The 57,671-nt window shown below is 37.9% G+C and carries 57 protein-coding genes and 1 tRNA gene (2 of these 58 only partly in view); 29 read left to right on the forward strand and 29 right to left on the reverse strand.

Annotated elements, in window-relative coordinates:
- Both ispG and ASF92_RS04740 read left to right on the forward strand, forming a co-directional pair.
- Positions 1–731, forward strand: partial view of a (E)-4-hydroxy-3-methylbut-2-enyl-diphosphate synthase gene (gene ispG, locus ASF92_RS04735; RefSeq protein WP_056088489.1) — the end only. 1,267 nt of this gene lie to the left of the window's left edge; 731 of the gene's 1,998 nt are visible here — the last part of the coding sequence; its start codon lies beyond the left edge, outside the window; the stop codon is at positions 729–731.
- Between the two features lie 248 nt (positions 732–979).
- Positions 980–2,254 (forward strand): mechanosensitive ion channel family protein, encoded by a 1,275-nt coding sequence (locus ASF92_RS04740; protein ID WP_056088493.1) that lies wholly within the window; start codon positions 980–982, stop codon positions 2,252–2,254.
- A gap of 170 nt (positions 2,255–2,424) precedes the next feature.
- Here the strand turns inward: ASF92_RS04740 and ASF92_RS04745 are convergent, their stop codons facing one another.
- On the reverse strand, positions 2,425–3,249 hold the full coding sequence (locus ASF92_RS04745) for a S9 family peptidase (protein ID WP_056088495.1): 825 nt from the start codon (positions 3,247–3,249) through the stop codon (positions 2,425–2,427).
- 419 nt (positions 3,250–3,668) lie between these two features.
- Positions 3,669–4,070 carry a DoxX family membrane protein gene (locus ASF92_RS04750; RefSeq protein ID WP_056088498.1) on the reverse strand — a complete coding sequence of 134 codons (402 nt, stop codon included), beginning with the start codon at positions 4,068–4,070 and terminating at the stop codon, positions 3,669–3,671.
- 104 nt (positions 4,071–4,174) lie between these two features.
- On the opposite strand from ASF92_RS04750, the gene hemA reads away from it, so the two are divergent.
- From hemA to ASF92_RS04825, 15 genes are all read left to right on the forward strand, one after another.
- A complete protein-coding gene (gene hemA, locus ASF92_RS04755) occupies positions 4,175–5,401 on the forward strand; it encodes a glutamyl-tRNA reductase (protein ID WP_056088501.1) in 1,227 nt (408 codons plus the stop codon).
- A gap of 489 nt (positions 5,402–5,890) precedes the next feature.
- Positions 5,891–7,471 carry a hydroxymethylbilane synthase gene (gene hemC, locus ASF92_RS04760; protein WP_056088503.1) on the forward strand — a complete coding sequence of 527 codons (1,581 nt, stop codon included), beginning with the start codon at positions 5,891–5,893 and terminating at the stop codon, positions 7,469–7,471.
- 132 nt (positions 7,472–7,603) lie between these two features.
- Positions 7,604–8,572: a porphobilinogen synthase gene (hemB, locus tag ASF92_RS04765; protein WP_056088506.1), complete on the forward strand. Its 969-nt coding sequence runs from the start codon at positions 7,604–7,606 to the stop codon at positions 8,570–8,572.
- 161 nt (positions 8,573–8,733) lie between these two features.
- A complete protein-coding gene (hemL, locus tag ASF92_RS04770) occupies positions 8,734–10,104 on the forward strand; it encodes a glutamate-1-semialdehyde 2,1-aminomutase (RefSeq protein ID WP_056088509.1) in 1,371 nt (456 codons plus the stop codon).
- Between the two features lie 356 nt (positions 10,105–10,460).
- Positions 10,461–11,327, forward strand: coding sequence for a sensor histidine kinase KdpD (locus ASF92_RS04775; protein ID WP_056088511.1), 867 nt, complete (start codon positions 10,461–10,463; stop codon positions 11,325–11,327).
- A gap of 8 nt (positions 11,328–11,335) precedes the next feature.
- Complete coding sequence (locus ASF92_RS04780) at positions 11,336–12,040, forward strand: response regulator transcription factor (RefSeq protein WP_056088516.1); 705 nt, start codon at positions 11,336–11,338, stop codon at positions 12,038–12,040.
- Positions 12,040–12,555: a hypothetical protein gene (locus tag ASF92_RS04785; RefSeq protein ID WP_056088519.1), complete on the forward strand. Its 516-nt coding sequence runs from the start codon at positions 12,040–12,042 to the stop codon at positions 12,553–12,555. Before ASF92_RS04780 ends, ASF92_RS04785 begins: the two co-directional genes overlap by 1 nt.
- 212 nt (positions 12,556–12,767) lie before the next feature.
- Positions 12,768–13,793 (forward strand): uroporphyrinogen decarboxylase, encoded by a 1,026-nt coding sequence (gene hemE / locus ASF92_RS04790; protein ID WP_056088523.1) that lies wholly within the window; start codon positions 12,768–12,770, stop codon positions 13,791–13,793.
- A gap of 90 nt (positions 13,794–13,883) precedes the next feature.
- Positions 13,884–14,063, forward strand: coding sequence for a hypothetical protein (locus tag ASF92_RS04795; protein ID WP_056088525.1), 180 nt, complete (start codon positions 13,884–13,886; stop codon positions 14,061–14,063).
- Positions 14,051–14,338: a type II toxin-antitoxin system RelE/ParE family toxin gene (locus tag ASF92_RS04800; protein WP_056088528.1), complete on the forward strand. Its 288-nt coding sequence runs from the start codon at positions 14,051–14,053 to the stop codon at positions 14,336–14,338. Before ASF92_RS04795 ends, ASF92_RS04800 begins: the two co-directional genes overlap by 13 nt.
- A gap of 14 nt (positions 14,339–14,352) precedes the next feature.
- A complete protein-coding gene (locus tag ASF92_RS04805; RefSeq protein ID WP_056088531.1) occupies positions 14,353–14,913 on the forward strand; it encodes a CopD family protein in 561 nt (186 codons plus the stop codon).
- A 203-nt stretch (positions 14,914–15,116) separates the two neighbouring features.
- Positions 15,117–16,274 carry a hypothetical protein gene (locus ASF92_RS04810; protein ID WP_056088536.1) on the forward strand — a complete coding sequence of 386 codons (1,158 nt, stop codon included), beginning with the start codon at positions 15,117–15,119 and terminating at the stop codon, positions 16,272–16,274.
- A 377-nt stretch (positions 16,275–16,651) separates the two neighbouring features.
- Positions 16,652–17,221 carry an RNA polymerase sigma factor gene (locus tag ASF92_RS04815; RefSeq protein WP_056088540.1) on the forward strand — a complete coding sequence of 190 codons (570 nt, stop codon included), beginning with the start codon at positions 16,652–16,654 and terminating at the stop codon, positions 17,219–17,221.
- Positions 17,202–17,954, forward strand: coding sequence for a hypothetical protein (locus ASF92_RS04820; RefSeq protein ID WP_056088543.1), 753 nt, complete (start codon positions 17,202–17,204; stop codon positions 17,952–17,954). The genes ASF92_RS04815 and ASF92_RS04820 overlap by 20 nt, the downstream gene beginning before the upstream one ends.
- Positions 17,955–18,100: 146 nt before the next feature.
- Positions 18,101–18,898 carry an outer membrane beta-barrel protein gene (locus ASF92_RS04825; protein ID WP_056088547.1) on the forward strand — a complete coding sequence of 266 codons (798 nt, stop codon included), beginning with the start codon at positions 18,101–18,103 and terminating at the stop codon, positions 18,896–18,898.
- Positions 18,899–18,960: 62 nt separating this feature from the next.
- Here ASF92_RS04825 and ASF92_RS04830 read toward each other — a convergent pair whose 3' ends face one another.
- Positions 18,961–19,377 (reverse strand): PIN domain-containing protein, encoded by a 417-nt coding sequence (locus ASF92_RS04830; protein WP_056088550.1) that lies wholly within the window; start codon positions 19,375–19,377, stop codon positions 18,961–18,963.
- Positions 19,367–19,651, reverse strand: a complete 285-nt coding sequence (locus ASF92_RS04835) for a DUF6364 family protein (RefSeq protein WP_056088555.1) — start codon at positions 19,649–19,651, stop codon at positions 19,367–19,369. The genes ASF92_RS04830 and ASF92_RS04835 overlap by 11 nt, the downstream gene beginning before the upstream one ends.
- A 143-nt stretch (positions 19,652–19,794) precedes the next feature.
- Here ASF92_RS04835 and ASF92_RS04840 point away from each other — a divergent pair, with 143 nt between their 5' ends.
- Positions 19,795–20,787, forward strand: coding sequence for an ABC transporter ATP-binding protein (locus ASF92_RS04840; protein WP_056088558.1), 993 nt, complete (start codon positions 19,795–19,797; stop codon positions 20,785–20,787).
- A gap of 9 nt (positions 20,788–20,796) precedes the next feature.
- On the opposite strand, the gene ASF92_RS04845 is transcribed toward ASF92_RS04840, so the two are convergent.
- Positions 20,797–21,207, reverse strand: a complete 411-nt coding sequence (locus tag ASF92_RS04845; RefSeq protein ID WP_056088563.1) for a hypothetical protein — start codon at positions 21,205–21,207, stop codon at positions 20,797–20,799.
- A gap of 135 nt (positions 21,208–21,342) precedes the next feature.
- Here ASF92_RS04845 and ASF92_RS04850 point away from each other — a divergent pair, with 135 nt between their 5' ends.
- The gene (locus ASF92_RS04850) at positions 21,343–21,903 is read left to right on the forward strand and encodes a DUF4230 domain-containing protein (RefSeq protein ID WP_056088566.1); all 561 of its coding nucleotides are present in this window, start codon (positions 21,343–21,345) and stop codon (positions 21,901–21,903) included.
- Positions 21,904–21,987: 84 nt separating this feature from the next.
- Here the strand turns inward: ASF92_RS04850 and ASF92_RS04855 are convergent, their stop codons facing one another.
- The 19 genes from ASF92_RS04855 to atpD form a co-directional block, all read right to left on the reverse strand.
- Positions 21,988–22,335, reverse strand: a complete 348-nt coding sequence (locus ASF92_RS04855; RefSeq protein ID WP_056088569.1) for a cupin domain-containing protein — start codon at positions 22,333–22,335, stop codon at positions 21,988–21,990.
- 159 nt (positions 22,336–22,494) lie between these two features.
- Entirely contained in the window at positions 22,495–23,745 is a 1,251-nt protein-coding gene (ilvA, locus tag ASF92_RS04860) for a threonine ammonia-lyase IlvA (RefSeq protein ID WP_056088572.1), read from the reverse strand.
- A 154-nt stretch (positions 23,746–23,899) separates the two neighbouring features.
- The gene (locus ASF92_RS04865; RefSeq protein ID WP_056088574.1) at positions 23,900–25,405 is read right to left on the reverse strand and encodes a 2-isopropylmalate synthase; all 1,506 of its coding nucleotides are present in this window, start codon (positions 25,403–25,405) and stop codon (positions 23,900–23,902) included.
- A complete protein-coding gene (gene leuB / locus ASF92_RS04870; protein WP_056088577.1) occupies positions 25,405–26,505 on the reverse strand; it encodes a 3-isopropylmalate dehydrogenase in 1,101 nt (366 codons plus the stop codon). The genes ASF92_RS04865 and leuB overlap by 1 nt, the downstream gene beginning before the upstream one ends.
- A gap of 44 nt (positions 26,506–26,549) precedes the next feature.
- Positions 26,550–28,055 carry an ATP-binding cassette domain-containing protein gene (locus ASF92_RS04875; RefSeq protein ID WP_056088580.1) on the reverse strand — a complete coding sequence of 502 codons (1,506 nt, stop codon included), beginning with the start codon at positions 28,053–28,055 and terminating at the stop codon, positions 26,550–26,552.
- Between the two features lie 89 nt (positions 28,056–28,144).
- Complete coding sequence (gene leuD / locus ASF92_RS04880; RefSeq protein ID WP_056088581.1) at positions 28,145–28,732, reverse strand: 3-isopropylmalate dehydratase small subunit; 588 nt, start codon at positions 28,730–28,732, stop codon at positions 28,145–28,147.
- A gap of 65 nt (positions 28,733–28,797) precedes the next feature.
- Positions 28,798–29,559, reverse strand: coding sequence for a trans-aconitate 2-methyltransferase (locus tag ASF92_RS04885; RefSeq protein WP_056088584.1), 762 nt, complete (start codon positions 29,557–29,559; stop codon positions 28,798–28,800).
- A gap of 98 nt (positions 29,560–29,657) precedes the next feature.
- Positions 29,658–29,939 (reverse strand): antibiotic biosynthesis monooxygenase, encoded by a 282-nt coding sequence (locus ASF92_RS04890; RefSeq protein WP_056088586.1) that lies wholly within the window; start codon positions 29,937–29,939, stop codon positions 29,658–29,660.
- A gap of 51 nt (positions 29,940–29,990) precedes the next feature.
- Positions 29,991–31,403 (reverse strand): 3-isopropylmalate dehydratase large subunit, encoded by a 1,413-nt coding sequence (leuC, locus tag ASF92_RS04895; RefSeq protein WP_056088589.1) that lies wholly within the window; start codon positions 31,401–31,403, stop codon positions 29,991–29,993.
- 56 nt (positions 31,404–31,459) lie between these two features.
- Positions 31,460–32,941 (reverse strand): ketol-acid reductoisomerase, encoded by a 1,482-nt coding sequence (ilvC, locus tag ASF92_RS04900; protein WP_056088592.1) that lies wholly within the window; start codon positions 32,939–32,941, stop codon positions 31,460–31,462.
- A gap of 324 nt (positions 32,942–33,265) precedes the next feature.
- Positions 33,266–33,736, reverse strand: coding sequence for a DinB family protein (locus ASF92_RS04905; protein WP_056088597.1), 471 nt, complete (start codon positions 33,734–33,736; stop codon positions 33,266–33,268).
- Positions 33,737–33,795: 59 nt separating this feature from the next.
- Entirely contained in the window at positions 33,796–34,434 is a 639-nt protein-coding gene (ilvN, locus tag ASF92_RS04910) for an acetolactate synthase small subunit (protein WP_056088599.1), read from the reverse strand.
- 108 nt (positions 34,435–34,542) lie between these two features.
- Complete coding sequence (ilvB, locus tag ASF92_RS04915) at positions 34,543–36,294, reverse strand: biosynthetic-type acetolactate synthase large subunit (protein ID WP_056088602.1); 1,752 nt, start codon at positions 36,292–36,294, stop codon at positions 34,543–34,545.
- Positions 36,295–36,315: 21 nt separating this feature from the next.
- Entirely contained in the window at positions 36,316–36,903 is a 588-nt protein-coding gene (locus ASF92_RS04920) for an ORF6N domain-containing protein (protein WP_056088605.1), read from the reverse strand.
- Between the two features lie 44 nt (positions 36,904–36,947).
- Entirely contained in the window at positions 36,948–38,630 is a 1,683-nt protein-coding gene (gene ilvD, locus ASF92_RS04925) for a dihydroxy-acid dehydratase (RefSeq protein ID WP_056088608.1), read from the reverse strand.
- 30 nt (positions 38,631–38,660) lie between these two features.
- A complete protein-coding gene (locus ASF92_RS04930) occupies positions 38,661–39,239 on the reverse strand; it encodes an O-methyltransferase (protein ID WP_056088612.1) in 579 nt (192 codons plus the stop codon).
- An 18-nt stretch (positions 39,240–39,257) separates the two neighbouring features.
- Positions 39,258–40,148, reverse strand: a complete 891-nt coding sequence (gene ilvE / locus ASF92_RS04935; RefSeq protein WP_056088615.1) for a branched-chain-amino-acid transaminase — start codon at positions 40,146–40,148, stop codon at positions 39,258–39,260.
- Between the two features lie 562 nt (positions 40,149–40,710).
- Positions 40,711–40,956 carry an ATP synthase F1 subunit epsilon gene (atpC, locus tag ASF92_RS04940; RefSeq protein ID WP_056088620.1) on the reverse strand — a complete coding sequence of 82 codons (246 nt, stop codon included), beginning with the start codon at positions 40,954–40,956 and terminating at the stop codon, positions 40,711–40,713.
- A 79-nt stretch (positions 40,957–41,035) separates the two neighbouring features.
- A complete protein-coding gene (atpD, locus tag ASF92_RS04945; RefSeq protein ID WP_056088622.1) occupies positions 41,036–42,541 on the reverse strand; it encodes a F0F1 ATP synthase subunit beta in 1,506 nt (501 codons plus the stop codon).
- Positions 42,542–42,701: 160 nt separating this feature from the next.
- On the opposite strand from atpD, the gene ASF92_RS04950 reads away from it, so the two are divergent.
- The 3 genes from ASF92_RS04950 to ASF92_RS04960 all read left to right on the forward strand — a co-directional run bounded on the left by ASF92_RS04950 (position 42,702) and on the right by ASF92_RS04960 (position 44,402).
- On the forward strand, positions 42,702–43,637 hold the full coding sequence (locus ASF92_RS04950) for an SDR family oxidoreductase (protein ID WP_056088625.1): 936 nt from the start codon (positions 42,702–42,704) through the stop codon (positions 43,635–43,637).
- Between the two features lie 129 nt (positions 43,638–43,766).
- Entirely contained in the window at positions 43,767–44,231 is a 465-nt protein-coding gene (locus ASF92_RS04955; protein WP_056088628.1) for a redoxin domain-containing protein, read from the forward strand.
- A 97-nt stretch (positions 44,232–44,328) separates the two neighbouring features.
- Positions 44,329–44,402 (forward strand) — tRNA-Arg (locus ASF92_RS04960).
- 96 nt (positions 44,403–44,498) lie between these two features.
- Here the strand turns inward: ASF92_RS04960 and ASF92_RS04965 are convergent.
- Positions 44,499–45,080 (reverse strand): Crp/Fnr family transcriptional regulator, encoded by a 582-nt coding sequence (locus tag ASF92_RS04965; protein WP_056088633.1) that lies wholly within the window; start codon positions 45,078–45,080, stop codon positions 44,499–44,501.
- Between the two features lie 140 nt (positions 45,081–45,220).
- On the opposite strand from ASF92_RS04965, the gene ASF92_RS04970 reads away from it, so the two are divergent.
- From ASF92_RS04970 to obgE, 3 genes are all read left to right on the forward strand, one after another.
- A complete protein-coding gene (locus ASF92_RS04970; RefSeq protein ID WP_056088636.1) occupies positions 45,221–46,288 on the forward strand; it encodes an SDR family oxidoreductase in 1,068 nt (355 codons plus the stop codon).
- Positions 46,289–46,503: 215 nt separating this feature from the next.
- The gene (locus ASF92_RS04975; RefSeq protein WP_056088639.1) at positions 46,504–47,073 is read left to right on the forward strand and encodes an adenylate kinase; all 570 of its coding nucleotides are present in this window, start codon (positions 46,504–46,506) and stop codon (positions 47,071–47,073) included.
- Between the two features lie 115 nt (positions 47,074–47,188).
- Complete coding sequence (obgE, locus tag ASF92_RS04980; protein ID WP_056088643.1) at positions 47,189–48,184, forward strand: GTPase ObgE; 996 nt, start codon at positions 47,189–47,191, stop codon at positions 48,182–48,184.
- 31 nt (positions 48,185–48,215) lie between these two features.
- Here obgE and ASF92_RS04985 read toward each other — a convergent pair whose 3' ends face one another.
- Complete coding sequence (locus ASF92_RS04985) at positions 48,216–48,581, reverse strand: YtxH domain-containing protein (protein WP_056088646.1); 366 nt, start codon at positions 48,579–48,581, stop codon at positions 48,216–48,218.
- Between the two features lie 104 nt (positions 48,582–48,685).
- Here ASF92_RS04985 and ASF92_RS04990 point away from each other — a divergent pair, with 104 nt between their 5' ends.
- The 4 genes from ASF92_RS04990 to ASF92_RS05005 all read left to right on the forward strand — a co-directional run bounded on the left by ASF92_RS04990 (position 48,686) and on the right by ASF92_RS05005 (position 53,639).
- Complete coding sequence (locus tag ASF92_RS04990) at positions 48,686–49,066, forward strand: OsmC family protein (protein WP_056088652.1); 381 nt, start codon at positions 48,686–48,688, stop codon at positions 49,064–49,066.
- Positions 49,067–49,152: 86 nt separating this feature from the next.
- Complete coding sequence (locus ASF92_RS04995) at positions 49,153–50,403, forward strand: DUF2130 domain-containing protein (protein ID WP_056088654.1); 1,251 nt, start codon at positions 49,153–49,155, stop codon at positions 50,401–50,403.
- Between the two features lie 103 nt (positions 50,404–50,506).
- A complete protein-coding gene (locus ASF92_RS05000; protein ID WP_231729742.1) occupies positions 50,507–52,642 on the forward strand; it encodes a glycoside hydrolase family 97 protein in 2,136 nt (711 codons plus the stop codon).
- A 520-nt stretch (positions 52,643–53,162) separates the two neighbouring features.
- Complete coding sequence (locus tag ASF92_RS05005) at positions 53,163–53,639, forward strand: acyl-CoA thioesterase (protein WP_056088657.1); 477 nt, start codon at positions 53,163–53,165, stop codon at positions 53,637–53,639.
- An 81-nt stretch (positions 53,640–53,720) separates the two neighbouring features.
- Here ASF92_RS05005 and ASF92_RS05010 read toward each other — a convergent pair whose 3' ends face one another.
- The 3 genes from ASF92_RS05010 to ASF92_RS05020 all read right to left on the reverse strand — a co-directional run.
- Positions 53,721–55,460, reverse strand: a complete 1,740-nt coding sequence (locus ASF92_RS05010; protein WP_056088660.1) for an ATP-binding protein — start codon at positions 55,458–55,460, stop codon at positions 53,721–53,723.
- 226 nt (positions 55,461–55,686) lie between these two features.
- On the reverse strand, positions 55,687–56,814 hold the full coding sequence (locus ASF92_RS05015; RefSeq protein ID WP_157263713.1) for a sensor protein KdpD: 1,128 nt from the start codon (positions 56,812–56,814) through the stop codon (positions 55,687–55,689).
- Between the two features lie 94 nt (positions 56,815–56,908).
- Positions 56,909–57,671, reverse strand: the 3' portion of a protein-coding gene (locus ASF92_RS05020) for a porin (protein WP_056088667.1). Its footprint extends 308 nt past the window's final position; only the last 763 of its 1,071 coding nucleotides appear in the window; its start codon lies off the right edge, out of view; its stop codon occupies positions 56,909–56,911.

The following is a 57,671-nucleotide window of genomic DNA, read 5'->3' on the forward strand; positions in this document are numbered from 1 at the left end:
GGTTGGCATTAAAAGATAAGAACAATTGTCACCCTTTGTTTACGTTGGATGATTTCAATGAAGCAGGTGTTAAAGATGATCATTTGAATTTCGTGGAAATAGATGCCACACAATTTAACCATTTGTCTTTACATCAATTAATTAATGTCGTTTTTATTTTAAAAACCAGTGCCAATCACGGCATGGCCGAGCAAAGGTCGTTTTTTGTCGCCTTGCAGGAGAAAAACATTCAAACCCCGGTTATTATAAAAAGAACTTACGTTAATATGGAGGCTGACAATCTAATGCTTTACTCGGCAACTGATTTGGGGGCCTTATTGACCGATGGTTTTGGTGATGGTGTTTGGATTGATGCTCCAGGCCAGAATCTGGCATTATTAAACGCAACAAGTTTTGGTATTTTACAGGCAACACGGACAAGAATCAGCAAAACAGAATACATTTCTTGTCCGAGCTGCGGACGAACGCTTTTCGATTTACAGGAAACCACGCAATTGATTCGCTCCCGTACCGACCATTTAAAAGGTCTGAAAATTGGCATTATGGGTTGTATAGTGAATGGTCCTGGTGAGATGGCCGATGCGGATTATGGCTATGTAGGTACAGGTCCTGATAAGATTACATTGTATCGCGGACAGGAAGTCGTGAAGAAAAATGTAAATACAGCCTTCGCCCTGGATGAATTGATTGATATCATTAAGGGTGATGGAAATTGGGTAGAGAAGCCCTAGTTTTTACCGCACTTTCAGAGCAGTGTTCTTAGAACTGGGCTTTATTTGTCCTCGCCGGAAGGGCCTTTTTCTTTTGACACCAAAATAAGCAAAGGTGTCGCTTAAAATTTTTGTATTAATTTTCTGCTTAGGCTTGGTTCGTGGATTCCCAAAAATTTGTTAGGCCAATTTAAGTAGAAAGAAGAAATAGTGCTTCGGCCTGGCTAAATGGAAATACAAATTTTATAATAAAAACCAAAATTACCTCTATGAACATTCCTCAGTTTCAAACCATATTTACCGAGCTCCGAAACTGGCTGATAGACAAAGGTCTTTCTGATAATGAATTAATTTATTCTTACTTTTTTATCGGTTTAATTGGGGTTACATTATTCTTGTTTATTACTATCTTTTTAACAAGGCAGGTTTTTATTGGCGTAATAAAAAGCGCGAAAACAAAGTCTGATTGGCAAAAAGCACTTTTCGAATTCAGGGTTTTCAGGGCTTTTGCGTTAATATTCGGAGCCTATATTATTTACAATGCTGTCCCGTTTGTTTTTATAGACTTCAAAGTTTGGTTTTTTTACGCTTTAATTATTGCCAAAATTTATATTGTTCTGGCGGTGATGTTTGCCATAAACGCATTCCTCAATGCAGTGGTTTCCATTATGGAATCCTCCAGAAAATACGCCGATAAACCCATCAGGAGTTATAAGCAGGTTGCCAAAATCATTTTTTACGTTGTTGGTTTCGTTTTAATTTTATCGATAATCCTTAATGAGTCACCTTTATATATATTTGGTGGATTTGGGGCGGTAACTGCAGTTTTTATACTGGTTTTCCGCGATCCGATTTTAGGTTTCGTAGCATCTGTGCAAATGAGTGCCATTGACTTAGTGCGCGTTGGTGATTGGATTACCGTAGAAAAATATGGTGCCGACGGGGAAGTAACGGAGATCAATCTAACCACAATTAAAGTTCGGAATTGGGATAAAACTGTTACTATAGTGCCAAGTTATGCCATTGTGAGTGAGTCTTTTAAAAACTGGCGTGCTATGGAAGAAAGCGAGGGGCGAAGAATTAAACGGCACATTAACATTAAAATCTCCAGCATTAAGTTTTGTGATGAGGACTTGATTAATCGATTAATGACTATTGATTTTCTAAGGGACTATTTAAGTGAAACTCAAGCTCAGATAGAAGCCTTTAACGCTGAAAATACAGTAAATCCTAATAGTTTAGTTAATGGCCGCCATATGACGAATATAGGCACATTCAGGGTTTATGCAGAAAAATACCTGGAAAGCAATCCTTACATCAATACCAATCTGACTTTTATGGTGCGACAATTACAAGCGACCGAAAATGGACTTCCGATCGAAATTTATGTCTTCTCTAAAGAAAAAGGCCTGAAAAAATTTGAAGAGGTAGCAGCAGATATTTTTGACCATTTGCTGGCTGCAGTGCCTTATTTTGATTTGGAGATTTTTCAAAGCCCGAGTGGAAGTGATATGCGGGGTTTCGTAGGAAGAGGGAATGATTAATTAAGCCTAAAACTCAATTTAAATCACGGTCATGCTGGTTCGATAGCCATTGGATGTATTTCAAGATATTAATAGTTAAGAACCTGAAAGAATTTAGGATGGCGGCCGCCTAGAGAAATGCATTTAAGAGTTTAAATTTGACTTCTTTTTAAGGCGGTCGACTATTGTAACTATTCCCCCAAAAACGTTATACACTTTTCGCAAACTTTAAATAAGAGTGGCGGTAAAGTTTCGCTTTCGTAAGGATGCGATGTACCATAAACATGGTTTGCACCCTCTATTTTAATAAGTCTGCTGTTTGGATTAGCATCAGCAAGTTTCTGAGCATGTTCAAAAGGAACATTTACATCATCGTCACCTTGTATAATCAGCCATGGGATATTGATGCGCTTTGCGGCCTCAATAATATTTAAAGTTTCAGCGTTTTTTTCTAGATCCTCAAGCAGCGTTACATTTAAAGGCATTTGTTCTTTCGTTCTGGCATTGCTTACGAAAATTTTACCTGCTTTCTTCCATTCGACTTCCTGCTCTTTCTTCCAAAGACTGTCAAAGCTTGAAATGGCACTCCACGTGATTAACTTATTAATTCTTAAATCATTCGCCGCCTCAATAATGGCTAAGCCACCCCCGCGACTGTGTCCGATTAAATTTATTTCAGTTTCTTTTCCATAGGCTTTTTCTATAAAATCGAGTACCGCATTAATATCGAAAAGTTCTTTAGAAATGGTATTGCTGGCAAATGTTTCCAGGTCTGTTACGTCTTTTGGATTATCTGCAGAAACACCGCTGTGCGATAAATTGAATTTAATATAACGATAACCATTGGAGGCAAAATATCGGGCAACGAGATTATGGGCGCCCCAGTCTTTAAAACCTTTGAAACCATGAATAAAAAGAACTATTGGGGTATTTGGATTTTTATCATCGGAAGTTATGTCGCCGATAATCAATTTTGCATCTGAACCACTGAGGCTAAAATCATCTTGTATAATCATAATTTAAGGACTTGGTACAAATTATAAACTTAAAAAATTTGATTTTGTTGCGTTTTTTAAAACGTGCGACGGGCAGGGAAATTGCTTTTAAACATTTGCAAAAATTAATTAGCCACGGAAACACAGAAATCACGGAGGAGATTAAAGTTTTTCGTGCTTCCGTGGCAAACAATAATGCTTAGGCATGCGCAAAAAGAGGAAAAATTATTAGAGAAAAGTTAAAAGCGATTTCTGTGGTGCGAGGGGTTATTCATCCCGATTTTTTATCAGGAGGTGCCTTCATGGTGGGTTGTTTTTAAGTTTTTACAAGCCGAAGTTTCCTAAACCTGATTGAACGAAAAGCCACAATTTTTCATTGTGCTTGTAGGTAAAGCAGGACTAACATAAAAATGAAACACATAACCCTGCTTTTCTAAAAACTATTTTGACGAATTTCTATAATAATACCATGCCCATCCAATAAATAAAACCTGAAGTGGCAACCTTGCCCAGGCAATAAATGGCGTTATCAAAACTTTTCCAAGCATAAAAGGTGCTAATTGAACCATGTAAATATGGGCAGGAATGAAAGCGATTAACATCAAAATCAAGAGTATTGAGGCCAGCTTTCTTGCCATGGAAAAAAGAAGTAAAATGCCTAATACGATTTCTGAAATCCCTGACAGGTAAATTAAAAATGAAGGTGCAGGCAACCATTTAGGTATTATATCGTAATAAACATCAGCTGATACAAAATGATTTAATCCCGCCACGACATAGAGAACGGCATATATCCAAAGGAAGAGTTTGAAAGCGAATGTGCGATTGTCAATTGGATGCATTTATTTAAAACCGTTCTAAATTGATGTAAATTACAGATTAATGACGGTGACATGCATCAACCATGTTACTTTTGTATCCCGATAATAGTTAATAACGGAAGCACTTGGAATATTTAAAAGTAATCGCTTTTACGCATCACCACATCGACCTGAAATCTTTAGGGAAATTAGTAATTTGTGATCAGAGTTTAGATAGCAGGTTGAAGAATCTTCAAGCCGAACTTCCCGTTAGCGAAATTTTTTACATCGGAACCTGCAACCGTGTAGAGTTCGTTTTCCTGACCAAAGAAAAAACCAACAAAGAATTCGTTACTAAATTTTTGACCGTTTTGGATATGGGTTTACCTCCGGAATTTATGGAGCGTTTCCTCGACAATGTTACGGTTTACGAAAATGAAGAAGCTTTTAATCACTTATTGAGAACGTCTTGTTCTTTAGAAAGCCTGGTTGTTGGCGAAAAAGAAATCCTTGCCCAAATTCGTAAAGCTTATGAAAACTGCCGTGATGCAGGGTTTACCGGCGATTACTTGCGTATGATTATGGATAGGGTGGTGAAAACGGCAAAAGAGGTTTATACGCATACCAATATTTCTAAAAACCCTGTTTCTGTTGTTTCTTTGGCTTATCGCAAGCTCAAAGAATTAAATATGTGTGGCAATTCTCGTGTGCTCATTATTGGAGCTGGAGAAACCAATCAAAATATTGCTAAATACCTTAACAAACATAAATACTCAAATTTTTCAGTTTTTAACCGTACACTTTCTAAGGCCGAAACTTTAGCTGACGAGTTAAACGGAAAGGCTTTTAATTTAGAAAGTCTGGAAAGTTATACAGAGGGCTTTGACGTAATTATTACTTGTACAGGTTCTACTGAGGCTATTATCGATGAAGAACTTTATGCCAAACTGCTCAATGGCGATACCGGCAAAAAGGTAATTGTTGATTTGGCTATACCGAATGATGTTGCGCCAGCGGTTATTCATAACAATCCAATTCATTATATTGAAGTGGAATCTTTGAAAGAAGTGGCCCGTAAGAATATCCAGGAACGTTACAATGAATTGGTGCACGCCGAAGAAATTATCAGTAACAACATCACTGAGTTTTTTACGGTTTTAAAACAACGCCGGATTGAATTGGCGATGCAGGAAGTTCCACGTAAGATTAAAGAAATAAAAAATACCGCCTTAAACGGCGTATTTGCCGATGAAATTAGTCAGATGGATAACACTTCCCGTGAAGTTTTAGAACGTGTAATGAATTATATGGAAAAGAAATACATTTCTGTTCCAATGATAATGGCTAAGGAAATTTTGGTTAAAGAATCTTAATTTAACTGTTTTTACATTGCCATCATTTCGAAGCACGAAGCAATCTTAAAGCGGTGAGTCGTTAATATTTCTAAGCTTAATTTTCCTTAATTTCTTAATGTTAAATTAATTGGAAGCAATTTTCTCTGCTTTCGTTTACTTCAGTCCGCTTTTCGTTCAAAGCTTTTTGCAGCTTTTTTTTCTCATTATGTCGTCAATGCGTGAGGAATGACGTGGCAGTCTTTCTCATCAATATATCAAAAAGCATTTTCAATCCAACGAGTTTTATAGAATTCAAGAGTAAGCTTTTAACTCAAAAACTATTCTCCCGACTCCTCCTCGAAATAAGGAGGGAGTTTCCCTCAATGTTATATACAAATTACAGTTTTCAACTTTGAACTTTATATTTTCAACTTCGAACTTACTTAATGTAACCTCACTGTCTCATTTTTAAACATTTTATTGGATAAAGCCGTATTTCGTTAGATTTGCAAATCATTTAACAAAACAGTGAAGAAATTAACCATCGGAACACGCGGTAGCGAACTTGCTTTGTGGCAGGCCAATCATATTAAAGATGAATTGGCGGCAATTGGCATTGAGGCAGAAATTAAGATTATTAAAACACAAGGCGATAAAATCCTGAATTTACGTTTGGATAAATTGGAGGGTAAAGGTTTTTTTACCAAAGAGCTGGAAGAAGAGCTTTTGGGTGGGACAATCGACCTGGCTGTACACTGCCTTAAAGACTTGCCAACCACGCATCCCTCGGGTTTAACTATCGCTGCCATTCCACCACGTGAAGAAGCGACCGAATATCTTTTGATTTTAAAAGATTGTGTTGATGTTTCGCAAAAGCTTTCCTTGAAAAAAGGCGCTATGGTGGGTACATCTTCAAACAGGAGGAAGGCGCAGCTTTTGGGTTTGCGTTCTGATTTGGAAGTAGAAGATTTACGTGGGAATGTTCCAACCCGCATTCAAAAACTTCGTGATGAAAATTACGATGCAGTTATGTTGGCTAAAGCCGGAATTAAACGTTTGGGGTTAGATGTCAGCGAATTTCACGTTGAAGAATTGGAACCAACTGAATTTGTGCCGGCACCGGCTCAAGGCGCTTTGGCTATCCAAATCAGGGAAAATGATAACGAGCTATTTGATGCACTTCAAAAACTGCATGATGCTGCAACTGCTGAAGAGGTTGGTGTAGAACGGAAGGTGCTTAATCTTTTTGAGGGTGGCTGCCACATGCCTTTAGGCTGTTATTGCAAAAAAGAAGACGGCGCCTTCGAAGTATGGACTTCCAAAGCGGAAACTGCCGACGATTTTCCTGAGCGTTTGTTCTTACGTTCTGAAACAACAGTTGGATTAGCAGAAAAAATAGTAGCCAAATTTTCAAAAGAAAGAAAAAAACCTGCAAAGGTTTTTATCTCTCGTGAAATTGGCGAGCATAGTTATTTCCGTAAAGCTTTAGAAAGCAATAATATAGAAATTGAGGGTCGTTCTTTGATTCGTACCTTTCCAATTGTGACTGTTTTAGATCAGTTTATTTTAAAAAATATCGACTGGATTTTCTTTAGCAGTAGAAACAGTGTGGAATATTTTTTCAACTTAAAGCCACAATTGCCAAAGAAAACACAGTTTGGTGTTGTAGGACGAGGTTCGGAAGATGCTCTACGCAAGTTTAATCATTTTGCCGATTTTGTTGGTGCAAGTGGCGACATTAGTGAGGTTGCGGAAGATTTTGCGAAATTGGTTTCTGGTAAAAACATTTTGTTTCCAAGGGCACAGGACTCGTTACAATCGATTCAGAAATCTTTACCAGTTGATGCAAAAATTATCGACTTACCAATTTATGAAACGGTGATTGAAGAAAATATTGACCAAAGTTTTGCTGACGTTTTGATTTTTACCAGTCCATCAAACGTGGATGCGTATTTTGCTGATAATTTATTGGAGCCTGGCCAACAAGTGATTGCAATTGGAAATTCTACCGGCAAGAAATTTGATGAAATGGGCGTGAGGTATACATTACCATACGCACCAGATGAAATTGGGTTAGCGGAAGCCGTTTTTGGATTAGAAATAAAATAAAGAGCTTAAAGACCAAAGTCTAAAGCGGAAAAATAGCAGCTTCGCAATGATGACCGCAAAAAGCTAAATTCCCGAAAAATAATACAATACTCAAGTCTTGATACTTGATACTAAATACTTGATACTAATAAAATGTTACACCGTCCGAGAAGATTAAGGAAGAACCCGTTGGTTAGAGAGATGGTAGCCGAAACCCGACTATCGAAGGATATGTTTGTCTATCCGTACTTTGTGGTGCCGGGAACGAATGTTACACATGCCATTGAAGCTATGCCAGGTGTTAACCACTATTCGGTTGATATGTTGACTAAGGATGTAGAAGCTGGGATGAAGAAAGGCTTGAATAAAATCATGCTTTTTGGCGTCGGCGATGATAAATCTGCTGATGCAAAGTCGGCGTATCATGACCATTCCTTGGTTCCTACCGCGGTTCGTGAGTTGAAGAAACAATTCGGTGAAGATTTATATGTTATTACCGATGTTTGCGTTTGTTCTTACACTACTCACGGTCACTGTGGTATTATGGAGAACGATTACGTTCAAAATGATAAAACGGTTGATGTAATTGCGAAAATGGCTTTGACACATGCTCAGGCAGGTGCCGATATGTTTGCTCCTTCGGATATGATGGACGGCAGAATTGAAGCCATGCGTAATTTGTTAGACAAAAATGGCTTTGTAAATGCAGCCATTATGAGTCATGCTACAAAGTTCGCATCTGCTTATTATGGCCCGTTTAGAGAAGCGGCCGATTGTGCGCCAAGCAAAGGCGACAGAAAGGCCTATCAAATGGATTTTAGAAACCCGATCGAAGCTTTACGCGAAGCACAGCTTGATGAGCAGGAGGGGGCAGACGTATTAATGGTGAAACCAGGTTTGGCTTATCTTGATATTATCCAACGTTTGAAACAGGATACAAACTTGCCTATTGCTGTTTATAATGTTTCAGGTGAATATTCAATGGTCAAAGCAGCTGCAGAACGCGGCTGGATTGATGAACAAAAAGTGGTGATGGAAACCATGCATGCATTTGCGAGAGCTGGCGCAAGTATAATTACCACATACCACATCAAAGATATTTTAAATAACGAATGGCTTTAAAGGTGGAGGGTATAGGGTTTAAGGCTTAAGGTTTCTTGGCCAATCCCATAACATTTCCACTCAATAAATAAAAATAGGTATTGCGATGTTAAGTTTTTAGGCTCAGTGCTTTTAACCTTAAACCTTAAACCTTACGCCTTTTACCTTATACCTTAATAAAAATGTTAGATTCATTAAAGAAAATGTTTTCAGGCAACGAGGCAGATATTCCGGTAAATACAGGAAGTAAGCCTGATATTTCAAGGGTAAAATCTGCAGAGTTATACGAGAAGTCAAAAACTTATTTCCCTGGTGGTGTAAACTCGCCGGTTAGGGCTTTTAAATCGGTTTACGGAACACCTCTCTTTATTGAAAAAGGTGACGGTTGCTTCGTTTGGGATGCGGATGGAAACAAATTCATTGATTTTTGTGGAAGTTGGGGCCCATTAATTTTAGGTCACAATAACCTGAAAATCAGGGAAAAAGTCATCGAAGTGATGCAGAATGGAATGAGCTTTGGTGCACCAACTGCATTAGAAAATGAACTGGCAGAGCTGATTATCAAGAATAATCGTTTTGTAGAGAAAATTCGTTTTACAAGTTCTGGAACAGAAGCTGTAATGTCAGCCATTCGTTTGGCAAGAGGTTTTACTGGCAGGGACAAGATTTTAAAATTTGAAGGTTGCTATCACGGTCACAGCGATTCGCTTCTGGTCAAAGCTGGTTCAGGATTGGTTACTTTCGGCGAAACCTCTTCTGCAGGCGTACCGAAATCCTTTGCTGAAGAAACCATCGTTATTCCTTTAAATGATAAAAATGCAATTGAAACGGCTTTTTCGCAATTTAAAAATCAGATTGCTGCGGTAATTATCGAGGGTATTCCTGCTAATAACGGATTAATTATGCAGGATGAAGAATACATTCATTTCCTGCGCAAAATTTGTAAGGAGAACAATTCGCTTTTAATTTTTGATGAAGTTATTACTGGCTTTAGAGTTGGTTTCGAGGGCGCTGCTGCTTACTATGGTATCATACCGGATATCGTAACCTACGGCAAAATTATTGGTGGCGGCTTACCTGTTGGTATGTATGGTGCTTCTGCAGAAATTATGAGCCATATTTCGCCTGATGGTGGCGTTTACCAGGCGGGTACGTTATCGGGCAATCCGGTGGCTATGGCTGCAGGTATTGCAACTTTAACCGAGCTGAATAAATCTGGATTTTACAAAGATTTAAATAATAAAACGCAGGAGTTTGTAGCAAGTATCCAGCGGTTTGCTACTGCAAGAAATTATAAATTCAAGGTGTTTACTGTAGGTTCTATTTTCTGGTTCGCATTTACCGATAAGGATAAAATTCAGTCAGCTGACGATATTGATGCAAGCAGTATGGAGAAATTCAAAATCATGCACCGTGAATTGTTGAATCGGGGAATTTATTTAGGCCCATCGGGATATGAAGTTGGTTTTGTATCTTCAGCACATACTAAAATTGAACTGGAGAAAGCGAAAAGAGCTATTTTTGAAGCATTGGACTTGGTGTTTAAGAAGTAGTATTTAACAACAAAGGACGCTGAGATTTTCACAGAGAACACAGAGGTTTTTAGATGATATAAATTAAGTTTATAAAACTTTGAGGGAAATTCCTCCCAATTTAATCGGGAGGTTGAGGATGGTTTTTAAGTTTGTTGCATAAGCCCAGGTTCTCTAAACCAGATTGAAACAAATGCTGGTTTTTAGTTGGCAGAAACGAAAATCGGGAACGATCTAACCTTAGTGAACAGGAACTTGCTTTCTAAATAATAAGAATTAAATGGTTCGTGAGGACACGAACCATAGCGATAATATATACTATGATTTAATGGATAAATCTTTAAATCCTTAGATCATAAAAATCCTGGTAAAGACAGATGAAGAAATCCATTGTTATATTTTACGCACTATTGCTCTATGCATTAATCCAACTTATTTCCTGGGGGACTTTAGTGGTACGTTTGCAACCAAGCAGAATGACCATGATTATGGGCGAGGGTTCGGTGTTTTTGTTTCTGCTTTGTATTGGCGGCTATTTTTTACATCAATCTTTAAAGCGTGAAGATAAGTTGAAAGAACAACAGCAAAACTTCCTGATGTCGATTACACATGAATTGAAATCGCCCTTAGCCGCAATCAAACTTTCTATTCAAACTATTGTTAAAAGAGATTTAGACAAAGCCAGACAGGTCTCTTTGTTGAATAACTCATTAAAAGACATAGAACGCTTGGATGATTTAGTTGAAAATATGTTGCTGGCCACTAAAATTGAAAACCGTTCTTACAGTTTTCCAAAAGAGGAATTTAATTTCTCTGAATTGGTATATAAAATCACGGATAGGCTGCAGGTTCATTCTTGTGGTAACGAGCAACTGATTAATGTGCAAATTCAGCCAAATTTGCAGTTGGTTGGTGACAAATTTGCCTTATCGTCAGTAGTCACTAATTTAATAGAGAACGCAGTCAAGTATTCAAGTCCCTGCGACGAGGTGAATGTGCTTTTAAACAAAGTTGACGGACATATTCAACTAAGTGTAATAGATAAAGGCCCGGGTATTTCAGATGCCGAAAAAATGTTGATATTTGATAAATTTTACCGCGTTGGTAATGAGAATGTCAGGAAAGCGAAAGGAACAGGTTTAGGCTTGTTTATTGTGAAAGAGGTTTTACAATACCATGATGCAGATATTACAGTTAAAGACAATTTGCCCCAAGGAAGTATTTTTGAAGTAACATTTAGTTAATCTCAATTATGTCACAAAAACTAAGAATTCTATTGGTAGAAGACGAGGACCACTTGTTAGATGCTATCAAATTAAACCTTGAACTTGAGGGTTATAAAGTTCATGCCGTTAAAGACGGCAAAACCGCTCTTAAAATTTTTAAAGAAGAACGCTTTAACTTAATTGTTTTAGATGTCATGTTGCCTGAAATGGACGGATTCCAGGTATGTGAAACAATTCGTTTAGAAAACGCAGAAGTTCCGATTATGTTTTTAACCGCTAAAAACACTTCAGAGGATCGTGTTTTAGGTTTGAAAAAAGGTGCAGATGATTATTTGGTTAAGCCTTTCAACTTAGAAGAATTAATTCTTCGTGTTGGTATTTTAGTCAAACGCAGTTTGAAATCGGACGATTTAAAAGAATTAAATTCTTACAAAATCGGTGATAAAACAATTTATTTCAACTCTTTTGAATTAAAACACGATGATGGTACCATTACACCTTTAACCAAAAAGGAAACGATGTTATTGAAACTATTGATCGAACGTAAAAACGATGCAGTTTCTCGTGAACAGATTTTGGAGACGGTATGGAATTATGATGTTTATCCATCAACAAGAACGATTGATAACTTCATTTTAACGTTCCGAAAGTATTTTGAACCAGACCAGAAAAACCCGGTTTATTTTCACTCAATTCGTGGTGTAGGTTATAAATTTACCGATATTCATTAATGTACAATAGCTTAGGCAGGTATGCGTTGATGGCCGTCTTTTTACTGGCCGCTTTGGTATGCGTGTTTTTTATTCAATATGAGCTGGCTGCGGTTGCAGGCTTTCTGTTCTTTTTTGTTATCTGGAGTCATTTCAGGCACAGTTCTGTTTTAATGGCATCCAAATATTTTAAGAATAATGAGTTTGAGAAAGCAAAGCTAATGCTGGCTGAAGTGCCGAATCCGGAAAGACTATCGAAAAACCGAAGAGGTTATTACGAATTTATGCAGGGCAATATGGCCTTGAAAGAAGAACTTTGGGATAAGGCTGAATACCATTTCCAACTGGCAAGCCGCTTTCCGGTTGGCGGGAAAACCCAAAAGTCATTTGTTCTGATTCATTTAGCCAATCTGGCTTTGCGGAAAAAGGATAAGGAAAAGGCGGAGGCTTATGTAAAAGTAGCTAAAGAGCTTGCAGAATCTACACGTTCAAAAGATATAATTCTTAAGATTGAGAGAGAAATAAGCAAATTATAATATTCGTATTGTCATTTTGAGAAACGAAGCGCCGGTTTAGGAATAAAAAGGTACTTCGTTTTTTTTTATTTTATACCTTTGCAGAATTAAAATTTTAGCCGAATCGTCTTGCTAATCCGATGGCTATCGGATTTATTTCAGCATCTTTTTTTGCTGTTAAGGCCCTGAACTAATTTCAGGGTGACGTTGACTGAAGAATACAAATACAAATCATGAAGAACAATTTATTTTTAGACGCTGCATTTTCAAAACAAACGGAGCGCCCGCCAGTATGGATGATGCGTCAGGCGGGTCGTTTTATGCCGCAATATTGGGAGATTAAAAACAAATACTCTTTTTTAGAGATGTGTAAAACTCCCGAAATTGCAGCCGATGTTACAATGTTACCTGTTGATTTGTTAGGCATTGATGCAGCAATTTTATTTTGTGATATTTTGGTAACTGGTGAGGCCATGGGTGGCGATTTGAGTTTCACTCAGGGTGTGGGTCCAAAGTTTGCAAATCCCGTGCGTAATGCGCAGGATATAGACAACTTAAATGTTGATTGTTTAGATGAATTGCAATACGTAGCAGATGCGATTAAAGTAATTCAGCAACGTTTGAATGGAAGTATTCCGTTAATTGGTTTCGCCGGTGCACCTTTTACGGTAATGAGTTACCTAATTGAGGGTGGTTCTTCCAAAGACTTTAAGTTAACAAAGCTTTTTATACACAACCAACCCGAACTGGCGCACAAGCTTTTGGCTAAAATTGCTAAGGTAACGGCTGATTATCTGAATCTTCAGATTGCTGCGGGTGTAAATGCTGTTCAGATTTTCGATAGCTGGGCGCTCGCTTTATCGTGGAACGATTACCAGGAATTCTCTCATCGCTATATTCAGGAGATTATTTCGAATTTAAATAGAAAAGACATTCCGGTTATCTCTTTTTGTAAAGGAAGTTCAGTTTTTGCGCCGATTATGGCTGAAGCAAAACCAGATGTGATTTCGGTAGATTGGAATGCAGATTTATTGAACATTAAAAATGCTTTGCCGGCAGGGATTGCCGTTCAGGGGAATTTAGATCCACACATTTTATATGCTGACCAATCCGTAATCAAAACGCAAATTCATAAATTGTTCGAACGCATGCGTGGAACGGAAGGTTTTATCTTCAATTTAGGTCATGGTATTATGCCAGATATTCCTTTCGATAATGTGAAGTATGCGATTGAAGTTGTTAAGGAGTTTAGGTATTAGATCCCTAAATCCCCTAAAGGGACTTTGAACAGCGGGCGTAAATCGTTATATTTGGATATATAAATTCTCATTTAATTTAAAATTTTTCTAATGAAAAAGGCTGAAATCATTGATACTTTGAAAGAGATGCCAGACGAGTTTTCTGCTGACGAATTAATAGAAAGGATCTTATTACTTCAAAAGATTGATGTAGGATTGAATCAGGTAAAGGAGGGTAAGGTTTATTCCGAAGAAGACGCTGAACAAAAATTAGACAGATGGCTAAAATAGTCTGGACTGAAATAGCTATTGATGATTTAAATAATATTGCAAACTTCCACAGTCAGTATTCTGATAATTTTGCATCAGCTCTAATCAAAAAACTTTTCAACAAGCCGAAAATTTTAAAGGGAATGCCAGAATTAGGTCGAATTGTTCCTGAAAGAGATAATGAAGCTATTCGTGAACTTATTGAGGGCAACTATCGTATTATTTATTTTTTCGACCGAGAAATAGATACAGTAGAGATCATCACAATTCATCATGCCTCCCAACCATTTTTATAATATTTGCCTTTCTAATGATAGAAACCCTACAACCATATTATTATTACTTTGTTGCCGTACACATCGTATTTGTAATTAGTTGGATGGCAGGATTATTTTATATTTTAAGTCTTTTTATTTACCATACTGAGGCTAACGATAAACCTGAACCTGAAAAGACAATCCTGGTAAATCAGTTCGTTAAAATGGAAGGCACGCTATGGAAAATTATCTGTGCTCCAGCAATGATAATTTCAGTCTTAGCCGGGGTTTCCATGCTTACCTTGCATCAAGGATTGCTACAGACCGATTGGATGCATGTAAAACTTGGTTTAGTAATTGGACTCTTGATTTATCATTTTATTTGCCAGAACATCGTAAAGCAGTTAAAAAACAATCAATTTAAATTGAGTAGTTTTCAACTTCGCTTATGGAGAGAACTGGCTACAATTTTTATGATTGCAATTGTGTTCGTGGTTATCCTTAAGAATGCAATCAACTGGATTTATGGGTTAATTGGTATAATGGGGATTGCAATGGCGATTATGATTGCTGTGAAGCTGTATAAAAATTACCGTAAGAAGCGTGGCGAATAATATGGTACTACAAAGCCACTAAGCCACCAAAATATGTTTGTAAGTAAAGGTGTTAGAAACTTTGTGTCCTTTGTGTCTTGGTGGTCAACTCATATTAACTTTGTTTCCTTTGCGTCAACTTGTATTCAATTCCTGATACCAGATACTTGCGGCTTTATACTTTACGAAAAACTATTCTAAATTTGTGGGATAAAACCAAACACATGTTTACAACCATTGGTCGTCAAAAAGCCTTATTCTTCCTATCTTTTCTTTTTAGTTCTTACTTCGCCTCAGCACAGTTCAATCAATCGGCTTTGGAAAACAGAATTCGTCCGGATAGCAATCTGACCAACGAAGTTCATTTCAATTTCTATAATTTTAACTACGTTAGGAATTACGAGTATACAAATGATTTTCATGATGGTTATACCTTATATGGAACACAGTTGCAACCACAAATCGTCTATTATGCACATCCGAATCTGGCCATAACCGCGGGTGCTTTTATTCGAAAAGATTTTGGTAGGAATGGAATATCAGATGCAAAACCATTGTTCAGTTTAAAATACCATAAACGAAATTTAACTTTAATCTTTGGTAGTTTAGAAGGTGGAATTCAGCATAAATACATTGAGCCGCTTTACGATTTTGAAAGAACCATAACCACGCCAATTGAGTATGGAACGCAGCTTTTGGTTGAAAGGAAAAAATTTAATTTGGATGCCTGGATTGCATGGCAGAAAATGATTTACACCGGTGAGGCTGCAAAAGAAGAAATCATTGGTGGTTTATCTACCGAAACTACAATTGCAGAAGACAATGGATGGAAGTTTAGTTTTCCTGCACAGTTTCTGGCTTTCCACCAGGGCGGACAAATTGATGTATTAAAGGAAATTCCGATTAGTACCGTTTTTAATGGTGCTACGGGATTGAAATTGCACAAGGAAATTAATACGAACATTAAACAGATTTATACCGATAACTACATCGCCATTTATAAAGATCTTTCCCCTGATAAAAGGCGTGCTTATCAAGGTGGTTTTGGGATGTGGTTGAATGCAGGCGTAGAAAGTAAATGGGGTAGTCTGGTTGCCTCTTATTGGAAAGGAAATAACTTCATCTCTATCAAAGGTATGCCGCTCTATGAATCGGTTTCCAGTAATTTGTACACCAATGGTTTAAAGCAAAGTGGCCGAAATATTGTTTCGTTACGTTATGCTTATCAAAAGGAACTGATTCCTCATTTGTATCTTGATGTTCGCTTTGAACCGCATATCGATTTAGATAATATGGATAAACAACTTCAATTCAACCACTCTTTTTTCCTGACCTATAAACAGGATTTTAAATTGTTTAAAGTGAAAAAGGATGGAAGGTAGAAGGCAGGAAGGTTGAGGGTGATTATTCTCACAAGATATCAACTTCTTAGGTTTTAAAACTAAGGGGTTTTATGTTTTATAGATTTCCGAAGTTCCACAACTCTTTGGAAGTCCCTGCCAGCTAAACCCGATAACAGCGAAAAACACGAAGGTGAGGAACGAACCGAGGCTTTGAAGCGGATAGCGGGACTGACGTTTCAAAAATGCGCCTGCCATTGCTTTCCGAATTAAAAAACTATATCTTTCTAAAAAATTTATTCGACACTTATGTTCTTGACAATCAGTGTATAAAGATATATTTTAACTTTTTTTAACTTTTTCTTACTTCCGATGCAACCAATGTTTGTAATCTGCCATCTTCTATATACAAACACACAATGAAATTGACGCGAAGCTATACGATAAACGATTTGATGGAGGGCTGCAAAGCCGGCGACAGGAAGATGCAGGAGCTGCTATACAAGCAAACTGCTTCGAAAATGCTGGCTGTTTGTATGCGTTATGCGAAAGACAGAATGGAGGCTGAGGACATATTGCAGACCGGATACATTAAGATTTTTCAAAAAATTAAAGACTACCGGGGAGACGGCTCTTTTGAAGGCTGGATTAGAAGGGTGATGGTAAACACAGCTATCGAGAGTTACCGAAAGAATTTACGTAGCCTCAATGTGGTAGAAATCGACGAGGCTTATGAGCAACCCTCAACGGGATTCGATTTCGGTACTTTAGGTATGCAGGATTTGATGAAAGTGATACAAAAACTGGCCGATGGTTACAGAATGGTTTTCAATATGTATGTGATTGAGGGTTATTCGCACAAAGAAATCGGCGAAACACTGGGTATATCAGAAGGTGCCAGTAAATCGCAGCTGTCGAGAGCCAGAGCAATATTAAAAGAAGAAATTATAAAAATGGAGGGATTTGGTTATGCAACCTATACAGGATAAGGATTTTGATCAATTATTTAAAAATGCTTTCGAAAATGCTGAAATTACCCCATCGAGGGATTTGTGGAGCAGCATAGAAAGTGAAATCGAACCAAAGAAAAAAAGGATTATTCCTGTTTACTGGTTATCTGCAGCAGCAGTTTTATTAATTGCCACGGTAGGGTTCTTGCTTTATCAGCAGCAGGAAGTTAAACCAAAACAGTTTGCAAGCAACGTTGAGCCGAAAGTAATAAAGCCAGTAAATAAGGCGCAAGTTAGTCAGGATTCTGATGAAACGGTTAAGGTTCCAAAAGAACAATTAGAACCAACTTTACCAACTACATTAAAGTCTGTGGACCAAGTTGCAAAAACTACGGTTAAAGAAAATGCTAAAGTTGTAGAAAAACAAAAAATAGTTATAGCTCCTGAAATGCAGAAACAGGAAACCAGAATTGCGAAGGTAGAGCAACCGAAAGAAGATATCAAAGCTAAGATTGAGGACGCGGTTTCAAAAGTAAATCAGGAAACCGTATTGGCATCTACCGCAACAGCTTCTAGAATTGATGAAGTAATTGAAGATGACAACCAGGTAGAAAGCAAAGGCATTAGAAACGTAGGCGATGTCGTAAACTTAATTGTTAACAAAGTGGATAAAAGGAAAGATAAATTTATCCAATTCCGTACAGATGATGATGATTCTTCACTTTCATCGATAAACATCGGGCCTTTTAAGTTTGGAAAAAAGAAAAAATAATCAGGATTAACCAAGATCAACCAAGATTTCAGGATTATAAGATAAACCAGGATTTAAGGATGGCAAGATAAGTTGTTTAGTCACCTTAAACCAATAATTTACGCATTCAAAATTCAATCAACCAATCATTCAAACACACACAACATATGAAACATCTAATTTTTACAACACTTTTGGTAAGCGGGCTTGCCGGTGTTATGGCTCCAGGTGCTTGTGCACAACAAGATTCAACTATAAAGTACAAGAACAAGAGAGTTCAACTGGCTAAGGATGGTGGAAATATCTACGCAATTGGCACAAAGGATACTACTTCTAAAAAAGGTCGCTTTGTAGGTGGAGTTACTTTTACCAGAGTCGATTTAGGTTTCTCAAGATTAATCGATAACGGTGACTTTAACTTATCTCCCAATAATGAATTTTTAGATTATAAAGGTGGTAAAACGAGTACATTCTCTTTTGATGTTTTGCAATTCGGCTACCGCTTTAACTCCAACTTTAAAGTTTATGTGGCTGGTGGTTTTGACTGGACTTTAATCAGATTGAGAGATGACATTACCATTCAGAAAAATCAACCGACTTTGACTTACATAAATGAGCCAATCGAATTTTCTAAAAACCGTTTCTCAAGTAGTTATGTGCACATTCCTTTGAACTTCGAATTCCGTACAGGGGAGAGTAAAAAAGGAAAAAGATTCTACTTTGTTTTAGGTCCTGAGGTAAGTTTCTTATTAAACGGTAAGGTAAAACAAATTAGCGAAGAACGCGGAAAAGAAAAGCAATATGACAGTTATCATTTCCAATCCGTTCGTTACGGGGGTACGGTTAGATTTGGTTATGGTGGATTAGGTTTGTTTACCAAATATTATTTCAACGATATGTTTACAACCCCTGCTCAAGCTGGTTTAAGAAATATGAGCTTTGGTATTACTTTCGGCTTAAATTAAAATACATAACACACAAATCAATTCAAATCCTGTTTCGGTTAGGCGGAACAGGATTTTTTGTTTTATAGTGTTTTTAAAAACATACCTGGCGTTAAAACGCTTAAATTACTCTTTTTATAATCTTTGATGTTTCTGGTAACTATAGCATTTATATTGCCTTTATTTTCAGCCGAAAAATTTTGGAGTGCATCTTCAAAATCCATGAATTCAGAATCGATTGAAGCCAAAATAACGTTTTTGTCAATTATTAAAATATCTAAAAAAGAAAGTAATATCTTAAAGTCGGACAAAATATCTTTATGACTAAAGTGTTTTCTCAATAAATAATACGTGTTGGCTATTATTGAACCTGAAACATAACCATTAACTTTTTGGTTGACACATAAATTCAAAATTTTTGATGAATCAATAAAAAATGGTTCTCGTTTCAGAAAAAAATCAAGTAAAATATCAGAATCAATTAGAATGTTAACTTTCATTATTATTTAAATATTTTTGATATTTCTCATCTTTGATTTTTTCCAGTTCTTTTTTATAGTCGTAATCATCGGGTAAATTTACTTTCGGACGAAGCATCAAAGACTTTATGACCGGTGAAAGTTCATCGTCCTTGCTTACAACTTTTTCCTTTTTAGTTACAGCTTTAAGGTAATTCTCTACCACTGCAGATAAACTCCGGCCTTGCTTTTCTGCATAAGCCTTTGCCTGCTTAATGACAGATTCGTCTATTGTTAATGTTAGCTTAGTATTCATAATCTTCTAATAATTGACGTCAATTCATCTTGATATAAAGATACGTTGATATATTTACACGTGCAAATTTTATTTGAACTACACGTGTGATATTCTTTTGTTTAAAGCTTTAGTCTTTCTGCTTTAAGCTTTATATTTACTTCGTGAGCGATAATATAATCAGCGTTAAAAATTTAACCAAGCAGTACCAAGCTGAACAGGCCGGAGGTATTAAGAATATTAGTTTTGATATTAAAGCAGGAGATGTTGTAGCCATTATTGGTGAAAGCGGAAGTGGAAAATCAACTTTGTTGAAATCTATTTACGGTTTATTGAAAACCGATGAGGGCGAGATCTTTTTTGAAGAACAAAGAATTAAAGGCCCTGACGAGCAGTTGATACCCGGGCACAAGCAAATGAAAATGGTTACTCAAGATTTTTCATTGAATATTTACGCTAAAGTTTACGATAATATTGCCTCACAGCTATCGAATACTGATCTGAAAACCAAGGCTGAAAGAACTTTGGCTATCATGGAGCATCTACGGATTCTTCCATTGCAAAACAAAAAAATAATAGAACTTAGCGGTGGCGAGCAACAGCGTGTAGCCATAGCAAAGGCCATGGTTGCTGATACAAAAGTTTTATTACTGGATGAACCTTTTAGTCAGGTTGACGCCTTACTTAAAAACCAACTTAGGGCAGATATAAAACGTGTTGCAGCAGAAACTGGTGTAACTGTTGTGGTTGTTTCTCACGACCCTGCTGATGGCTTATTCCTGGCTGACCAATTACTGATTTTGCGAAATGGCGAACTCCTTCAAACCGGTAGGCCTATCGATATTTACCAAAATCCAAAACACATATATACTGCTCAGATTTTAGGCAATGCAATTGTATTATCACGTGGCGATGCGGAGAAACTTGGCTTAAAAACTTTTGCCGGAAATGTGGTTTTCTACCCGGAATGGGCAGAAATCAGCAATAATTGGAGTAGTAGACGTTTTGAAGTAAAAGATGTTTATTACAAAGGATTTTATGATGAGTTGCTGTTAGAAAGAAATGGCGTCAGTGTTCGGGCACTACAGTTGAACAGAGGTGAACATAAAAAAAACGACTATGTTCAATTGAACATCAGTCGTTTTTTAGAGTTTTGAACCTATTAATTAATTTACAAATTCAGATGGAATTACCACAACTTTAACAAGTATACGATAGTTCGGTCTAACCGAACTGTTTAAATTCCTGCTATCCTGAACATCAAATGTTATACCTCCACTGAAAAGCTCATAGCTATAAACCGTATAATTAAATGTGTAAGGAAGTTGAACATCGCTATTGTCACTAGTCGGATGAGTAAAATAAACCAATACGCCTTCATCATCCAAAGTTACGCCATCGAATTCAGGTTTATTCCAAGTAAATGAATATGTGCCATTAGAATTTTGAACCCATTGGTTTGGCTCAATGTAGCGATTATAAGTTTTAGCTGATGGCGGGTAAACAATGGTGTCTTTTTTGCATGAGGCCAAACCTAGTGTGGCAATGCAAAGAAATAGAATAGTAAGTTTTCTCATGTTGATAAGTTTTTATTTGTGTGTGTTGTGCATAATACAAAACAACTGCCAAAAATGCATAAACACACAAAGTGGATTAATAATTGTTTATTGAGTGCAGCACAACATTGAAAATTGAATTAATTCATTCTGATAATGAGAATAATTTTTAGAGTTTTACCTTGGGTAATTTTATTAATTGCAGGTTATTTTTTCATCTCCAAAAAGTTCAGCATCAACACCTCCGTGGAAAGTAAACATCAGCTTTTGGTGGAGAAAATCGAGGCTATTGGCAAATTGGAACTGGTTCGCTATCAGATTAGTGATGTTTTGGAGCATAAAAACAAAACGGATTTTTTGCCTGAGGCAAGCGTTTTGCTCATCGTTAAGGCGGAGGCTGTCGGTTGTATAGACCTTACCAAAATTAACCGTGATGATATTGAAGTAAGTGCAGATACAGCTGTAGTAAATTTGCCACAACCTGAAATTTGTTACGTAAAAATCGACCATAAAAACTCCAGGGTTTATGATACAAAAATGGCTTATTTCCGCGAAGCCAAACTGGTTGACGAAGCTTATAAAGCAGCAGAACAAAAGATAACATCTGAAGTAAAAAAATCGGATATTTTGGCGCAAACTAAAACCAATGCTATCAACGTGTTGAAACCAATAATTGAGGGTTTGGGTTATAAGAATGTTAGGTTAACTTTCGATTGACAGATAGGCTTTACCACCTAAGAAACCTTAGAGCAATAAGTATATTAGGATGATAACTTAGATGTCTGAGGTGGTAGGAAAAAATTATAGAAAATCTTTACGATGTGGATTGAAAATATCGATTAGTAAACCCGCCTCCAGGCAAACTACACCATGAAAAACATTTGATGGGGCAAAGAAAACATCACCCTCGTTAAGAATTTTTTTACCATTACCCATGGTCACTTCGAAACTTCCTTTGGCAACATAACTAACTTGTAGGTGGGGATGATTGTGAATGGTTCCAATGGCATCTTTCTCAAATGCTACCTTAACAAGCATCAAGTTGTCATCAAAAGGCATTACCTTACGTTTAACGCCTCCGCCTAGTTCTTCCCAATCGATGTCGTTATCTTTTATTAAGGTTTTATTTGTTAAATCTTTAAAGTTCATTTTTATAAGTTCTGTTATAGAAAAAACGTCATCTCGACTGAAACGCAGTGGAATGGAGAGATCTTTGATTGATTTCTCAACTTCGCTGCGCTCCGCTCCAAAGGACGGGCATACTTTTTGCGATCTTTGCGAAAAATTTAGCGTTCTTTGCGGTAAGCTTTAAACCAAATATTCAAACAAAGTCTGGTCTTGATTTAACTCGATTATCTCGAACTTAAAATCTTTCATGCGTTGCAATAAACTGGCATAATCGTTTTTGTTCGAAAGTTCAATTCCAACCAAAGCAGGGCCATTTTCTTTATTCGTTTTTTTTATAAACTCGAAGCGTGTAATATCATCCTGCGGACCTAAAACCTCGTTTACAAATAGTTTTAAAGCACCCGGACGCTGAGGGAAGCGTACAATAAAATAATGTTTCAAGCCCTCAAAAAGCAGAGATTTTTCCTTAATCTCCTGCATGCGTTCGATGTCGTTATTGCCGCCGCTAATTACACACACTACATTTTTGCCAATGATTTGGTCCTTAACCTGTTCTAATGCAGCCACAGATAGTGCGCCGGCAGGCTCAACCACAATTGCATCTTCATTATAAAGCTTCAAAATAGTGGTGCAAATTTGTCCTTCGGGAATTAAATAAGTGGAACTTAAAAGCTCCTGGCAATATTGATAGGTTATCCAGCCCATTCGCTTTACCGCGGCACCATCAACAAAACGCTCAATATTTTCAACCGTTATGGGTCCGCCGTTTTTTAGCGCCTCGCTTAGCGATGGTGCACCCATCGGTTCTACGCCGAAAATTTTAACAGCAGGTTTTACCGTTTGCAGGTACGCGCTAACGCCGGATGCCAAACCACCACCGCCAACAGGTACAATTATCGCATCTAACTCAGGTAAATCTTCAAAGATTTCCATAGCAACAGTCGCCTGTCCCTCAATAACTTTGTCATCATCAAAAGGGGGAATAAATGTCGACGCTTTTTCTTCACAATAAATCAACGCTTCTTTCAAACAGTCGTCGAAAGTATCGCCCACTAAAATTATTTCGATGTTGTCGCCCCCAAACATGTTTACCTGTTTGATTTTTTGTTTGGGCGTTATTTCAGGCATAAAAATTACGCCTTTAATACCCAGCTTTTTACAAGAATAAGCAACACCTTGCGCGTGGTTTCCAGCACTTGCACAAACCACACCATTTACTAAAGCACATTCTTGCAACTGGCTGATTTTGTTGTAGGCTCCACGAAGTTTGTAGGAGCGTACGATCTGCAAGTCCTCTCGTTTTAAATAAATGTTGGCGTGGTACTGAGCAGAAAGGCTGGCGTTAAACTCTAAGGGCGTACGTTTTACCACCCCGTTAAGTCGTTGAGATGCAGCATTAAAATCTAATGTACCCGGTTTTGTTGTATTCATTTTTATTTGTCAAGGGGCGATTAAAAGTATCAAGATTTTAGTATCAAGTATCAAGATATTTATCGCTTATAAGATAATTATTGCTGTTTCTGTGAGTTTTGACGATTATAATTTAATTTTCAAATCTCATTTCTCACTGCCGTTTTCCAGCTTTCTACAAAAACTTGTTAATCGCATCCAGATATGCATTTGCAGATGCCTTAACAATGTCCGTACTGAAACCGAACCCTACAAAAGATTTTCCTTGGTAATCCACCTTCATATTCACTTTACTCACATCATCACTTCCACCGTGCATTGCCTGAATAGCAAATTCTTTAAGCGTTATGTCTTTATCAATGATGCTCACAATTGCATTTATTGTGGCGTCAACCGGACCATTTCCTTCAGCTTTTGCTTCTTTAACAACACCTTCATATTGCAATTTAATGTTTGCGGTAGGTTTTTCCTGATCGCCACAAACGACCTGAAGTAAGTTTAATTTGTAACCATTTTTGTACGATTCAATTTCGCCATCACTCATTAAGAAAAGTAAATCATCATCTGTAATGTCTTTTTTTTCATCTGCTAAAACCAGGAAACGTTCATAAACATCATCGATGTTAATTTTATTAATGTCGTAATCTAAACGTTCTAAGTGGTGCTTTAAAGCATGACGACCACTTCTTGCGGTTAGTATGATGTCAGCGCTATTTAAACCAACATCTTCCGGATTGATAATTTCATAATTTTCACGATGTTTTAAGAATCCATCCTGATGAATACCGGAGCTGTGAGCAAAAGCATTTTTTCCAACAATTGCCTTATTTGGCTGAACAGGCATGTGCATCATTCGGCTTACCATTCCACTAATTTCGGTGAAATGTTTGCTATTGATGCCTGTATATAAACCCAAACTGTGGGTTTTTAAAATCATCGACACTTCTTCAAGTGCAGTGTTTCCTGCTCGCTCACCGATACCGTTAATGGTACATTCAATTTGACGGGCACCATTCACTACACCTGCAATGCTGTTTGCTGTTGCCAAACCTAAATCGTTATGGCAATGTACAGAGATAATGGCCTGGTCGATATTTTTTACGTTTTCTTTAAGGTAAAGAATTTTAGAACCGTATTGGTCAGGCATGCAATAGCCATTTGTATCTGGTATGTTTACAACCGTTGCACCAGCAGTAATTACTGCCTCAATCATCTGAGCCAAGAATTCATTATCCGCTCTCCCGGCATCTTCCGCATAAAATTCAACATCTTCTACAAATTTCTTTGCATATCTTACCGCCTCAACTGCTCTTTCTAAAATCTTCTCGCGGGTGCTGTTAAATTTGTATTTAATGTGCATATCAGAAGATCCAATTCCAGTATGGATGCGTGGATATTTTGCGTATTGTAAAGACTCTGCCGCAACATCTATATCCCCTTTTATTGCACGTGTTAGCGCACAAATGGTTGGGTTTTTTATTGCTTTAGATAACTCGACCACACTTTGAAAATCGCCTGGACTCGAAATAGGAAAACCTGCCTCAATTACATCAACGCCAAGTAATTCCAAAGCTTTAGCGATTTCAATTTTTTGGTTGGTGTCTAATTGGCAACCTGGAACCTGTTCTCCATCACGCAAGGTGGTGTCGAAAATATATACTTTATTGGGATCGTGTATCATTATGCTTGGGGGATTGTAGTTGATTTTTGTGATAAAAATTTTAATACCAATTTACCCATCTCGGCGGTGCCTAAAACTTTAAATCGGTTGGTGGTCTGGTCGGCAATATCATGTGTTCTGAAACCTTCTTTCAAGACTTCGTCAACAGTATCAACCAATAATTTGGCTTCCTCTTTTAGGCCGAAACCAATTTCGAGCATTAGCGCTGCCGATAGGATAGAGGCCAGTGGATTTGCCAAATCTTTTCCGGTAATATCGTGTGCCGAACCATGAATAGGCTCGAAGAAACCAGTGCTTTCACCAACCGATGCAGAAGCCAGCATACCCATTGAGCCCGCAATTTGCGAGGCTTCATCTGTTAGGATATCGCCAAATAGATTTGCCGTTAACACCACATCGAATTTCTTCGGATTTTTAATCAATTGCATCGCCGCGTTATCAATAAACATGTGCTCGGTTTCCACATCAGGATATTGTTTTGCAATTTCCTGAACGGTTTCACGCCATAAACGGGAACTTTCTAATACGTTCGCTTTATCTACCGAACATAATCTTTTATTGCGTTGTTGCGCAGCCTGATAAGCTTTATGGGCAATACGCTCCACCTCGTAACGGTGGTAAATCATTAAATCTGAAGCTGTATTCCTGTCTTCGGAACGGATTTTTTCGCCGAAATAAACGTCGCCAGTTAGCTCGCGAAAAAATAATATATCAGTTCCCCTCAAAATTTCGGGTTTAATGCTCGATGCCTGAAGAAGTTCATCAAAAAGTAATATCGGACGGAGGTTAGCAAAAAGACCAAGTTCCTTACGGATTTTTAACAAACCTTGTTCTGGCCTTACTTTTAAACTTGGGTCGTTATCATATTTCGCATGACCGATGGCTCCGAAAAGGATGGCATCACTTTTTCTGGCTTTTTCTAAAGTCTCATCCGGCAGTGGTTCGCCAGTTACTTCAATCGCGGCATGTCCCATTAAAGCCTCATCGAACATAAATTCATGTCCAAAGATTTCAGCAATTTTTTCTAATGCTGCTTTTCCCCATGTGGTAACTTCAGGTCCAATACCGTCTCCAGGTATTACTAAAATGTTCTTCTTCATTGTATTGTATATTGCCGTCATTGCGAGGTACGAAGCAATCTCATTTAGATGGTACGATGCAAAAGATTGCTTCGTACCTCGTCATGACGAATTTTGGTGTTTAAACTCTCGACGACTTTTACCTCGCCATTTTCTAATAATATTCTCTTTTCTATGCAGGTTGGCAGCTGCGATTCAAAATGGCCAACGTAAATCATCGTCATGCCGTTATTGCACAACTCATCAATAAATTGATTAAAAAGCTTTGTTTGCTGCTGGTCTAAGCCCTGACATGGTTCATCCAGAATCAATAATTCGGGATTTTTGATGATGGTTCTTGCCAATAAAACCAAGCGTTGCTTTCCCAATGGAAGCGAGCCTAAAAGTTCGTTCTTATGCTCCGTCAGCCCAAAATATGCTATCGTTTCATTTACCTGCTCACTTTTTGAATAAGGCAATTGCTGAAATAAGCCAACGGTATCATAAAAGCCGGAAGCAATACTCTGCCAAACGGTTGAGGTAGCATCAAAATACCAATGAAACTCAGGAGAGATTAAACCAATATGTTGTTTAATGTCCCAAATGCTTTCGCCACTCCCACGTCTGTTGCCAAACAAATAAAGCTCGTTTGCGTACGACTGCGGATGGTCGCCATTTATAAGACTCAATAGAGTTGATTTGCCAGATCCATTATGACCCTGCAATAACCACTTTTCTCCAGCATTAACTTCCCAGTTGATGTTTTTTAAAACCTGTTTTTCAACATAGCTGATGTTAACATCTACCATTTTTACAATATTATTTGAAGAATATGCAGGTGATTCCTTAAGGAAATCAGGAATTTCTCCTGTATGTTTTTCTTCAGAAACTGATGTTATAGCTCTTGAATCTGAAACTGAAATTTGACCATTTATTATTTCCGCAAAGCGATTAACAGAACTTGGTAACTCCGAATCGTTGGAAATTAAAATCAATTGAACGCCATCCATTGAAACTTGATCTAACAACACATTTAGATTTTTGCGTGATGTGGCATCCAGGCCTGTATAAGGCTGGTCGATAATTAACAATTGCGGCTTCAACCATAAAGCTTTAACCAGTTGCAATTTTTTATGTTCTCCACTTGATAATTCAATCAATTGAGAACTGGCAAATGTTGTAAAGTGTAGTGCTTCTAAAATCGGTTCTACGTGATCAAAATGTAGATGGCTCTCCTTCCCAAAATCAACTAATTCTGCATGAACAGTTAAGGTATCTTTAGCCTGCTGACTGGTATAACGCTGTTGATAATAGAAATTAGCAACGCCTTCAAGGTTTTTAAACTGGTACCAGCTTTCTACAAATAAAACCTCTGCTGGTAAATGACTATTATTATCAAAACTAATTTTTACCTCGCCAGCTGCACTTTGCAGGCCTGCTATAATTTTAGCCAAAGATGTTTTACCACTTCCGCTTATACCGCCCAATACCCAGTTTTCCCCACAATTAATCGTCCAATTCAGACCCTTTAACACCTGCTTTTGCTGGTATTTTAGATTTAGACCCTGAATACTGACGGAATTTTCTTTCATATTTCCTGCGGTTTGATTACACAGATTAAGTGATTACACTGATTTTTTCTCGCAATGACGAGTGTGTTAGCTTGGTGCGTTTTAATCTTTTAGCCTCTAGCTTTCTCAAATTCCTCTATCAAATCTTTTTGCGCTAGAATAAAATCTATGTCATCGTAACCATTAATCAGGCAAGATTTTTTGTAAGGATTAATTTCAAATGATTCTTGTGCGCCTGTCTCTATAATAGTTACCGTTTGGTTTTCTAAATCAACTTCTAAAGGAGATTTAGAATTTGTATCCACTGCTGCGAAAATCTGAGCTAAGAATTCTTCGCTTACCTGAATAGGTAGCAATCCATTGTTTAATGCATTGCCTTTGAAAATGTCGGCAAAGAAACTACTGATTACAACATCGAAACCTGCATCCTGAATAGCCCATGCCGCATGCTCGCGGCTACTACCACAGCCAAAGTTTTTTCCGGCAACTAAAACCTGGCCGCCATAAGTTGGGTCATTAAGCACAAAATCAGCTTTAGGTTGATTATCGTTTTCATAACGCCAATCGCGGAACAAATTTTCACCAAAACCTTCACGAGTGGTTGCTTTTAGAAACCTCGCCGGAATAATCTGGTCGGTATCAATGTTCTCTATGTTTAAAGGCACTACTGCCGATGTTAACTTTGTGAATTTTTTCATTGTGTTGTTTTTTTGTTTTTTGGTTTGCTTGTTGTATTGACCTATAACTTATAACCTAAAACGCATTACTTTTTTATCGCTTTCACTCGCAATCTTCTATAATCTGCCACCCATTCTCCATTGATGAAATAATTGGGTTTCAGTATTTCTACAGCCAACTTCTTAATACCTTCAGCTTGCTCTTTTGTTATATTTTTAAATGCATGCTGTGCAAATTGGCTAATCCAAACCTGCATTCCTTCTTCACCGATAAGCTTTGTTGGCCTGTCGAATAACCAAATTTGTTCTACTTCAAAACCTTTCAATTCTAAGAGACTTGAATAAGAACTAACTGATGGAAAGAACCAAAAATCAGTCAATACTCTATCTGCAAAGCCTAATTGTTCAGCGGCAGATTTTATGGCATCGGTTATGCTTTTAACATTCCCTTTACCACCAAACTCAGCAACTAATCTTCCGCCAGTTTTCAGGCTTCGCAACAAACCCTCCACTAAAGCATTTTGGTTCTCAATCCAATGGAAAGTAGCATTACTGAAAATGGCATCGAAGTTTTCCTGATAAGGAAGTTTAGTTCCATCAACCACTTCGAAATTTAAGTTTGGATAGGCTGTTTTAGCATTTGCAACCATATCTGCCGATGCATCAGTTCCTAAAACTATTGCACCACTTTCGGCAATTTGAGCGGCTAGCTGACCAGTTCCACAACCTACATCTAAAATATGTTCGTTAGCTTTGGGCGCCAACCATTGCAAAACATCCGCTCCATAGTCAGATACGAAGTGGTGTTGTTTGTCATATAATTTTGCATCCCAAGCTATTTCTGGCATAATTTTTTTCTTTTTGACCAAGATTCATATGATTAGAGAATTTTTAGATTAAATCGCACTGCGATATTTAATCATCCAATCATATACGACTCAATCGCTTAAACATAATGTTCAACAGTTGGAAAAGGATCATAAAAATGATGAAGTAGCTTTTTCCAATCTTGGTATTCTGCAGAACCTCTAAAACCTTCGGTATGTGCTTCTAATGTTTCCCAGTTTACCAGCAAAATATATTTGTCAGTTTCTTCCAAACACTTTTTTAGTTGATGCGAAATGTAACCTTCCATGGAGGAAATGATTTTTTGAGCCTCGTTAAAAGCTTTTTCAAAATCAGCTGATAAGCCAGCTTTTACATTTAATATCGCAACTTCTAAAATCATGTTTTTATATTCCCGTGCACAAGCATTTTGCTATCTTTAATCTTTGTTCATTTATCCTTGCTCTTGTAAAAGCATTTCTCTAACATCCGTAATTACTCCAGTTACGGCAGCAGCAGCAGCCGTTAGCGGACTAGCCAATAATGTTCTTGCATTTTGTCCCTGTCTACCTTCAAAATTTCTGTTCGATGTTGAAACACAATATTTTCCAGCAGGGATTTTATCTTCATTCATTCCTAAACAGGCGCTGCAACCTGGTTCGCGCAATTGGAAACCAGCGGCTTCGAAAATTTTATCTAAACCTTCATTTTTCGCTTGTTGCTCTACTTGCTTCGAACCCGGAACAATCCATACCGTTACGCTATCCGCTTTGCGTTTGTCTTTTACAAAATCTGCCACTTCGCGTAAATCTTCAATACGAGAGTTGGTACAGCTTCCGATGAAAACATAATCAACCGGTTTTCCGATCAAAGCTGCATCATCATCAAAGCCCATATAGTCCAAGGCCTTTTGATAAGAAAGTTTCTCTTTATCTGGTTGCGCATTGGTAGCAGGAATATGCTCCTGGATTCCCATTCCCATTCCTGGGTTGGTTCCATAAGTAATCATTGGTGCGATATCTGCAGCATTAAACGTTAGAACGCTATCGAATTTCGCATCAGCATCGCTGTACAAAGATTTCCAGTACGCTAAAGCTTTATCCCACTCCTCGCCTGCGGGAGCAAACTCTCTTCCTTTGATATAATCGAAAGTGGTTTGGTCAGGAGCAATTAAACCACCTCTGGCACCCATTTCTATACTCATGTTGCAGATTGTCATTCGGGCTTCCATACTCAAAGCTTCAATTGCCGAACCTGCATATTCGATAAAATATCCGGTACCACCAGCTGCAGAAATTTGGGAGATGATGTAAAGGATGATGTCTTTTGCACCAACACCTTTGCCCAATTCGCCGTTAACCTCAATTTTCATGGTTTTAGGTTTCGACAGCAATAAACATTGCGTTGCAAAAACCTGCTCCACTTGCGAGGTTCCGATACCAAAAGCAATGGCTCCGAAAGCGCCATGTGTTGAGGTGTGACTATCGCCACAAACCATCGTTTTACCTGGCAAAGTAATACCCAATTCAGGTCCGATTACGTGAACAATGCCTTGAAATGGGTGTCCTAAACCATAAAGTTCGATTCCAAATTCTGCACAATTTCTAGTCAGCATATCCACCTGATAGCGGGAAAGCTCTTCTTTAATTGGCTGTAATTGGTTTAAAGTCGGCACGTTATGGTCGGCAGTAGCCACCGTTTGCTGCGGACGAAAAACTGGTAATCCTCTCTTGCGCAAACCATCAAAAGCCTGCGGAGAAGTTACTTCGTGTATTAAGTGTGTATCAATGTATAAAATATCAGGAAAGCCTTCTTCGCTTTTTACAACGTGTGCATCCCAAATTTTTTCTACTAATGTTTTTGACATTTTGTTATTTTTTGTAAACCTTATAGGTTTTTAAAACCTATAAGGTTTGAGTTCTATTATGCAGTTTTAATTGCTTTCATGGCAGTCATCGCTTTACGCAATGTAGCGCCAATCTGTTCTACTTCGTGTGAGCGGATTGCCTCGTTAACATCGATTAATTTTCTGTTATCTACAGCGCCATCTTTACCTTCGTTAAAGTTTTTACCCACTAAATCAGTGTCAACTTTAGTCATAAAGTCAGCTAATAATGGTTTACAAGCCTGGTCGAATAAGTAACAACCATACTCAGCCGTATCAGAAATTACGCGGTTCATTTCGAATAACTTTTTACGGGCAATCGTATTGGCAATAAGCGGTGTTTCGTGCAAGCTTTCATAGTAAGCACTTTCTGGTTTAATACCCGCCTGTACCATTGTTTCGAAAGCCAATTCAACACCTGCACGAACGAAAGCAACCATTAATAAATAATTGTCGAAGTATTCTTGCTCACCAATTTTAACATCGCCAGCAGGCGTTTTTTCGAAAGCAGTTTCACCAGTTTCAGCTCTCCATTTCAATAAATTTTTATCTCCGGCAGCCCAGTCTTCCATCATGGTACGGCTAAATTCGCCACTCATAATATCATCCTGGTGTTTTTGGAACAAAGGACGCATAATGTCTTTCAATTCTTCGGAGATTTCGAAAGCCTTGATTTTAGCAACATTGCTTAATCTATCCATCATTGCAGTAATACCACCTTGTTTCAAGGCTTCCGTAATCACTTCAACACCATATTGAACCAATTTAGATGCATAACCAGCCTCGATTCCTTTCTCTACCATTTTATCGAAAGATAGGATAGAGCCGGTTTGCAATAAACCACAAAGAATGGTTTGTTCGCCCATTAAATCAGATTTAACCTCAGCCACAAAAGATGATTTTAAAACTCCCGCTCTGTGTCCGCCTGTACCAACAGCATAAGCTTTTGCCTGTGCTAATCCTTTACCTTGGGGATCGTTTTCTGGATGTACAGCAATTAAAGTTGGTACGCCAAAACCACGAACATACTCCGCTCTAACCTCACTGCCCGGACATTTAGGCGCAACCATAATAACTGTTAAATCTTTACGGATTTGCATGCCTTCTTCCACAATATTGAAACCGTGTGAGTAAGATAATGTTGCACCTTCCTTCATTAAAGGCATAATTGCATTTACAACGGCAGTATGTTGTTTATCTGGCGTAAGGTTAATTACCACATCGGCAGTTGGAATTAATTCTTCGTAAGTGCCAACTTTGAAGTTGTTTTCGGTTGCATTTTTCCATGAATCTCTTTTGCCTTCAATCGCTTCTTTGCGCAACGTGTAACTTACATCTAAACCACTATCTCTTAAATTTAAACCTTGATTTAAGCCTTGAGCTCCGCAACCTACAATCACTAGTTTTTTGCCTTTCAAAGCGCTAACGCCATCTAAAAACTCCTTGCTATCCATGAAATCGCAAACACCTAGCTGGTTTAATTTTTCTCTTAGAGGTAATGTGTTAAAATAATTTGACATCGTTTTTGTTATTTATTTTATGGTTCTATTTTCTAATTATTTCGTTTTTTGCAGTTTTACTGCCTTGGTTCGTATCCTCACGAACATTTTTATCATATTGAGCGTACTCTGAATATGTAAAGCAATTTTATGTGCTTTTCGGTTCATCAGTCCTGCTTTTCGTTTCAATCTTTTTTAACTCCTGTCATTCGCTCCATTTCCGTCATTGCGAGGAGGAACGACGTGGCAATCTTTTTCGTAAACCCTTCAAAAAATATTTTCACTTCAATCGGGTTTATTTTACTCAGGTTCGGTGTTGTTACCCTAAACCCTAAACCCTAAACCCTAAACCCTTTCTACGCCTTTCTTCAGTGCCCAGGCATATCCATAATGCACGTTATCGTGCCCTATCGTGGTAACCAGCACTTCTTCTATGCTTTTCATCTCTGCTCCATATGTGGAAGTTGAAAAAGGCGTGATGTTTGCAAAAACGCCATTTGCATAATCTTCTTTTATCTTTTCAATACTATTAATGGCTAATGCTTTTAATTCCGCAACTTCCACCGCCGTTACAGTGTACGTCGGCCGGGTGTCTTTCTTATAGAATTCGTTAAATTTTACCGAGTTTGCATCTGCTAAAATCCCGGTGCGTACATAACAAAGCGTTTGTGTACTTACCACAATGTGCCCGAAATTCCAAATGATATTGTTGTTGTAACCTTCAGGAATTTTATTCAATTGCTCAATCGTTAAGCCATCTATTAACTGAATAAGGGCTTTGCGTGAGGTAATTATAAAATCAAATATTTCGTTCATTTTTTTCTATTGTTTTAGGTTTTAAGTTTTACGTCCTGAACTTATAACGTCGTCCTCATTTACATTGTAAATATCTTCTCGCCTTTATCTAAGAACTCATTTTCTACCAGTTCTTCTCCAGGTTCAAAGGCCTCAAATTCTTTCAGTTTTTCGTGGAAACCGGCGCTATCTTTAATAATGGCAACCCTTGCAGAACGCACAAATTCAATCAGTTCGTAAGGCTCAAGGGCTTTCACTAAAGCATCTGTTTCTTCTCTATGACCAGTTACCGCAAAAACGGTATAATCTTTACGAATAACCACCGCACTTGCACCATATTGCCTTAACAAACGTTCAACCGTTACCTTTTCGGCAATTTCATCGGTAGAAACTTTATAAAGCGCTAATTCCTGCCAGATGATTTCGTCGTTAGTATTGAAATAAACTTTCAAAACTTCAATTTGCTTTTCAATCTGTCGGGCAAGTTTCCGCACAACCTCATAACTTTCTGTAATTACGATGTTGAAACGATGAATTCCATCAATCTCAGAGGCCGAGCTATTTAGGCTCTCGATATTGATTTTTCTTTTCGAGAAAATAATCGCAATCCTGTTTAATAAACCGATCCGGTTCTCAGCATAAACCGTGATGGTGTATTCCTGCTTTCCGTCTAAATCAGCCTTATCTATTTTATGTTCTATTGTATTTTCAGTACTCATAATAATTTCTTTTTTACCTTGTCGTCATTTCGACCTTGCGGAGAAATCTTTGTTCAAAGTTCTCTCCATTTCGCTGCGCTCCAGTCGAGATTACGATCAGATTTAATCTTATTTCAACCTGATTTCACTCACGCTCATTCCTTGTGGAACCATTGGAAAAACGTTATTTTCTCTTCCAACCATCACTTCTAAAAGATAGGAACCTTCGTGATTAATCATCGTTTCCAACGCTTTTCTCAAGTTTATACGTTCATCAACTTTGTCAGCTTCAATGTAGTATGCCTTGGCTAAGGCCACAAAATCAGGACTGGTAATGTTCACAAAAGAGTATCGTTTATCGTGGAATAATTGTTGCCATTGGCGAACCATCCCTAAGAAGCGATTATTCAAAATCAAAATTTTTACTGCCGCACCAAACTGCATAATAGTACCTAACTCTTGCGGAGTCATTTGAAAACCACCATCGCCGATAATTGCGATGACCGTTTTGTCTGGGGCACCATATTTTGCACCAATTGCAGCCGGCAAGCCGAAGCCCATAGTACCAAGGCCACCAGAGGTGATGTTACTTCGGGTGTTATTAAATTTGGCATAACGGCAGGCAACCATCTGGTGTTGACCAACATCAGTCACAATTATAGCATCACCACCACATATTTCATTGATGTTACGTAATACTTCACCCATAGTCATTTCATCACTTGTTGGATGAAGCTCTGGCGTAATTACCTGGTCTATTTCCTGCTGGTTGTAATCCTTAAATTTCGCTAACCATTCTTCGTGTTTGCTTTCATTAACCAGATTGGTTAATAGCGGTAGGGTTTCTTTACAATCGCCCCAAACACCTACTTCCGCCTTAACATTTTTATCAATCTCAGCAGGATCGATATCGAAATGAATCACTTTTGCCTGCTTGGCATATTTATCCAAACGGCCAGTTACGCGGTCATCGAAACGCATTCCGATGGCAATTAATACATCACATTCATTAGTCAAGACATTAGGGCCATAATTGCCATGCATCCCTAGCATTCCAACATTTAATGGGTGTGAAGTTGGAATTGCGCCATCACCCATTATTGTCCAGGCAGCAGGAATACCAGATTTCTCAATAAACGCTTTGAACTCTGCTTCCGCTTTGCCTAAAATAACGCCTTGTCCGAATAATACAAATGGTTTTTTGGCCGCATTGATTAATGCTGCCGCTTGCTCAATATATTCAACCCTAACTGTCGGTTTTGGGCGATAAGAGCGGATATGATTACATTTTATATAGTCAGGAAATTCCTCCACCTGTAATTGTGCATTCTTAGTAATGTCAATTAAAACTGGTCCTGGTCTGCCGCTTTTTGCGATGTAGAAAGCTTTTGCTAAAACCTCTGGAATTTCTTTGGCATCCGTAACCTGATAATTCCATTTAGTAACGGGGGTTGTAATGTTAATCACATCCGTTTCCTGAAAAGCATCCGTTCCCAATAAATGTGCAAAAACCTGCCCTGTGATACAAACCAAAGGAGTGCTATCGATTTGAGCATCGGCTAAACCAGTGACTAAATTAGTTGCGCCCGGACCACTTGTTGCAAAACAAACCCCAACCTTTCCACTTGTTCTGGCAAAACCTTGTGCGGCATGAATACCACCTTGCTCATGTCGAACTAAAATATGCTCTAGTTTGTCTGCGTAATCGTAAAGTGTATCGTAAATTGGCATGATAGCGCCGCCTGGATAGCCGAAAATGGTGGTTACGCCCTCTTCAATTAATCCATTCAACAAAACCTGCGAGCCTGTTCCTTTGAATAAAGTTTTTGAAGCTTCTGCTTTCGCCTCGGTTTGTTGTATCGTATCTTGTGCAGTTTCCATAATTATGTTTTTACGGTTCTATTATTCTTTAATTTTAAACCCAATCCGCTCCCTATCTTTCCATTTTAATTGAGCAATTTTTTCGTCGAGCATGTTATCCATTGCATCGTAGAGTTCGTTTAATTGAACATCATGCTCGCCAAGTCGCTCTTTAATTTCAAGTAGCTGTTCATTAATATTGCTTTGTTTTAGCAAAATTTTGCGAACATCAACAAAGGCTCTCATAATGGCAATGTTCATATTAATTGCCCTTTCGCTTCTCAAAACTCCACTTAGCATCGCTACACCTTGCTCTGTAAAGGCGTAGGGTAGCTTTCTTGTACCGCCCCAACTTGAAGTCACAATTTGTGACTTCAAGTTGGGGGTATATGTAGCCACAATTTGTGATGACATATTTTGGTTGTTTTCAATTTGAAATCTTAAATTTTCAAACTCTTCATTTGTCAACTTAAACATGAAATCATCTGGAAAACGTTCTATATTTCGTTTTACCGCTTGATTCAAAACCTTTGTTTCAACTTCATAAAGCAAAGCCAAATCGAAATCTAGCATTACTCTTTCACCCCGAATCGAATAAATTCTACTTTGAATGCTCTTAATAATCTGCATATCTTTAAGTTTTATGTTGATTTATTGTCGGGATGACTTCAAACTTAATATTCATCAGTTACGCAACCACTTGCTGCGTCTGAAACTGTTTTAGCATATTTATAAAGCACACCTTTCGTCACTTTCAATGCTGGTTGAACATATTTCTTCCTTCGCTCTGCGATTACCTCTTCACTTACTTGTAAACTAATTATGTTATTAACGGCGTCGATTAAAATTGGGTCGTTATCCTCAACTAAACCAATTAAACCTCCTTTATAAGATTCTGGCGTAATGTGACCCACTACAAATCCGTGTGTTCCACCAGAAAAGCGACCATCGGTAATTAAAGCAACCGACTTACCTAAACCTGCACCGATAATGGCCGATGTTGGCTTTAACATTTCAGGCATACCCGGAGCGCCAACTGGGCCAGAGTTTTTGATTACAATTACATCACCCGGTTGAACACGACCGCTGGAAATACCAGCAATTAAATCATGCTCGCCATCAAAAACACGTGCCGGACCTTCGAATTTTTCGCCTTCTTTACCAGAAATCTTTGCAACTGAACCTTTCTCCGCTAAATTTCCATAAAGAATTTGTAAGTGACCTGTTGGTTTGATTGGTTCGCTCAATTTCTGAATGATTTTCTGGTCGTAATCCATAATTGATTTCACATCAGCTAAGTTTTCAGCCATCGTTTTTCCGGTTACGGTCAGGCAATCGCCATGCAATAAGCCTTCATTCAGTAAGAATTTCAACACTGCAGGAATACCACCGTATTGGTGTAGATCTTGCATCAGGTATTTTCCGCTTGGTTTAAAATCAGCTAAAACCGGAGTTACATCGCTCATTCTCTGGAAATCATCCTGTGTAATTTCAACTCCGATAGCTTTACCCATTGCAATAAAATGTAGTACTGCATTGGTACTTCCTCCCAAGATAATGATCGCACGGATGGCATTTTCAAATGCTTTCCTCGTCATAATATCAGATGGTTTGATGTCTTTTTCTAATAATATTTTCATATACTTTCCGGCATCTAAGCACTCTTGTTTTTTCTCCGTACTAATCGCCGGGTTTGAGGAAGAGTAAGGTAAACTCATACCCAAAGCCTCAATAGCTGATGCCATTGTATTCGCCGTATACATTCCACCACAGGCTCCGGCACCTGGACAAGTATGTTTAATAATGCCTTGGTAATCTTCTTCAGATAAATTTCCACAGATTTTTTGCCCCAGAGCTTCAAAAGCGGAAACAATGTTTAATTCTTCGCCTTTATAATGTCCGGGCGCAATCGTACCGCCATAAACCATAATAGACGGGCGGTCTAGACGAGCCATTGCCATAATCGCACCTGGCATATTTTTATCACAGCCAGGAATAGAAATAATGCCATCATAGTATTGGCCACCACAAATGGTTTCGATACTGTCTGCAATTACATCGCGGCTTACTAACGAATAACGCATGCCATCAGTACCGTTGCTCATGCCATCACTCACGCCAATGGTATTAAAAACCAAGCCCACTAAATCATTTTTCCAGACCCCGGTTTTCACATCTTTTGCAAGGTCGTTCAGGTGCATGTTGCAGGTGTTACCATCGTAACCCATACTTGCAATTCCGACTTGCGCTTTTGCCATATCTGCATCGGTTAATCCGATTCCATATAACATGGCCTGTGCAGCAGGTTGTGTAGGGTCTTGTGTAAATGTTTTACTGTACTTGTTTAATTCGCTCATTGTCTAATGTATGTTCTAATTCTGTTGGTTTTATTTTTTTACACCGATTACTATTCCTGTAGCCCAAACTTGTTTTGTCAATTGCAAATCACTACGGGATTCCAGGTCTTCTATTAATTTAATTGCTTTTTCCTGGTGACCATCTGGCCAATTTGGCTGAGGTAGCATGTCGTCAATAATGTAAAGACCGCCTTTTATCAGCATTGACAGGGTCTCATTTAAAAGTAGATATTTTCCGTGCCAGGTATCTGCAAAAATATAATCGAATTTCTTGTTTTTATTTTCTTCAATCCAGTTGCCACCATCTGATGAAATTAAGCTTAAACGATTATCACTTCCTAAGAAATTACTGGCTATACTTAAGAATTTTTCATCATTGTCAATTGAAATTAAGGTAGATGATTCATCCATTCCATCTAATATCCACGAGGTTGATAAGCCTGTACCAGTACCCAATTCCAGGAAACTGCCTGCGGGTTTCGAGCTTGCAAGCGTTCGCAATAATGAACAAGTCAATACATCAGATGCCATATCAAATCCGGATGCTTTGGTTGCATCTGTAATTTGCTGATAAACACCTGGAAATTGTTGATTGATTTCTTGATTCATTCTGTCGTTTAAACTTTGTTAAATAATCACCTCGTAGTTTACTTTCTCAAGCACTAAATTTTTGTAAGCGCGTTGTATGGTATAGCCAATGGATTCTCTCCAAAGGGTACGGAAAACAATATCATCAATTGAGGCAATACCTGCAATTTCAGTTGCAGTTCCGCATAAGAAAGCGCTATCTGCCTGCCTCAAATCTTCTACGGTTAATTTCTTCTCTACGCATTCGATATCGAGAACGGTACATAGTTCCTTAACCGTGGCCCGGGTAATTCCAGGTAAAATATTGCCTAAAGAGGGTGTATAAAGTTTGCCATCTTTCTCAATGAAAATATTAGCACCCGAAGCTTCTGCAACAAAACCATGCATATCTAAAAGCAAAGCTTCATCGTAACCTTTAATGGTTGCTGCGGTTGTTGCTAAAATGGAGTTAACATAGTTTCCGCTTAATTTTGCCTCCATAGGCGTTGATTTTGGATTCGGCCGCTCGTAGTCTGAAATGGTTAATTTCAGTAATTTGTTGCCCGAATAGGCATCCCAGTCCCATGCACAAATTAAAATTGAAACACCACTTGGTTCATTCAATTTCATATTAGGGTGACAAAAAACCAGCGGACGGATATAAGCATCTTTCAATTTGTTTAATGTTAACAGCTTATAAGTTTCTTTAATTAGTTCCTGTTTATCCCAGGGAAAAGGAATATTAGCCAATTGGCAAGAGCGCTCTAAACGGTCGAAATGGGCGGCCGCTTTAAAAATGCGATTTCCGTTGTGTGTTTTATACGCTCTGATGCCTTCAAAGGCCGCATAACCATAATGTAGCGACTGGCCATAAAGGTCAGTGCTGCTATCCACCGCTTTTTCAAACCGTCCGTCAAGGTAAATTACCGTGTTCGAATTATAGTATTTCATCAGGTTTTGTTATTTAAAAAAAGCGTCCTGTTTGTATCAGGACGCTTTAAGTATATTAGTTTTTTATAATCTATTTAAAAGCTGTCCATCTTCTTTCCTAAAATATTTAGGAGTAGCAGGTTCAGAATAATGACAGGCAACAATACAACATATCCAGCTGCAATTGCAATGGTGTTGTTAAAAAAAGTGTTGTTTTGAATTGTCATTATTACTGATGCTTTATAAATACCAATTTAGTTTTTGGTGCATTAATATGCAAGAGAAATAACAAAAAAGTTAAAATAGAATATAATTCTATTTTTTACCTTAAAAACAAAATGTTATTTGTTTTGGAAATGAAATCAGTGATTTAATACCGATGGTTGTAGACTAAATATCAAAACGGTATATGGTATGTTTATTATGCTTGCATTATAAATTTTCTATTTTTCTGCCTAAAATGAGTTTTTAATCCAAAAAACTGAGTAATTACGAAATTGGATTTAGCAAAAAAAAGCCTTTCCGATTTTAATAGGAAAGGCTTTAATTAAATGCTGAAATTAACTCAGCATAACGAATTTCACTAAGCAATACCTTCTGCCAGTACTACAATTTTATTGTGGATGACTTCAACCACACCACCTTTAATATAAAATCGTTGTTCGTCAGCTTTACTAGCCTTTATAATAACTTCTCCATCCTCCAAAGTTGAAATGATAGGGGCATGGTCTTTCAAAATCTGAAAAGAACCTAGTGTGCCAGGAACGGTAACTGCCGTTACTTCGCCTTCGAAAACTTTTTTGTCTGGAGTTAATATTTCTAAATTCATTTTTTTTGATTTGAGTATCAAGTAGCAAGTATCGAGTATCAAGCTAGAATTTCCTTGTCTTGATACTAAAATCTTGATACTAGTTGTTCGCTTCTGCTAATAATTTTTTACCTTTTTCGATTGCATCTTCGATGCTACCAACCAAGTTAAATGCAGCTTCAGGATATTCATCAACTTCACCATCCATAATCATGTTGAAACCTTTGATTGTATCTTTAATATCAACCAATACACCTTTCAAACCTGTAAATTGTTCAGCTACGTGGAAAGGTTGTGATAAGAAACGTTGAACACGGCGAGCTCTTGATACTACTAATTTATCTTCTTCAGATAATTCGTCCATACCTAAAATCGCAATGATATCTTGTAATTCTTTATAACGTTGTAAAGTTTCTTTAACGCGTTGTGCAGTGTTATAGTGCTCATCACCTAAAACAGCAGGAGAAAGGATACGTGAAGTTGAATCCAATGGGTCAACCGCAGGGTAAATACCTAACTCAGCAATTTTACGGGAAAGTACGGTAGTTGCATCTAAGTGGGCAAATGTTGTTGCCGGTGCAGGGTCAGTTAAATCATCTGCCGGTACATATACGGCTTGTACCGATGTAATTGAACCGCGTTTAGTCGAAGTAATACGCTCCTGCATCAAACCCATCTCAGTTGCCAACGTTGGCTGGTAACCTACGGCGGATGGCATACGACCTAATAAAGCTGATACCTCAGAACCCGCTTGAGTGAAACGGAAGATATTATCCACAAAGAAAAGGATGTCTTTTCCAGCGCCTTCGCCATCACCATCACGGAAATATTCTGCAACGGTTAATCCTGATAATGCAACACGTGCACGTGCACCAGGAGGCTCGTTCATCTGGCCGAAAACCAATGTTGCTTTAGATTCTTTTAATTTTTCAGTATCAACAGCTTTCAAATCCCATCCACCTTTTTCCATAGAGTGTAAGAATTCGTCGCCATAGTTGATTACACCTGATTCGATAAACTCACGAAGTAAATCGTTACCCTCACGAGTACGCTCACCAACACCCGCGAATACAGATAAACCAGCATAAGCTTTTGCGATGTTGTTTACCAACTCCATGATTAATACTGTTTTACCCACACCAGCACCACCGAATAAACCAATTTTACCACCTTTTGCATAAGGTTCTAATAAATCGATTACTTTAATACCTGTGAAAAGTACTTCAGTTTCAGTTGATAAATCTTCAAACTTAGGAGGTGTAGCGTGGATAGGGCGACCATCAGTTTTATCAACTGTATTGATACCATCAATTGCTTCGCCTACTACATTAAATAAACGACCTTTAATTTGGTCGCCAACTGGCATTTTAATCGCAGCACCAGTATCAACTACGTCCATTCCGCGAACCAAACCATCTGTAGAGTCCATCGAGATTGCACGAACGCGATCTTCACCTAAGTGCTGTTGAACTTCTAAAACAATTTTTTGTCCATTTTCTTTCGTTATCTCTAACGCATCAAAAATTTTAGGTAGATGGGCATCATTAGCAAAGCTAACGTCAACCACTGGGCCGATAATTTGTGCTATTTTTCCTAAGTTAGGCATATCTGTTGTGAGTAAATTTATTACAATCAATGAATTAAAGCAATTTATAGGGGCTCCAATTCGGTTGGCAAAGTTAAGTTATTCTTACTTAATTTTAAATATATATTATAAATTTTTTCAAGAAGGTTTTTATGGATAATTTAGAGGCTTGATTAAGCCTATGAAAACAGTTTTAACTACAGGCAGTAACGGCCTTTTAGGGCAAAAAATAACTGAAAAAATTTTAGCCGAAGGGCGCGTTAAATTAATTGCCACCTCTAAGGGTGCTAACCGTTACCCGATTAAAGATGGTTACGATTATGCCGAAATGGATATTTTAAATCCAGAGCAAGTTAAGGCAGTTATTGAAGAATATAAGCCCGATGCAATTATCCATACGGCTGCAATGACTAATGTTGATACGGCTGAGGCCGACAAAAACCTTTGCCATCAGCTTAACGTCGATGCAGTTAAAAATTTGTTATCACTATGTGAAAAAAGTAATATTCAGCTCATACATTTAAGTACTGATTTCGTTTTCGATGGTGCTAATGGACCCTACAAGGAAGAGGATGCCGTTAATCCTTTAAGTTATTATGGTGAGTCGAAAGTGTTAGCTGAAGAATTATTAGAAAACTCGGCTGCAAACTGGGTAATTTTAAGAACAATATTGGTTTATGGTATCACCAATGATATGAGCAGGAGCAATATTGTGCTTTGGGCAAAAGGTGCTTTAGAAAAAGGATCACCAATTAATGTCGTGAACGATCAGTTTCGCATGCCTACTCTGGCTGAAGATTTAGCTGAAGCTTGTTTGTTAGCTGTTGAAAAAAATGCTACGGGAATTTACCATGTTTCGGGTAAAGATTACATGAGCATTGCAGATTTAGTTAGAAAAGTTGCCGATTATTGGGTGCTCGATAAAACAATTATTAAAGAAGTTAGTTCTGTAAGTCTTAATCAGACTGCAAAACGCCCTGCGAAAACAGGTTTCGTATTGGATAAAACGATAAGAGATCTAGGTTATGATCCTCATAGTTTTGAAGAAGGGTTGAAGGTTGTAGATGGGCAGATGAAAAGTAGAGAGTATTTAGTATCTAGTATCAAGACTGGGTGACAAAAATTAGAAAACGAAAAATGAACGAACGAGGTAGCTGCCGCTTTTTGTAATTTTGTCTTGCAGTTAACCTATTAAACAATTCAAACAATTAAACTTTAACAATACAACAATTTAACAATAGAATATATGTCATTACAAGTTGGCGATCAAGCCCCTGATTTTAAATTATACAGTTCAGATTTAGCAGAAGTTTCTTTGGCTGCTTTTAAAGGTAAAAAAGTAATTATACATTTCTTCCCTATGGCTTTTACGGGAACTTGTACCGAGCAGTTATGTACAATGAGAGATAACTTTAGTTTTTACGAAGGCATTAACGCTCAGGTTTTAGGTATTTCAGTAGATTCCCCATTTTCCCTGGCTAAATTCAAAGAAGCTCAGAATTACCAGTTTCCTTTATTATCCGATTTTAACAAGGATGTTTCTGTAGCTTATAGTGCTTTTTACGACGAATTTGTGTTCGGATTGAAAGGTGTTTCTAAAAGAGCAGCTTTTGTTATAGATGAAGAAGGAAAAATTGCCTATGCTGAAGTTTTGGAGAATGCTGGTGATTTGCCTGATTTCAAAGCAATTAACGATACATTAAAAGCATAGTACAATTATATTGTAAAGTAATTAGCGATTTTTTTCAAATATAATTGCGAATTTAAATCTCAAATCTTACTTTTGCAGTCCGTTAACAAACGGAAACGCATTTGTAGCTCAATTGGATAGAGCATCTCACTACGGATGAGAAGGTTTGGGGTTCGAATCCCTACAAGTGCACTAATGGAGTTAAGTCGAAAAGATTTAACTCCATTTTTTTTTAAAAGTATTTTTCAGCTAAAGTTCCCCCCTCTTCATCCGGTATCCATGCTTTAACTATCTTCTTGAAAGTAGGTTCTTTTTGATTCTGCTTAATGTTTCAGGGGCAATTCCCAAATAAGATGCAATTAGATTTTGCGGGATGCGTTCTATAATTTTTGGATTCGATGCTGATAATTCCAGGTAACGTTCTTCTGCGCTATGCGTAATTGTACTCATTAATCTTCGTTCTTTGGTAACCAGGCTATTTTGGTAAAGTATTCGAAAATAACGATCCATAATTGGTACGGCTAATGTTAGGGCTTCGTAATCTTTTCGCGAAAGCATAAGCAATTCCGATTCTTCAATCGCATCTATATTAAAAACTGCCGGCTCGCCTGAAAGAAAACTATTGAAGTCAGATAACCACCAACCTTCCCAACCAAAAATACTCATGTGTTCAATACCTTTTTCGTCAATATTATAGGTGCGGAGCAGCCCTTTTGATACAAACACAAGATTTTTACAAATTTCTCCTTCCTGTAACAGATACTGCTTTCTTCTCAACTTTCGGTAAGAAAAGAATTTTTCTATTAATAACTTATCATTCGCGCTGAGCGATACTTTTTCCTCAATATGACTGAAAAGTACATTAATCATTTTCTATCTTTTTAACCAAAGATAAAGTTTTTCGGTATACAGGCTAAAGCTTGATTTAGATCAAGTGTATTTGTTGATGCATATCAAGTGCTATAAGTTTCCATTAAAGTAATTTTGGGAATCAAATAATAAATATTGCAATGAATAAAATAGCATTAGTAGTAGGTGCAAGCGGTATCACGGGGAGTAATCTGTCAGTCCAACTAATAAGCGAAGGTTGGAATACTTACGGTTTGGCCCGTAACCCTAATCTGGAAATTGATGGTTTAAAACCGGTGGCAGCTGATCTTTTGAATGTTGAGCGCTTAAAATTAGCCTTAGCCGATGTAAAACCCACTCATGTGTATATCACAACCTGGATGCGCAATGACACTGAGGCGGATAATGTTAGGGTTAATAGTCTGATGGTTCGTAATCTGCTCAATGTTTTATCTGAACATAAATCTGTTGAGCATGTAGCATTGGTAACAGGTTTAAAGCATTATTTAGGCCCCTTTGAGGCCTATGCAAAAGAAGGCTTTTTGCCGGAAACCCCTTTAAGAGAAGATCACCCAAGATTAGATATTGAGAATTTTTATTATGCTCAGGAAGATGAAGTTTATGCCGCAGCAGCCCGGGATGGTTTTACCTGGAGCATTCACAGACCGCATACCATTATTGGTCAAGCGGTAGGCAATGCGATGAACTTAGGAACCACTTTAGCTGTATATGCTTCAATTTGCAAGGAGACCGGGCGCAAATTCAAATGGCCGGGATCTGCCGCACAATGGAACGGCTTATCTGATGTAACCGATGCAAGAGTTCTGGCAGCACACCTCATTTGGGCGTCAACTACTGAAGCCGCAAAAAATGAAGCTTTTAACGTGGTTAACGGAGATGTATTCCGATGGAGTAGATTGTGGAAGCGCTTAGCAGTTTATTTCGAAATCGAACCGGTGGGTTATGAAGGTTCTACTCAATCATTGGAAACAGAGATGGAAAACGATGCAGCGGTTTGGCGCAAAATTGCAGCTGAACACAAGTTGAAAGAAGCCGATATAAATCGACTTTCATCTGCATGGCATACTGATTTAGACTTGGCCAGGCCAATAGAGGTGATGACAGATATGTCGAAAAGCAGGAAGTTAGGGTTTATAATATTTCAGGATACTGAAGAATCTTTTTACGATTTATTTGAGGCGCTACGCAAAGCTGAATTAATACCTTAAGCTAAAAAAAATAAATAACGGCACAATCTTAAAATATTAATATGTAAAATTATAAACAACTGGTTTTTCCAAATTAATTGCCAATTATAAAACTCATCTAAATTAATAATTATATATTTGCAGCTTTAAAAGGCAACACTTTGTGTTACTTTTCAATTTTAGTTTGAGCCCTAGGAATAGGGTTCTTAATTTTAAAGACAACCTAAACCACGTTAATGCTTAATTTAGTTCTCTTTGGCCCTCCGGGGGCGGGTAAAGGCACCCAATCCGAAAAGCTGATATCTAAATATCAGTTGGTACACATTTCAACCGGCGATTTGTTTAGAGCACATGTAAAGGGAGAAACCAAATTAGGTAAAAAGGTTAGCCAGCTGTTAGCAGATGGGGAGTTAGTACCGGATGCGATTACAATTGCAATGCTTGAGGAAGAAGTAGATAAAAACCCTGATGCAAAAGGTTTTGTATTTGACGGTTTCCCCCGCACCGTTCCGCAAGCAAAAGAACTTGATTTATTTTTGGAGCGTAAAGGCAGTAAGATTGCTGGCGTTATTGCTTTAGATGTTGATCAGGAGGAATTGACAAAGCGTATCGCTGAACGTCATAAAGTAAGTGGCCGTCCGGATGATGATGCTGAAAAATTAAAGAAACGCATTTCAGAATATTTCGATAAAACCATTCATGTACTGCCTTATTATGAGGAACAGGGGAAGTTGAAGAAAGTAAATGGAATTGGAGAAATAGAAACCGTTTATACTGATCTTTGCGCTGTAATCGATCAGTTTTAATAATAATTAAATTTTTAAATATAGCATCCGCAGAAAGCATTAGTAGCTTTTTTGCGGATGTTTGTTTTTTAACGATTTTTGTAAGCTAAATCGTTAATCTAAATCTAAAATCAATATGTCACAGGGTTCGAATTTCGTAGATTATGTAAAAATTTGTTGCCGTTCAGGTAAGGGCGGGGCAGGTTCTGCACATTTGCATCGTGATATTTTAACTTCAATGGGCGGTCCGGATGGTGGTGATGGCGGTCGTGGCGGGCACATCATTGTTAAAGGAAGTATTCACATCTGGACTTTACTGCATCTTAAATACCGTAAACATATTATAGCAGAGGATGGGGGTGCAGGTGGCAGTTCACATAAATTTGGAAAACAAGGAACAGACGAAATCCTTGAAGTTCCACTTGGAACCATTGCCAGGGATGCTGAAACAGGGGAAGTTCTTTTTGAAATCACCAAAGATGGCGAGACTAAAATATTAACAGCCGGTGGCCGCGGAGGTTTGGGTAATGCGCATTTTAAGAATGCCGTTCAGCAAACACCGAGATATGCACAACCAGGTGAGCCAGGCAAAGAGGTTTGGAATATTCTGGAATTAAAAGTACTTGCTGATGTTGGTTTGGTTGGTTTTCCTAATGCAGGTAAATCTACTTTGTTATCTGTTGTGTCTGCGGCAAAACCTGAAATCGCAGATTATCCGTTCACTACCATTGTTCCAAATCTGGGCATTGTAAGTTACAGGGGTGGAAAATCATTTGTAATGGCAGATATTCCGGGAATTATTGAAGGTGCCTCAAAAGGTAAGGGCTTAGGCTATCGTTTCCTGCGCCACATTGAGCGAAATTCTGTTTTACTTTTCATGGTTCCAGCGGATACCAGCCGGAGCATAAAGGAAGAATACGCAATCTTAAAAAGAGAATTGGAGTCTTATAATCCGGAATTAATGCAAAAACCACACGTTCTGGCCATAACAAAATCAGATATGCTTGATGATGAGCTGATGGAAGAGATGAAGCAGGACTTGCCTTCTATTCCGTCTATATTTATTTCATCAGTTGCCGAAAAAAATATACTGGAGTTAAAAGATATGCTTTGGAAAGCTATTGCTGAGTAAATTCAGAAATAGCTTTCAAACAGCAATCCTATTATCCTTGTCCTTCTTGCACTTGTCCATTGTCATGTGCCTGTTCAAGTATTTCCTTTACACTCGATTTTGGTTTTTTGGTGATCGTGTGTTTGAAATGAGGCACTTCGTGTTCAACGATATCTTCTTCGATAGCTTCAACACCAAATACTTTTTCTTTTAATAAATTGTATTTATCCTGAAATCCATAGCGTAGATTCTTTGCGCCACCAGCAATTTTTCCGCGGGTGCCTGCGCCACTGTCTGGTGCAAATAAAACACTAATGACTGCGCCAGCGGCTAGGCCTGCAACGAGCGCAAGTGCAACCTGAGCGTTATTATTTGATTTTTGGGTTAAATATTTTCCGATTAACTTTCTGTATTTCATAACGTAGCATTTAAAAAGGGAACAAATCCTGCGTTATAATGTTTCGTAAAATCTTAATAAGTATAATATTTGGTAAGTTTAAAGCTTAGATATATAGAATAACCATGGTAAAAGCAACAATAAATAAAGAACATTATGCCTGTTCTGTAACTAACGGCTCACATGAAATCGTAGTTGATGAGCCAATTGAATTGGGCGGAACCCATAAAGGTTTTGCTCCAAAAGGTTTGCTGATGGCATCGTTGGCCTCATGTGTTGCCATTACCCTCAGAATGTATATCGACAGAAAGGAATGGGAAGTTGATAAAATAGAAGTAGAAGTTAACATGGAGATAGAAAATGCCGAGCATATTTTCCTGGAAGAAATAACCTGTACAGGGAATTTAACCGAAGAGCAAAAGTTTAGGTTGGAAGATATTGCTACTAAATGTCCGGTGAGTAAAATTCTTACTGCAGGGCATGAAATCCGGTCGAAAGTACTTTAATATGCAATCGTGTAAAACTCGTTTACATAAAGCTAAAAAGCTTTGGTATCTTTGCTGCTCTGTATCTTTTGAAGCAAAAATAATTTATGGCTACTGAAATTAAATGTCCCAATTGTGCACACGTTTTTCCTATGGAAGAAGCGATGGCTGAAGATTATAGGAAAGAATTGAGAGAAAAGGCTGCGGCCTATGCCAGACAGAAAGATGAGGAGTATCAACGTAAACTTCAGATTTTTGAATCTGATAAACAACAGCAACTTAAAGCTTTTGAAGCAAAACTTGTAGAAGAAAAAAATAAATTAAAAGGTGATTTGGAAGAAAATTTGCGCAAAAGTATTGCTTCAGATTATGAAACCAAGTTGCAGATGCTCGAGGGATCGGCAAAAGACAATGCCGAAAAATTGCGTCTTGCCCGTGAAAAAGAACTTCAGTTTTTAAAACGCGAAGAAAGTTTGCTGTTAAAAGAACAGGAAATGGAACTGTCTATGCAGCGCAAAATGCAGGAGCAACGGAACGAGTTGGTTGAGCAAATACGTAAGCAGGAGGCCGAAAAAAACAGTATAAAAGAAACTGAACATCAACTCCGTTTAAAGGAATTGGAAAAGCAGCTAGACGATCAGAAGAAACTGGCTGAAGAGATGAAGCGAAAAGCAGAGCAAGGCAGTATGCAGCTGCAAGGTGAGGTTCAGGAATTAATTCTGGAAGAATTACTGCGAAGCAATTTCCCATTCGATTTAATTGAAGAGGTTGGGAAAGGCGTTCGTGGCGCTGATTGTGTACAGGTTGTTCGTAACCAATTCGGACAGGAGTGTGGTAAAATTATTTATGAAAGTAAGCGTACCAAAGATTTTGGAGGTGATTGGATCGAAAAGCTGAAAAAAGATATGCGTAGCATGGGTGTTGATGTAGCGGTGATTGTAAGCCAGTGCTACCCTAAAGGCATGGATTGTTTCGGTCAGCGGGATGGTGTCTGGATTTGCTCTTTTGAAGAGGTCAATGCGGTTGCTTATGTCTTACGCGACGGTATCCTGCGTTTATCCAGTGCCATGAAATCTCAGGAAAATCGTGGTGATAAAATGCACATGCTTTACGATTACTTAACCGGATCAGAATTTTCTGAGCAATGGAAAGCCATTCGTGAAGGTTTTATGAGCATGAAACTATCCATACAACGTGAACGCGACGCTATGGAACGCTTGTGGAAAGCCAGGGAAAAACAACTAGAAAAAGTATTATTGAACGCAACGCATATTCGTGGTTCGATTGAAGGCATCGCCGGAACGGATACCATACAGTTAAGTTTAACTGATGATGACGAGCAATTGCTTTTGGATTAACAATTTAGATTTACCACCTAAGGCATCTAAGAACATTAAGCTTAGATGTACCAAGGTGTCTTAGGCGGTCAAGAATAGTATTAAAATTAATTATCAACATAAAGTGAATAAAAACCTAAACAATCAATCCTTTAATCTCTCCAAATTTCTGGTATTAATTTGCATTTTATTTTTTTTCGGGAACGTTTCCGGACAGGAGTTAGAATCGCCCGATGCGAATCTGTTGGCTAATTTTTCGCTGGCTGATGGTGGCGTGCCAGCTTATAGCTTAAAGTATAAAGGCAAAGAAGTAATCAAGAAAAGTAAACTTGGTTTGGAATTGAAAGATGGCAAATCTTTAATGAATGGATTTAACATCAGCGATACTAAAACAAATACTTTTAAGGAAACCTGGAAACCGGTTTGGGGGGAAGTGAAAGAGATTGTAAATCATTATAATGAGTTGGCCGTTACGCTAACTCAAAAGGAAACCAATCGTTTTATCATTATTCGTTTTCGTTTATTTAATGATGGCTTAGGTTTTCGGTACGAATTCCCGGAACAGAAAAACCTGGATTATTTTGTAATCAAAGAAGAGAAAACACAGTTTGCCTTAGCAGGTGATCATAAAGCTTTTTGGTTACCCGGAGATTATGACACACAGGAATACAGTACCGTAACTTCGAATTTATCAGAAGTTCGTGGTAAAATGAAAGCCGCGGTAACGCCAAATGCATCGCAAACTACTTTTTCTCCGACAGGTTTACAAACGCCCTTGATGATGAAAAGTATAGACGGTTTGTATATTAATATTCATGAGGCCGCACTGGTTAACTATTCTTTAATGTCGTTGAATCTGGATGATAAAAATATGATTTTAGAATCCTGGTTAACACCTGATGCAGTGGGCGATAAAGGTTACTTGCAAGCGCCTTGCGTTTCACCATGGAGAACCATTATTGTGAGCGACAAAGCAGGCGATATTTTAACTTCAAAATTAACTTACAATCTTAATGAGCCAACTAAATTCAAGGATGTTTCCTGGATTAAACCAACAAAATATGTCGGCGTCTGGTGGGAAATGATTACCGGAAAAAGTACCTGGGCTTATAACGATTTAACAAGTGTTCAGTTAGGTGTTACTGACTATTCGAAAACTAAACCTAATGGAAAACATGCTGCAAATACGGCTCATGTGAAAGAATACATCGATTTTGCTGCGAAAAATGGTCTGGATGCTGTTTTGGTTGAGGGTTGGAACGAGGGTTGGGAAGATTGGTTTGGCAAAACAAAAGACTATGTCTTCGATTTCGTAACACCTTATCCGGATTTTAATGTACAGGAATTGCATCGCTATGCGGCAAGCAAAGGCATCAAAATGATTATGCACCACGAAACTTCTTCTTCGGTTCGTAACTACGAAAGACACATTGATACCGCTTATAAATTTATGAAAGCCAACGGGTACGACGCAGTAAAGAGTGGTTATGTTGGTAATATGATTCCCCGTGGCGAACATCATTACGGGCAGTGGTTAAACAACCATTACTTGTATGCCATACAAAAAGCAGCTGAATATAAAATTATGGTAAATGCACATGAGGCCGTTAGGCCTACTGGTTTGGCTCGTACTTATCCGAATCTGATTGGCAATGAATCGGCCCGCGGCACGGAATATGAGGCTTTTGGAGGGAATAATGCCGATCACACCACTATATTGCCTTTCACGCGTTTAATTGGAGGTCCGATGGATTATACTCCTGGTATTTTCGAGACAAAAGTGAGTAAGTATAACCCAGAAAATAATTCGTTTGTTCATAGTACACTTGCCCGTCAGCTCGCACTTTATGTTACGATGTATAGTCCGCTGCAAATGGCTGCAGATCTGCCTGAAACTTACAATAAGTATATAGATGCTTTCCAATTTATCAAAGATGTGGCGGTTGACTGGGATGATACCAGAGTGTTGGAAGCCGAGCCCGGAGATTACATCACTTTCGCCCGTAAAGCCAAAGGCAAAAACGATTGGTTTGTTGGTCGCACCAATGATGAAGTTGCGCGCACCTCTAAAATCAATTTCAATTTTTTAGATGCAGGTAAAAAATATACCGCAACCATCTATGCTGATGCCAAAGATGCGCATTACGAAACCAATCCTAAAGCATATACTATTCGCAAGATGGAGGTTACAAATAAAACAAAGCTGACTTTAAATTGCGCACCAGGTGGTGGTTATGCAATCAGCATCATGGCGAGATAATTTTGGGTTAACCGCAAAGGACGCAAAGTTTTTCGCAAAGCATATAAGGTTCATTCAAGTCATTTCTTTTGGTTCACACAAGTCTGGTCGTAGCGTCTCGCTACGACTTTTTTTATTTCAATAACAATAATCCAAAAAATGTTTCCCGCAGATGCCCGCTGATTTTTAGTCCGATATTAGTCGTTCCAACTTCTCGTCGTAGCGTCTCTCTACGACTTTTGTTTTGATAACAATCATTCAAAAAAATGTTTCTCGCAGACTACGCGGATGCCGCTGATTTTTAAGTCTGATATTAGTCGTATCTAAAGGAATGCGAAAATTTTTTGATCTGCGTTAATCTGCGTGATCTGCGGGAGATCAAAATGTTCCCGCAGATGCCTGCTGATTTTAATTCTAATATTAGTCGGTCCATCAGAAACAAATAATTTTTGAACTTCGTTAATCACTGTAATCTGCGGGAAAATAATTGGTATATTGTTTACTTTGCAGTTAATAATTCATTCGATTCAAACAAATAATCATGGCCAAAATAAAAAACCACATTGAACTTCAATTTTTAAGTGAACCATCTGATGTAAATTATGGTGGAAAAGTACATGGCGGTATGATGATGAAGTGGATTGACCAGGCTGCATTTGCCTGTGCCTTGCAATGGAGCGAATCTTACTGCGTAACGGTTTATGTAGGCGGTATCCGATTTTTTCATCCCGTACATATCGGGCACCTGGTAAAGATGGATGCCCGGATCATTTATACCGGAAAAACCAGTATGCATATCGCTGTAGATGCTTATTCAAAACCTGTAGGTAAAGCAGATTTTGTTAAAAACACCCACTGTATCATTGTTTTTGTAGCGGTAAATGATGAGGGGCAGCCACAACAAATTCCTACTTTTAAGCCGAAAACGGAAAAGGAAATCGCCATGCATGGCTACGCAATAAAGTTGATGGAGTTAAGAAAAAGCATCGATAGAGAAATGGAACCTTATATTGTTTAACCAGTGAAAAGGTAAGCTCAAATAAATACATAGAGAATGTTGCCGGTTTTCTGGTGATAACGGGTTATAAAAATTTAACAGCTATTCTGCTATGGGTAGAGAGAAACAAAATTTACTACCTTCTCCGATAGCACTTTCTACCCATATTTTTCCGTCTTCTGCTTCGATAAAATCTTTCGAAATGGCTAAACCCAATCCAGAACCAGCTTTGTTTTGTCCATCAGTGGGTACCTGAAAATAACGGTCGAACAAACGTTTTTGATATTTTTCATCTATCCCTTTGCCGTAATCCTGAACAGAAAACTGGATGAATTTATCTTTTTGGAAAACATCAATCAAGACTTTCGATTTTTCGCTGCTGTAACGTAAGGCATTTGATAAGAAGTTGACCATGACCCAAGCCGTTTTCTGAATATCGGCATTCACCTTTGGCAAATTTTCAGCGCAGTTGAATTCGAGTTGAATTAGTTTCTGTTCCGCCTGAAATTTTACAGCATCTAAAGCATAATTTACTATTTCCTTTGGCTCGGTTAGGGCAAATGTTAACTTTAAATTACCGGTTTCTACCTGCGATAAATCCAGTAATTCGCTTGTGATTTTTAGTAAACGGTCGCTGTCCTCCTTAATGTGGTTCAAGAGCTGGCTTTGTTCTTCATTCATTTCACCTACGCGCGTATCATTTAATAACTTCAGACTCATTTTTATAGAAGAAAGTGGTGTTTTTAACTCGTGTGAAACCGTAGCGATGAAATTTGTTTTGGCTTCATCAAGTTCTTTAAATTGCGTAATATTTTTTAACACGTACACACTTCCGGCAGATTTCGACGATTCAAACAAAGTAATGTCAGTAAGCTCTTCATAGTTAGGTATCACGATTTCGCGGTTTTCCAGAAGGAAATAGGATTCCTTTTCATCAGCATATATTTTCAATGTTTTATCGTCTGTATCGGGTTTAATAATGCGCTTTAATAACTCGTTCTTTTTAATCAATTCAGCCACATTCTGGCCTATAATTTTTTTCTCATCCAAACTCATCAGCTTTGCTGCCAGATGGTTTAAAAAAAGCACTTCACCTTTTTCATTCAGACCGATAATGGCATCCTGCATTTGAGCAATAATGGCTTCAATCCGGGATTTTTCAGATTTGATTTTTGAAAGGTTGCTGTTTTCCCATTCGTTCAGCTTAACCACCATTCCATTAAATGCCTCAGCAAGCTCCGTAAATTCATCATTGTTATCGAAATTTAAACGTTGCTTATAATTCTTGCGGCTGATTCCCCTTATTGCTGCGCTAAATTCCGCCAAAGGATTTGCTACAAAACCCGGAAAATTTATAATGAAAGTAAAAAGAATGATAAAACTGAGGGTAGCTGCAATCATAATGTACAGATTTGCCCTTCCTGAAGCCTCATTTGCAAGTTCGTTTTTCGCATAAATCGCTTTTAAATTAAGTTCTTCAATTTTTTGAAGTGCTGATCTCAAATCTTTCAACCCGCTTTTTCCGTTTGATTCCTGTAAAGACTTATAGGTCGACGCCAACTTTTGAAATGCAACTTTTTCTCCGTTTTCAGTGATGTTGTTGCCTTCAAGCTTCAGATTTTCTTTAAATATTTTAGCCATTTCTGCTGACAATGGGAATGTACCCGAATCGACCACATTTCGCATAGCTGCAACATATTTCAGCGATTTGTAATTGTCTTTCAGAATTACTTTCGATTTATCAGAGAGTTCGTTCAGAAAGAAAAGTGCTATCAATCCGAATGATAAAACGATTATAAAGAGAAATCCGAATCCGAGACGGAGCTTGGTTTTTATTTTCATGATGATGATGTTTTGTTAACCACAAAGTTTAGTGTATTGCAGTTACATTTTATTTTTTACCACCTTAGACACCTTAGTAAACCTAAGCTTGGATATTCTTAGGTGTCTTAGGTGGTGAAGTTGTTTTGTTTTTTACCACAGAGGGCATTGAGTTTTTCACAGAAAAATAAAGAGATTAAATATTAACTCTGTGTCTTTCTTTGGTCTTTCTTTGTGTACTCGGTGGTTAAATAATTTGAGAAAGCACAACCAGATCAATTTCTTTTGCAGCTAAATTACGCAACAGTTGGTTAAAAATTGCCGTTCGCATGATTACCTGAAAAATATTTAAATGTGGTTTGCCAATACAAATGGTGGTAATTTCTTTTTCAGTTGCCATATTGATAATCGATTGGGTAATCTGATTGCTTTTAATTTTAATTACTTCAGCGCCTAATTCGGTAGCAAGTTTGAAATGGTTAATCAGGTGACGCTGTTTATCGAGCTTGATCTTATCTAAACTCTCTGCATCGCTTTGCACATAAAGTACAATCCAAGGCGAATGATAATAGGAGGCAAGTCTGGCCGTTTTCCGGATAACAACGCCGGCGGTTTCGGCGTTTGACGAGATACATGCTAAAAATCGTTCAGACCGCAGTTTAACAGATTTGGGGATTTCAGTTTGAATTTTTCTTTCTACCTGATGAACTACTTCTTTTAATGCCAGTTCTCTAAGCTGCAAAATTTTATCTGGTTGAAAGAAATTTTCAAGTGCTCTTTCAATTTTGCTTTTATCATAGATTTTACCTTCTTTTAAACGGGTAACCAACTCATCAGCCGTTAAGTCGATGTTTACAATCTCATCGGCGATTTCCAGGATTTTATCGGGAATGCGCTCAGTAACGTTGATGCCAGTAATGTGCTCAATTTCCTCATTAATACTTTCCAGATGCTGAATATTTACTGCAGAAATTACATTTATACCGGCCTCGAGTAAATCGAAAACATCTTGCCATCGTTTGCTGTTTTTACTGCCTTCCGCATTCGTATGCGCCAGTTCGTCAACCACAACAATTTCGGGGTGGCGGTTCAAAATACCCTGCAAATCCATTTCTTCGATTTCTTTGCCCCGATAAAAAATTTTCTTCCTGGCGATAAAAGGCAAACCTTCAGTTAACGCTTCTGTTTCGACTCGCTTATGCGTTTCTATATAACCAATACAAACATCAATGCCATTGCGTAAAAGCGCATGAACCTCCTGTAGCATTCGATAGGTTTTGCCCACACCTGCACTCATCCCAATATAAATCTTCAGTTTGCCTCGCCTCGATTTTTGAATGAGTTCGATGAAATGTTTAACCGAATCGTCTTTCATATTATGTAAGATGTAAGATGTAAAATGGAGCATAGGTAATGCATGGATGATTTAAATTTTTCATTATCCATTTTACATCTTCCTTCATCCATCTTTAAAATGAAACAGCAATACTTGCAGTTAACGTGGTATTGGCATTAACTAAATTGCTTTCTCTTGTAAAAATTTTATCCTTGCTATCGTAAGTTTTACCTTCCAACCGGATTACCGCATTTGGAATTGGCGAATAATCAATATTTAAAGAATAACCTTTTGTTTTAAAACCGTCTGGCGTTCCTGTTGATATAAACACACCATTTTTATCTTCGTAATATTCAAATCTGCCGGCTATGGCCCACTTCTCTGCAAATTTATATTGTGCAATTGCTACCGGAGAAATAACTTCGTTTTTATTGCTGTTTCCTTTTGATTGTTGTTGTGTGCCGTAATCTAAACCAAGTGTTAGCCCGAATTTGTCTGTTAACTGAAAAATACCGTATATGTTGTGATAAAAACGGTTTACACGGACAGAGTCAACGCCTTCGGTTCCTAAATAATTGCTGTAGTTTACTGTAATTTTTGATGTTGGTTTCCAGGTTAACTGCAAACCGCCGGCAGGTTTATCGTTTCCGTTTTGTCGGGTAATTCTTTGCCATCCATTTAAATAGAGTAGGGTTGCTGTTAATTTCCCATCTTTTGTTCCGTATGTGATTTTAGCCCCGGATTCATAATAAGGTGTGTTTTCTGATGAAATGTTTCTGGTTAAAACCCAGCAATCTTTGGAAATGGCACTTTCAAAACCGATATGTGATGAAAATACCCCAGCATCGATCCACAGATTTTCCGATTTTGATAGTTTTACGCCGGCATTGGCCTCA

The organism is Pedobacter sp. Leaf176 (assembly GCF_001424305.1).
Classification (GTDB): Bacteria; Bacteroidota; Bacteroidia; order Sphingobacteriales; family Sphingobacteriaceae; genus Pedobacter.

Coding starts and splice junctions, on each gene's coding strand:
- ASF92_RS04740 (WP_056088493.1), top strand. CDS start 980: ATGAACATTCCTCAGTTTCAAACCATATTTACCGAGCTCCGAAACTGG.
- ASF92_RS04745 (WP_056088495.1), bottom strand. CDS start 3,249: ATGATTATACAAGATGATTTTAGCCTCAGTGGTTCAGATGCAAAATTG.
- ASF92_RS04750 (WP_056088498.1), bottom strand. CDS start 4,070: ATGCATCCAATTGACAATCGCACATTCGCTTTCAAACTCTTCCTTTGG.
- hemB (WP_056088506.1), top strand. CDS start 7,604: ATGTTACACCGTCCGAGAAGATTAAGGAAGAACCCGTTGGTTAGAGAG.
- hemL (WP_056088509.1), top strand. CDS start 8,734: ATGTTAGATTCATTAAAGAAAATGTTTTCAGGCAACGAGGCAGATATT.
- ASF92_RS04775 (WP_056088511.1), top strand. CDS start 10,461: ATGAAGAAATCCATTGTTATATTTTACGCACTATTGCTCTATGCATTA.
- ASF92_RS04780 (WP_056088516.1), top strand. CDS start 11,336: ATGTCACAAAAACTAAGAATTCTATTGGTAGAAGACGAGGACCACTTG.
- ASF92_RS04785 (WP_056088519.1), top strand. CDS start 12,040: ATGTACAATAGCTTAGGCAGGTATGCGTTGATGGCCGTCTTTTTACTG.
- hemE (WP_056088523.1), top strand. CDS start 12,768: ATGAAGAACAATTTATTTTTAGACGCTGCATTTTCAAAACAAACGGAG.
- ASF92_RS04795 (WP_056088525.1), top strand. CDS start 13,884: ATGAAAAAGGCTGAAATCATTGATACTTTGAAAGAGATGCCAGACGAG.
- ASF92_RS04800 (WP_056088528.1), top strand. CDS start 14,051: ATGGCTAAAATAGTCTGGACTGAAATAGCTATTGATGATTTAAATAAT.
- ASF92_RS04805 (WP_056088531.1), top strand. CDS start 14,353: ATGATAGAAACCCTACAACCATATTATTATTACTTTGTTGCCGTACAC.
- ASF92_RS04810 (WP_056088536.1), top strand. CDS start 15,117: ATGTTTACAACCATTGGTCGTCAAAAAGCCTTATTCTTCCTATCTTTT.
- ASF92_RS04815 (WP_056088540.1), top strand. CDS start 16,652: ATGAAATTGACGCGAAGCTATACGATAAACGATTTGATGGAGGGCTGC.
- ASF92_RS04820 (WP_056088543.1), top strand. CDS start 17,202: ATGCAACCTATACAGGATAAGGATTTTGATCAATTATTTAAAAATGCT.
- ASF92_RS04825 (WP_056088547.1), top strand. CDS start 18,101: ATGAAACATCTAATTTTTACAACACTTTTGGTAAGCGGGCTTGCCGGT.
- ASF92_RS04830 (WP_056088550.1), bottom strand. CDS start 19,377: ATGAAAGTTAACATTCTAATTGATTCTGATATTTTACTTGATTTTTTT.
- ASF92_RS04835 (WP_056088555.1), bottom strand. CDS start 19,651: ATGAATACTAAGCTAACATTAACAATAGACGAATCTGTCATTAAGCAG.
- ASF92_RS04845 (WP_056088563.1), bottom strand. CDS start 21,207: ATGAGAAAACTTACTATTCTATTTCTTTGCATTGCCACACTAGGTTTG.
- ASF92_RS04850 (WP_056088566.1), top strand. CDS start 21,343: ATGAGAATAATTTTTAGAGTTTTACCTTGGGTAATTTTATTAATTGCA.
- ASF92_RS04855 (WP_056088569.1), bottom strand. CDS start 22,335: ATGAACTTTAAAGATTTAACAAATAAAACCTTAATAAAAGATAACGAC.
- ilvA (WP_056088572.1), bottom strand. CDS start 23,745: ATGAATACAACAAAACCGGGTACATTAGATTTTAATGCTGCATCTCAA.
- ASF92_RS04865 (WP_056088574.1), bottom strand. CDS start 25,405: ATGATACACGATCCCAATAAAGTATATATTTTCGACACCACCTTGCGT.
- leuB (WP_056088577.1), bottom strand. CDS start 26,505: ATGAAGAAGAACATTTTAGTAATACCTGGAGACGGTATTGGACCTGAA.
- ASF92_RS04875 (WP_056088580.1), bottom strand. CDS start 28,055: ATGAAAGAAAATTCCGTCAGTATTCAGGGTCTAAATCTAAAATACCAG.
- leuD (WP_056088581.1), bottom strand. CDS start 28,732: ATGAAAAAATTCACAAAGTTAACATCGGCAGTAGTGCCTTTAAACATA.
- ASF92_RS04885 (WP_056088584.1), bottom strand. CDS start 29,559: ATGCCAGAAATAGCTTGGGATGCAAAATTATATGACAAACAACACCAC.
- ASF92_RS04890 (WP_056088586.1), bottom strand. CDS start 29,939: ATGATTTTAGAAGTTGCGATATTAAATGTAAAAGCTGGCTTATCAGCT.
- leuC (WP_056088589.1), bottom strand. CDS start 31,403: ATGTCAAAAACATTAGTAGAAAAAATTTGGGATGCACACGTTGTAAAA.
- ilvC (WP_056088592.1), bottom strand. CDS start 32,941: ATGTCAAATTATTTTAACACATTACCTCTAAGAGAAAAATTAAACCAG.
- ASF92_RS04905 (WP_056088597.1), bottom strand. CDS start 33,736: ATGAACGAAATATTTGATTTTATAATTACCTCACGCAAAGCCCTTATT.
- ilvN (WP_056088599.1), bottom strand. CDS start 34,434: ATGAGTACTGAAAATACAATAGAACATAAAATAGATAAGGCTGATTTA.
- ilvB (WP_056088602.1), bottom strand. CDS start 36,294: ATGGAAACTGCACAAGATACGATACAACAAACCGAGGCGAAAGCAGAA.
- ASF92_RS04920 (WP_056088605.1), bottom strand. CDS start 36,903: ATGCAGATTATTAAGAGCATTCAAAGTAGAATTTATTCGATTCGGGGT.
- ilvD (WP_056088608.1), bottom strand. CDS start 38,630: ATGAGCGAATTAAACAAGTACAGTAAAACATTTACACAAGACCCTACA.
- ASF92_RS04930 (WP_056088612.1), bottom strand. CDS start 39,239: ATGAATCAAGAAATCAATCAACAATTTCCAGGTGTTTATCAGCAAATT.
- ilvE (WP_056088615.1), bottom strand. CDS start 40,148: ATGAAATACTATAATTCGAACACGGTAATTTACCTTGACGGACGGTTT.
- atpC (WP_056088620.1), bottom strand. CDS start 40,956: ATGAATTTAGAAATATTAACTCCAGACAAAAAAGTTTTCGAAGGCGAA.
- atpD (WP_056088622.1), bottom strand. CDS start 42,541: ATGCCTAACTTAGGAAAAATAGCACAAATTATCGGCCCAGTGGTTGAC.
- ASF92_RS04950 (WP_056088625.1), top strand. CDS start 42,702: ATGAAAACAGTTTTAACTACAGGCAGTAACGGCCTTTTAGGGCAAAAA.
- ASF92_RS04955 (WP_056088628.1), top strand. CDS start 43,767: ATGTCATTACAAGTTGGCGATCAAGCCCCTGATTTTAAATTATACAGT.
- ASF92_RS04965 (WP_056088633.1), bottom strand. CDS start 45,080: ATGATTAATGTACTTTTCAGTCATATTGAGGAAAAAGTATCGCTCAGC.
- ASF92_RS04970 (WP_056088636.1), top strand. CDS start 45,221: ATGAATAAAATAGCATTAGTAGTAGGTGCAAGCGGTATCACGGGGAGT.
- ASF92_RS04975 (WP_056088639.1), top strand. CDS start 46,504: ATGCTTAATTTAGTTCTCTTTGGCCCTCCGGGGGCGGGTAAAGGCACC.
- obgE (WP_056088643.1), top strand. CDS start 47,189: ATGTCACAGGGTTCGAATTTCGTAGATTATGTAAAAATTTGTTGCCGT.
- ASF92_RS04985 (WP_056088646.1), bottom strand. CDS start 48,581: ATGAAATACAGAAAGTTAATCGGAAAATATTTAACCCAAAAATCAAAT.
- ASF92_RS04990 (WP_056088652.1), top strand. CDS start 48,686: ATGGTAAAAGCAACAATAAATAAAGAACATTATGCCTGTTCTGTAACT.
- ASF92_RS04995 (WP_056088654.1), top strand. CDS start 49,153: ATGGCTACTGAAATTAAATGTCCCAATTGTGCACACGTTTTTCCTATG.
- ASF92_RS05005 (WP_056088657.1), top strand. CDS start 53,163: ATGGCCAAAATAAAAAACCACATTGAACTTCAATTTTTAAGTGAACCA.
- ASF92_RS05010 (WP_056088660.1), bottom strand. CDS start 55,460: ATGAAAATAAAAACCAAGCTCCGTCTCGGATTCGGATTTCTCTTTATA.
- ASF92_RS05015 (WP_157263713.1), bottom strand. CDS start 56,814: ATGAAAGACGATTCGGTTAAACATTTCATCGAACTCATTCAAAAATCG.